Annotated in this window: 35 protein-coding genes, 1 other RNA gene and 1 pseudogene; 10 read left to right on the top strand and 27 right to left on the bottom strand. The window is 62.7% G+C overall.

Annotation, left to right across the window (positions count from 1 at the left end; genetic code table 11):
• Window positions 1–104: 104 nt before the first annotated feature.
• The 8 genes from C3418_RS24045 to C3418_RS10235 form a co-directional block, all read right to left on the bottom strand.
• A complete protein-coding gene (locus tag C3418_RS24045; protein ID WP_146054102.1) occupies window positions 105–296 on the bottom strand; it encodes a hypothetical protein in 192 nt (63 codons plus the stop codon).
• Complete coding sequence (locus C3418_RS10205) at window positions 293–1831, bottom strand: type I restriction-modification system subunit M (protein ID WP_103261347.1); 1539 nt, start codon at window positions 1829–1831, stop codon at window positions 293–295. The genes C3418_RS24045 and C3418_RS10205 overlap by 4 nt, the downstream gene beginning before the upstream one ends.
• Before the next feature lie 550 nt (window positions 1832–2381).
• Window positions 2382–5258 (bottom strand): aminomethyl-transferring glycine dehydrogenase, encoded by a 2877-nt coding sequence (gene gcvP, locus C3418_RS10210; protein ID WP_103858428.1) that lies wholly within the window; start codon window positions 5256–5258, stop codon window positions 2382–2384.
• Between the two features lie 232 nt (window positions 5259–5490).
• Window positions 5491–5880 carry a glycine cleavage system protein GcvH gene (gene gcvH, locus C3418_RS10215; protein ID WP_010675081.1) on the bottom strand — a complete coding sequence of 130 codons (390 nt, stop codon included), beginning with the start codon at window positions 5878–5880 and terminating at the stop codon, window positions 5491–5493.
• A 76-nt stretch (window positions 5881–5956) separates the two neighbouring features.
• The gene (gene gcvT / locus C3418_RS10220; RefSeq protein ID WP_010675082.1) at window positions 5957–7054 is read right to left on the bottom strand and encodes a glycine cleavage system aminomethyltransferase GcvT; all 1098 of its coding nucleotides are present in this window, start codon (window positions 7052–7054) and stop codon (window positions 5957–5959) included.
• Window positions 7055–7435: 381 nt separating this feature from the next.
• Window positions 7436–8656 carry an FAD-dependent 2-octaprenylphenol hydroxylase gene (locus C3418_RS10225; RefSeq protein WP_181023084.1) on the bottom strand — a complete coding sequence of 407 codons (1221 nt, stop codon included), beginning with the start codon at window positions 8654–8656 and terminating at the stop codon, window positions 7436–7438.
• A 100-nt stretch (window positions 8657–8756) separates the two neighbouring features.
• Window positions 8757–9980 carry a 2-octaprenyl-6-methoxyphenyl hydroxylase gene (gene ubiH / locus C3418_RS10230; RefSeq protein ID WP_103858429.1) on the bottom strand — a complete coding sequence of 408 codons (1224 nt, stop codon included), beginning with the start codon at window positions 9978–9980 and terminating at the stop codon, window positions 8757–8759.
• A 187-nt stretch (window positions 9981–10167) separates the two neighbouring features.
• A complete protein-coding gene (locus tag C3418_RS10235; RefSeq protein ID WP_103858430.1) occupies window positions 10168–10737 on the bottom strand; it encodes a UPF0149 family protein in 570 nt (189 codons plus the stop codon).
• A 173-nt stretch (window positions 10738–10910) separates the two neighbouring features.
• On the opposite strand from C3418_RS10235, the gene zapA reads away from it, so the two are divergent.
• Window positions 10911–11243 (top strand): cell division protein ZapA, encoded by a 333-nt coding sequence (gene zapA, locus C3418_RS10240; RefSeq protein ID WP_010675086.1) that lies wholly within the window; start codon window positions 10911–10913, stop codon window positions 11241–11243.
• A gap of 16 nt (window positions 11244–11259) precedes the next feature.
• Window positions 11260–11442: non-coding RNA, 6S RNA (gene ssrS, locus C3418_RS10245), on the top strand.
• Window positions 11443–11575: 133 nt separating this feature from the next.
• Here the strand turns inward: ssrS and emrD are convergent.
• The 8 genes from emrD to C3418_RS10285 form a co-directional block, all read right to left on the bottom strand.
• A complete protein-coding gene (gene emrD / locus C3418_RS10250) occupies window positions 11576–12775 on the bottom strand; it encodes a multidrug efflux MFS transporter EmrD (RefSeq protein ID WP_103858431.1) in 1200 nt (399 codons plus the stop codon).
• A 271-nt stretch (window positions 12776–13046) separates the two neighbouring features.
• Window positions 13047–14477, bottom strand: a complete 1431-nt coding sequence (locus C3418_RS10255) for an ATP-binding cassette domain-containing protein (RefSeq protein WP_103858432.1) — start codon at window positions 14475–14477, stop codon at window positions 13047–13049.
• Window positions 14474–15280 (bottom strand): ABC transporter permease, encoded by an 807-nt coding sequence (locus tag C3418_RS10260; RefSeq protein ID WP_010675089.1) that lies wholly within the window; start codon window positions 15278–15280, stop codon window positions 14474–14476. Before C3418_RS10260 ends, C3418_RS10255 begins: the two co-directional genes overlap by 4 nt.
• Before the next feature lie 2 nt (window positions 15281–15282).
• The gene (locus tag C3418_RS10265; protein ID WP_103858433.1) at window positions 15283–16245 is read right to left on the bottom strand and encodes an ABC transporter permease; all 963 of its coding nucleotides are present in this window, start codon (window positions 16243–16245) and stop codon (window positions 15283–15285) included.
• Window positions 16242–17768 carry an ABC transporter substrate-binding protein gene (locus C3418_RS10270; RefSeq protein WP_103858434.1) on the bottom strand — a complete coding sequence of 509 codons (1527 nt, stop codon included), beginning with the start codon at window positions 17766–17768 and terminating at the stop codon, window positions 16242–16244. The genes C3418_RS10265 and C3418_RS10270 overlap by 4 nt, the downstream gene beginning before the upstream one ends.
• Before the next feature lie 195 nt (window positions 17769–17963).
• Entirely contained in the window at window positions 17964–18626 is a 663-nt protein-coding gene (locus C3418_RS10275; protein ID WP_103858435.1) for a glutathione S-transferase family protein, read from the bottom strand.
• A 31-nt stretch (window positions 18627–18657) separates the two neighbouring features.
• Window positions 18658–19266: a glutathione S-transferase family protein gene (locus C3418_RS10280; RefSeq protein WP_103858436.1), complete on the bottom strand. Its 609-nt coding sequence runs from the start codon at window positions 19264–19266 to the stop codon at window positions 18658–18660.
• Window positions 19267–19386: 120 nt separating this feature from the next.
• Window positions 19387–19842, bottom strand: a complete 456-nt coding sequence (locus tag C3418_RS10285; RefSeq protein ID WP_103858437.1) for a hypothetical protein — start codon at window positions 19840–19842, stop codon at window positions 19387–19389.
• 200 nt (window positions 19843–20042) lie between these two features.
• On the opposite strand from C3418_RS10285, the gene suhB reads away from it, so the two are divergent.
• A complete protein-coding gene (gene suhB / locus C3418_RS10290) occupies window positions 20043–20846 on the top strand; it encodes an inositol-1-monophosphatase (RefSeq protein WP_103858438.1) in 804 nt (267 codons plus the stop codon).
• A 100-nt stretch (window positions 20847–20946) separates the two neighbouring features.
• Here suhB and C3418_RS10295 read toward each other — a convergent pair whose 3' ends face one another.
• A complete protein-coding gene (locus tag C3418_RS10295; protein WP_181023085.1) occupies window positions 20947–21822 on the bottom strand; it encodes an OmpA family protein in 876 nt (291 codons plus the stop codon).
• Between the two features lie 68 nt (window positions 21823–21890).
• A pseudogene (locus C3418_RS10300) lies at window positions 21891–23863 on the bottom strand (methyl-accepting chemotaxis protein).
• A 145-nt stretch (window positions 23864–24008) separates the two neighbouring features.
• On the opposite strand from C3418_RS10300, the gene rnt reads away from it, so the two are divergent.
• Both rnt and C3418_RS10310 read left to right on the top strand, forming a co-directional pair.
• Complete coding sequence (gene rnt / locus C3418_RS10305) at window positions 24009–24671, top strand: ribonuclease T (RefSeq protein ID WP_010675098.1); 663 nt, start codon at window positions 24009–24011, stop codon at window positions 24669–24671.
• 226 nt (window positions 24672–24897) lie between these two features.
• Window positions 24898–26220 (top strand): Na+/H+ antiporter family protein, encoded by a 1323-nt coding sequence (locus C3418_RS10310; RefSeq protein WP_103858439.1) that lies wholly within the window; start codon window positions 24898–24900, stop codon window positions 26218–26220.
• A 63-nt stretch (window positions 26221–26283) separates the two neighbouring features.
• Here C3418_RS10310 and C3418_RS10315 read toward each other — a convergent pair whose 3' ends face one another.
• From C3418_RS10315 to C3418_RS10350, 8 genes are all read right to left on the bottom strand, one after another.
• Window positions 26284–27477, bottom strand: a complete 1194-nt coding sequence (locus tag C3418_RS10315; RefSeq protein WP_103858451.1) for an MFS transporter — start codon at window positions 27475–27477, stop codon at window positions 26284–26286.
• Between the two features lie 104 nt (window positions 27478–27581).
• Window positions 27582–28487, bottom strand: a complete 906-nt coding sequence (locus C3418_RS10320) for a LysR family transcriptional regulator (RefSeq protein WP_103858440.1) — start codon at window positions 28485–28487, stop codon at window positions 27582–27584.
• Window positions 28488–28695: 208 nt separating this feature from the next.
• Window positions 28696–30612 (bottom strand): bifunctional diguanylate cyclase/phosphodiesterase, encoded by a 1917-nt coding sequence (locus C3418_RS10325; protein WP_103858441.1) that lies wholly within the window; start codon window positions 30610–30612, stop codon window positions 28696–28698.
• Between the two features lies 1 nt (window position 30613).
• On the bottom strand, window positions 30614–31096 hold the full coding sequence (locus C3418_RS10330) for a molybdopterin-binding oxidoreductase (protein WP_043154943.1): 483 nt from the start codon (window positions 31094–31096) through the stop codon (window positions 30614–30616).
• Window positions 31097–31425: 329 nt separating this feature from the next.
• Window positions 31426–33324: a DEAD/DEAH box helicase gene (locus C3418_RS10335; protein ID WP_029314717.1), complete on the bottom strand. Its 1899-nt coding sequence runs from the start codon at window positions 33322–33324 to the stop codon at window positions 31426–31428.
• A 180-nt stretch (window positions 33325–33504) separates the two neighbouring features.
• Entirely contained in the window at window positions 33505–33966 is a 462-nt protein-coding gene (locus C3418_RS10340) for a hotdog fold thioesterase (protein ID WP_103858442.1), read from the bottom strand.
• A 126-nt stretch (window positions 33967–34092) separates the two neighbouring features.
• Window positions 34093–34581 carry a hypothetical protein gene (locus C3418_RS10345; protein WP_103858443.1) on the bottom strand — a complete coding sequence of 163 codons (489 nt, stop codon included), beginning with the start codon at window positions 34579–34581 and terminating at the stop codon, window positions 34093–34095.
• A complete protein-coding gene (locus C3418_RS10350) occupies window positions 34581–37637 on the bottom strand; it encodes an FAD-binding and (Fe-S)-binding domain-containing protein (protein ID WP_181023086.1) in 3057 nt (1018 codons plus the stop codon). Before C3418_RS10350 ends, C3418_RS10345 begins: the two co-directional genes overlap by 1 nt.
• Before the next feature lie 169 nt (window positions 37638–37806).
• Here C3418_RS10350 and C3418_RS10355 point away from each other — a divergent pair, with 169 nt between their 5' ends.
• The 4 genes from C3418_RS10355 (at window position 37807) to C3418_RS10370 (ending at window position 42991) form a co-directional block, all read left to right on the top strand.
• Window positions 37807–38733, top strand: a complete 927-nt coding sequence (locus tag C3418_RS10355) for a cation diffusion facilitator family transporter (protein WP_041214996.1) — start codon at window positions 37807–37809, stop codon at window positions 38731–38733.
• Between the two features lie 299 nt (window positions 38734–39032).
• On the top strand, window positions 39033–40574 hold the full coding sequence (locus tag C3418_RS10360; RefSeq protein ID WP_103858445.1) for a TerC family protein: 1542 nt from the start codon (window positions 39033–39035) through the stop codon (window positions 40572–40574).
• Between the two features lie 176 nt (window positions 40575–40750).
• Window positions 40751–41860 (top strand): alkene reductase, encoded by a 1110-nt coding sequence (locus C3418_RS10365; protein ID WP_103858446.1) that lies wholly within the window; start codon window positions 40751–40753, stop codon window positions 41858–41860.
• Window positions 41861–42004: 144 nt separating this feature from the next.
• Window positions 42005–42991, top strand: a complete 987-nt coding sequence (locus C3418_RS10370; protein ID WP_103858447.1) for a zinc-binding dehydrogenase — start codon at window positions 42005–42007, stop codon at window positions 42989–42991.
• Between the two features lie 78 nt (window positions 42992–43069).
• Here C3418_RS10370 and C3418_RS10375 read toward each other — a convergent pair whose 3' ends face one another.
• Window positions 43070–44089: an adenosine deaminase gene (locus tag C3418_RS10375; protein WP_103858448.1), complete on the bottom strand. Its 1020-nt coding sequence runs from the start codon at window positions 44087–44089 to the stop codon at window positions 43070–43072.
• Between the two features lie 201 nt (window positions 44090–44290).
• Between C3418_RS10375 and C3418_RS10380 the strand changes: the two genes are divergently transcribed.
• A complete protein-coding gene (locus C3418_RS10380; protein ID WP_010675115.1) occupies window positions 44291–45040 on the top strand; it encodes an HAD-IIA family hydrolase in 750 nt (249 codons plus the stop codon).
• Window positions 45041–45242 lie beyond the last annotated feature (202 nt).

The raw sequence follows: 45242 nt of genomic DNA on the forward strand, positions 1-45242 counted from the left end.
GCGAACCGGAATTGCCAGCTGGGGCGCCCTCTGGGAAGGCTGGGAAGCCCTGCAAAGTAAACTGGATGGCTTTCTTGCCGCCAAGGATTTGATGGCACAGGGGATCAAGATCTGATCAAGAGACAGGCTGAGAATTTTCCTGATGTGACAAATCCACTTTGCAGAACAGGCACACCTTCAGATTTGTAGTGTTCTGACTTCAGGTTACTACCAAAAGGGCCATCAACCATCGCATACTTTTTTCTAGAAACTACATCTTCTAACCGTTTGTAGCTCCAATCAGCAGGATGTTTCATTGCAAGCCACCTTGTGAATAATATCCCAGCTCCTCCAGATAGTTGGCCATCTCGATTTCCAGCTCGGCCAGCTGGGTTTTCAGTTGTTCGCGCTCGGCCCGCACCGCCAGCAGATCGATCTCCTCCTCTTCTTCGAAGGTATCCACATAGCGGGGGATATTGAGGTTGTAGTCGTTCTCCTTGATCTCTTTGAGCGAGGCAAGGTAGGCGTATTTATCGACATTGCCGCCGTTGCGATAGGTAGCGACAATCTTGGCGATATTGTCCGCGCTTAACAGGTTCTGGTTTTTACCCGCCTTGAACTCGCGGCTAGCATCGATAAACAGCACATTGTCATCCACCTTCTGCTTTTTAAAGATCAGGATGGCGGCGGGGATGCCGGTGCCATAGAAGAGCTTCTCTGGCAGGCCGATCACCGCATCGAGCAGGTTCTCGTCGATCAGCTGCTGACGGATCTTGCCCTCGCTGGAACCCCGGAACAGCACGCCGTGGGGCACCACTACCCCCATGCGGCCAGTCTTGGGCTTAAGGGTTTCAATCATATGGAGGATAAAGGCGTAATCCCCCTTGGTTTTGGGCGGCAGCCCGCGCTTGAAGCGACCGAACTTATCGTTCCCCGCTTCCTCATAACCCCATTTATCCAGCGAAAAGGGCGGGTTGGCGGTCACGATATCGAAGCGCATCAGGTCGCCGTTTTTATCCAGTAGCTTGGGGTTGCGGATGGTGTCGCCCCACTCGATCTTGTGGTTGTCTTCCCCGTGCAGGAACATGTTCATCTTGGCCAGCGACCAGGTGGAGCCAATAGCCTCTTGACCGTAGAGGGCGTAGTGTTTCTCGCCATGGTTTGCCACCACCTTGCGGCCGCACTTCATCAAGAGTGACCCCGAGCCACAGGCCGGATCGCAGATGGTGTCGCCCGGTATCGGCTCCAGCAGCTCGGCAATGAGATCGGAAACTTCGGGCGGGGTATAGAACTCCCCCGCCTTCTGGCCGCCGCTGGCGGCGAAGTTCTTGATGAGATACTCGTAGGCGTTGCCGATCACATCCAGGGTGCCAACCCGACTCGGTTTGAGGTTGAGCTCATCCTTGGCAAAGTCTTCCATCAAATGGCGCAGTATGGTGTTCTTCTGCTTCTCTTCGCCGAGGCGGTCGGTGTTGAAGCTGATGTCCTGAAACACGCTCTTGCCCGCGTCTTTGAGCTTGGTGCCGTTGGCCTCTTCGATGGCGTGCAGCGCCTGATCGATCCGCTCGCCGTTGCCCGGTTCAAAGCGACGCTCGAACAGGCTGTAGAAACTGGCCTGTTTGGGCAGCACGAAGCGCTCGTTTTTGAGCATCTCTTCAATGAGCTCCGGCTCATCACCATATTCGGCCCTGTAGCCATCGTAGTGATCCTGCCAGACATCGGAGATGTATTTCAGGAACAGCATGGTGAGCACGAAATCTTTATAGGTATCAGGGCTGACAGTGCCCCGGAAGGTGTCGCAGGCAGACCAGAGGGCCTTGTTGATATCGTCCTGGTTTATCGAGGTAGTCATAAGTCACAATTCCTTGGGCAGTAGCCGGATAAACGGGAAAGCGCGGATGCTTGAGCGGGATGCAGTATTCATCGTTCAAGCCAGCAGGCCGCGCGGGAGAGGCCCGACACTGAGGGTGGCAAGCGGCGGCACGTTCACAACATATCGCGTTATCGCCGATGATGCGGCGGCAGTCTGTCGCAACTGGCGCAGGTGCGTCAAGCGTGCCCGCTCGCATTTTGCCTCTATCGTTATGATCGCTATAAAGATCCAACGGCGAGCGGACCATCGACGCGGGTCACGCCACTGATATTGCCCAATCAACGCCCGGCTGTTGCGCAATTCATGCACCGCGCAAATAGAAAGACTCTGCGATGCAGGGTCTTTCAGTTTCCAGCTTAAATGTCCGAGCTCACTAACCGAGATCATTTTTGTAATTTAATTACAGATAATCACCACAAAAATAAAAAGGCCCTGCTGTTGCAGGGCCTTTGAGTTTCCAACTTAAATGGTCGGTTTCCAACTTCAATGTCACTGTTTCCAACTTAAATGGCCGTGATCAAAACGCCACTTACTTGGCGTAATCCTCAGTCGGGATACAGGAGCAGAACAGGTTGCGATCGCCATAGACGTCGTCGATGCGGTTGACCGACGGCCACAGCTTGCTGGCGCGCACGGCGTCGGACGGGAAGACCGCCTCGGCGCGGCTGTAGCCACGGTTCCACTCTGCATCCATCACGTCGTCCTGGGTGTGCGGCGCATGGACCAGGGGGTTGTCGGCAAGGCTCCAGTGACCGTCCTGCACCCGGGCAATCTCGGCACGGATGGCGGTCATGGCTTCCACGAAGCGATCCAGCTCGCGCTTGGATTCGGATTCGGTCGGCTCGACCATCAGGGTGCCCGCTACCGGGAAGCTCATGGTCGGCGCGTGGAAGCCGTAGTCCATCAGGCGCTTGGCCACGTCCATCTCGCTGATGCCACTGGCTTCTTTGAGCGGGCGGATGTCCAGGATGCACTCGTGGGCCACCCGGCCGTTGCGACCTGTATAGAGCACGGGGAAGGACTCGCCGAGCTTCTTGGCCAGGTAGTTGGCGTTGAGGATGGCGACCTGGGTGGATTTCTTGAGCCCCTCGTCCCCCAGCATGGCGATGTACATCCAGCTGATGGGCAAAATGCTGGCCGAACCGAACGGAGCGGCAGACACGGCGCCGTTGTCACGGCTCTCCTTGTCGGTCTTGACCACGGCGTGACCGGCCACAAACGGTGCCAGGTGTTTCTTCACGCCGATGGGGCCCATGCCCGGACCGCCACCGCCATGGGGAATGGCGAAGGTCTTGTGCAGGTTGAGGTGAGAGACGTCCGCGCCGATAAAGCCTGGTGCCGTCAGCCCGACCTGCGCGTTCATGTTGGCGCCGTCGAGGTACACCTGACCACCATACTGGTGAACGATGTCGCACACCTCCTTGATGGTCTCCTCGTACACCCCGTGGGTGGAGGGGTAGGTCACCATCAGGCAGGAGAGCTGGTCTCCGACCTCGGCGGCCTTGGCGCGCAGGTCGTCCAGATCCACGTTGCCTGCCTTGTCACAGGCGGTGACGATGACCTTGAGGCCCGCCATCTGGGCGGAGGCCGGGTTGGTGCCGTGGGCAGAGGCCGGGATGAGGCACACATCGCGATGCCCCTCGCCGCGGGACTCGTGGTACTTCTTGATGGCGAGCAGGCCCGCGTATTCCCCCTGCGCGCCGGAGTTGGGCTGCATGCAGACCGCATCGTAGCCGGTCACCTTCACCAGCCAGTCTTCCAGATCTGCCAGCAGCAGCTGGTAGCCCTGGGTCTGCTTGAGCGGCGCGAAGGGGTGCAGCTTGCCGAATTCGGGCCAGGTCACCGGGATCATCTCGGCGGTGGCGTTGAGCTTCATGGTGCAGGAGCCGAGCGAGATCATGGCGTAGTTCAGGGCCAGATCTTTCGCTTCGAGACGGTGGATGTAGCGCAGCATCTCGGTCTCGGAGTGGTACTTGTTGAATACCTCGTGAGTCAGCACGGCGTCGGTGCGCAGCAGATCCTGCGGGATCGCCTGATGCGTCTGGGCGGCCTGGTCGAGGGCCTCCACATCGAGGCCGTGACCCGCCCCAAGGAACAGATCGAACAGCTCGGCCACATCGCCTCGGGTGGTGGTTTCAGAGAGGGACACACCGACCGCACCATCGAGATCCGCACGCAGGTTGATGCCGAGCCCTTCGGCCTTGGCAATGAGTGCAGCCTTGTCCGACGTCAGTACAGTGAGGGTATCGAACCAGCTTCCGTGCTTGAGGGCCACGCCCTTGGCGGTAAGGCCGAGCGCCAGGATGGTGGTCAGACGGTGCACGCGGGAGGCGATGGTTTTCAGCCCCACCGGCCCGTGGTAAACGGCGTAGAAGCTCGCCATGTTGGCCAGCAGCACCTGGGCAGTACAGATGTTGGAGTTGGCCTTCTCGCGGCGGATATGCTGCTCGCGGGTCTGCATGGCCATGCGCAGGGCGCTCTTGCCACGGGCATCCTTGGAGACGCCGATGATGCGACCCGGCATGGAGCGCTTGTAGGCGTCGCGGGTGGCGAAGAAGGCGGCGTGGGGGCCACCGTAACCCATGGGCACACCGAAGCGCTGGGCACTGCCGAACACCACGTCGGCACCCAGTTCACCCGGGGATTTGAGCAGCAGCAGGGAGAGCATGTCGGTCCCGACGCAGGCCAGCCCCTTCTGGGCCTGGACGGCGGCAATGAGGGAACGCAGATCGGTCACATTGCCGGTAGTGCCCGGGTACTGGAACATGGCACCGAATACCTCTTCGCTCACGGCCTCGCCCGCAGGGCCGACCACCACATCGAAACCGAAGTGGACCGCGCGCTCCTTGACCACGTCGATCACCTGGGGGTGAACGTCGTCGGCCACGAAGAAGAGGTTGGATTTGGATTTGGCCATGCGCTTGGCCAGCGCCATGGCTTCGGCGGCGGCGGTGGCTTCATCGAGCAGGGAGGCGCTCGCCAGATCCATGCCGGTGAGATCCAGGGTGAGCTGCTGGAAGTTGAGCAGGGCTTCGAGACGGCCCTGGGCCAGCTCGGGCTGATAGGGGGTGTAGGCGGTGTACCAGCCCGGGTTTTCCAGCACGTTGCGCAGGATGACGTGGGGCACGTGGGTGTCATGGTAGCCCATGCCGATGTAGCTCTTGGCGATCTGGTTCTTGGCCGCATAACCCTTTAGCTTGGCCAGGGCCTCCACTTCGGTCATGGGGGCGCCGATACCAAGCGGCCCCGGACGACGGATGGCAGCGGGGACCGTCTGCTCAATCAGATCGTCCAGGCTCTCGGCCCCCACGGTGGCGAGCAGGGCCCGCAGTTCTTCCTCACCCGGGCCGATGTGACGGCGGATGAAATCGGTTTTTTGCTCGAGTTCAAACAGTGACTGGGTCATTTCCCTATTTCCTGGTAATAGGTCCTGGCATGACATCCTGACAACCAAGACCTGATGTTCCTGTAGCCGGTCGATACCGGCTCCACTCATGTTCTGTGTCCGCCGCGGGCAGACGGGGAATGCGGCAAGGGCATCCCGAAGGCGCAAAGGCTGCGCCCTTCCTGCAACCGCCATGGCCGCAGGATGGCAGTCATACAAGAGGGCCCTGCTGTGTTGGCAGGGCCCGGGGGCATTACTCTTCGTCCACCACGTTCTGGTAGCCTTCGGCATCCAGCAGGTTGGCGAGCTCGCCCGCGTCGTCCAGCTTGATGCGGAACAGCCAGCCGGCGCCGTAGGGGTCGGAGTTGACCAGCTCGGGGCTGCCTTCCAGCTCTTCGTTGACGGCCAGGATCTCGCCGCTCACCGGGCTGTAGATGTCGGAGGCGGCCTTGACGGACTCCGCCACGGCGCAATCTTCACCGGCGCTCACCTGCTTGCCCACTTCCGGCAGATCGACGAACACCATGTCCCCCAGCAGATCCTGGGCGTGCTCGGTGATGCCGACCACGGCTTCGCCGTTGGCTTCAACACGGACCCACTCGTGGGAGGTGGCATATTTCAGTTCGCTCGGGATATGGCTCATTTGTGCTTCCTTTATGCTCTTGGATCGCTTCAACAAAAATGGGGCGGCGAAGGTCAACCCTCACCGCAATCAATGATTACACCAACGGCTGGCCGTTGCGCACGAAGGCCGGCTTGGTGACTTTCACGGTGACCTGCTTCTTGCGGATCTCCACCTGGGCCTGTTCGCCGATATCACGGGGCACCCGCGCCAGGGCAATGCTGTAACCCAGGGTGGGCGAGAAGGAGCCGGAGGTGATCACCCCTTCCCGTGTCTCGCCGCTCTCGCTGGTGAAGGTGACCGGCATGCCGGCACGCAGCACGCCCTTTTCTTCCATCACCAGACCCACCAGCTTGGGCTGGTTGCCTGCGGCCTTCTGGGCTTCCAGGGCGGCGCGGCCGATGAATTGGCGGGAGGCAGGCTCCCAGGCCAGGGTCCAGGCCATGTTGGCGGCGAGCGGAGAGATTGACTCGTCCATGTCCTGACCGTAGAGGTTCATGCCCGCTTCCAGGCGCAGGGTATCACGGGCACCCAGGCCACAAGGGGCCACGCCGTTGTCCAGCAGGGCCTGCCACAGATCGCACGCCTTCTCTTGGGGGACCACGATCTCGTAGCCATCTTCGCCGGTGTAGCCGGTGGTGGCGATGAAGAGATCCCCGGCCTGCACACCGAAGAAGGGCTTCATCCCTTCGACCGCCGCATTCTGCTCGGGGGTGAACACCTTGGCCGCCTTGGCCTTGGCGTGGGGGCCCTGCACCGCGATCATGGCAAGCTCGGGGCGCTCGGTCACGCTCACGGCAAAGTCGATGGCGTGATGGCGGATCCAGGCCAGATCCTTCTCGCGGGTGGCGGAGTTCACCACCAGGCGGTAGAAGGTATCGGTCAGGAAGTAGGTGATGAGGTCATCGATGACGCCGCCTTCCGGATTGAGCATGCCGCTGTAGAGGGCCTTGCCGGGGACGGTGAGTTTGGCCACGTCGTTGGCCAGCAGGTGTTGCAGGAAGGCTTTGACCCGCTCGCCGGTCAAATCGACGATGGTCATGTGGGAGACATCGAACATGCCTGCATCGGTGCGCACCACATGGTGCTCTTCCAACTGGGAACCGTAGTTGATGGGCATCTCCCAACCGTGGAAGTCCACCATCTTGGCACCCGCTTCCAGGTGTTTCGGATGCAATACAGTAGTCTGGATCATCGCTGTGTTTCCTTAAGCGTTCGCGACAACACTCGCAATCCGCCCCGGCTCGTCGGGAACTACGGACCACAAGCTCTGTGCTCGTTCCCGCCCGGGCGGGCAGGAGTGATTCCTTGAACGGAGCGGATTATATGACAAGCGTGCCGGGGCACCGCTCAAAAAAAACTAATCCTCACCCAACTCACTGACACCAGACACTAAGGCAAAAACAGTGATAAAAACAGCCAAAACCGCGCCACTGCGGGATTTAATGTTGATTTTTACCGTCCCGTCACAATTTACAGAAAAACGTTTCGCTTCTCGCCAACATTAAAGGCTGACACCCCGAAGGGGCATCTCGCCCTGTCAGATTAGTTTTTTTGTTAAAACCCCGGGGTAATATTAGATTTTTTCACCTTTGGCCAGGGTGGGCAGCTCCCCATCCAGCCCCATGGCGGCCCGGATTATGCCCTGCTTGAGGGGAGCAAGACCGTCGACGGCGCGAAGCCCCACCCCGCGCACCAGCTTCTTGAGGGGGTTGCTGCCCGCAAACAGTCGCTTGAGCCCCTCCATGGCCGCCAGCATGCGCGCCGCCTCGCTCTTGCGCCAGCGCTCGTAGCCCCGCAGGTTGGCGAGCAGGCCGATGTCCGCGCCCTTGCCGTGATGAATGAGGATCTGCTCCGCCAGGGCGGCGGCATCCAGCAAGCCCAGATTCACCCCCTGCCCCGCCAGCGGGTGGATGGTGTGGGCCGCATCCCCCACCAGCACCAGGCGCTCGCGGGCAAAGTCGCGGGCGTAGCGGGCGGTGAGCGGAATGGCGCTGCGAGCCCCCTCCACCTTGCACAGCCCGAGGCGCCCATCAAAGGCGGCGGTGAGCTGGCGGTTGAAGCCGTCGTCATCCAGGGCGCAGAGCGCCTCGGCGTGGGCCGCGGGCACAGACCACACGATGGAGCAGAGGTCGGGCTGCCACAGGGGCAGGAAGGCGAGCGGCCCCTGGGGGGTGAAGATCTGGCGCGCCACCGTCTCATGGAGCTCGGCACAACGCACCGTCGCCACCAGGGCGTGATGACCGTAATCCCAGCTGGTGAGGGGAATGTCTGCCTGACGGCGCACCCAGGAGTGGGCGCCGTCGGCGGCCACCACCAGCTTGGTCGAGAGGGCCTGGCCATCTTCCAGCAGCAGCAGGGCGCCCGCTGGCCCGCACTGCAGGCTGGTGGCCCGGGCCGGGGTCAGCATCTGGATATTGCTGGCCCCCGCGATGGCGTCCAGCAGCGCAAGCTGGATCACCCGGTTCTCGACGATGTGGCCAAGAGCCCCCTGACGCAGGCTGGCGGCATCGAAATCGATGTGGCCGAAACTGTCCTGCTCCCACACCTGCATCTTCTCGTAGGGCTGCAGGCGGCGCGCCACTATGCCGTCCCAGACGCCGACCCCTTGCAGGATGTGCTGACTCGCGAGGCTCAGGGCACTGACCCTGTTGTCCGGCGTCTCACCGAGCGTTGCATCGGGCAGCCGGCCTTCCACGATGGCCACCGTGATCGCCCGGTTCTTGAGGGCGGCAGCGAGCCCCAGGCCCACCATGCCCCCCCCCACGATCACCACATCCACATCTTGCATCTGCATTCTCTTGTGTCCTTTCCGGGCGGGTCGCCAGGATCTGCGAGGCGACGCCCACAGGCGTGCCTCTTGCTCGAAATCGTCTTTGCCGCCGGGGCGACAGCGCTTATTGGCCGCACACCTCGTCCACGAATCCCAGGGTGCGGGAGGCGAGCGGTGCCTTGAGCCAGGGCACTCTGCCCATCAGGGAGAGCGCCAGATTGCGGCCCACCACCAGGGGAGCGTGATGGTTTGAGAAGAGCTGGGCCAGGGAGGACGTGAGCCAGACGGTCTGGGCCTGATCGTCCCGCCGCTGCTGCCAGTAGCCGCTTAGCACCTCAAAGCCGCCGATGTCTTCCCCCGCAGCGAGCGCACGGGCCAGGGTCCGGGTCAGCACGTCCAGATCCCGCATGCCGAGGTTGAACCCCTGACCGGCGATGGGGTGCAGCAGGTGGGCGGCGTTACCCACCAGCACGGTGCGCTGGGCCAGCGGGTAGTCGGCCACCGTCAGCACCAGCGGATAGAGGTGGCGCACGCCGGTACGCTCGATGCGCCCGAGGCGCCAGCCAAAAGCCTGCTGCAGACGGGCGAGAAAGGCGGCGTCATCCAGTGCAAGCAACCCCTGTGCCTCGTCCCGCGGCACGCTCCACACCAGAGAAGAGAGGCCGTCCTGCATGGGCAGCAGGGCCAGCGGCCCTCCATCGGTGAAGCGCTCGAAGGCCCGCCCGGCGGGATCCTCGGCGGTCTTGACGGTGGCGATGATGGCGCTCTGGCCATAATCGTGGCGACTGACCGGCATCTTGAAATGCTGGCGCACGAAGGAGTGGCCCCCGTCGGCCGCCACCAGCAGCCGGGTGCGGTAGCGCGCGCCGCCCTCCAGGGCGAGCGTCACTCCCGCCTCGTCGGGGTCGATGGCCTCAAGCCTGGCCGGGCACAACATACGGATCTGCGGGCAGGCGGCAATCGCCTCTTGCAGCACGATGCCCGCCGCCGACAGCTCGATCACCTGACCGAGGGCGGGTAGACCATACTCCGCCGCCGACAGCCGGGTCTGGCCACAGTGGCCCCGATCCGACACATGGATATGGGTGATGGGGGAGCAGTGGGGTACCAGGTGCGGCCAGAGGCCGTGACGGGCCAGCGCCTCGCAGGTACCGGCGGAAAGCGCGATGGCACGGGCATCGAAACCGGGATGAGCATTGAGCTCGGGCGCACTGGCCTCCAGCAGCAGGATCTGCAGGGGGGCACCATCCTGTCCTTTCAGGGCGGCAAGGGAGAGGGCCAGCACGGCACCGCTCATACCACCGCCGACGATAGCCACGTCGACGTGAACCAGATCAGATTGAGACATGAGAAGAGGGCATAGGCGAAAAAACGTGGGCCAATCCTACCACAAAGGTGGCGGACGGGATGCGAAGCCACAGGCAAAAAACCGCTTTGGCACCATGGGTTAGCAGAGTACCTCCCCTGCTCTCACCCCTTGTAAAACAGAAAGAGCGCCGTGATGCGCTCTTTCATTGACCCGCTGGGCGGGCAGATCAGTGCAGGGTCGGCGGCGTGCTCGGCGCGGCCGGGCGCTTGCCAAACTCCTCGAACGCCATCATGACCCCGAGGCGCACGTGTTCGTAGAGCACCAGGAAGGAGGTTTCGTTCTCTTCATCTTCCTGATCGAACTCGGCAGAGACCTGGGTGATGCTGGCGATGTCCTGAATCATCTCCTGCAGCTCTTCGGATGCCTTGGAGAGCTCCTGTTGGACCACGCCAAAGCCGGCCAGAAAGGCCTGGGACCAGTCCACCAGCGAGTCGATGCGCTCATCGAGCGGCGCCTCGTCGCTTGGCAGCAGCAGCTCGACGCCCTTTTGTGCCATCAGGCTCTCGATCACCTCGTGATAGAGGTCGGTCATCACCTGGCGCACCGGTGCCGGCAGACCGAAACCGTCGTTGATCAGATCATTGAAATGGGGCTGCCAGCTTTTGTCGTCCAGGGCCACGCCACCGCACACCAGGCCGCAGAGCACGCCATGGGCCTCGACGGCCGTCGCCATGAGGTCGTGCTGTGCCATCAGGTCCGCCACGGCGGCGTATTTCAGGGGGTTTGTTTTGCTCATCTAGGATCCGCTCAAAGTTCAGGCAAATATGCAGAATTTATGGCCGAGATCCTAGCATTCTCCCCCTGCCAGAGCCAGCAAGGCCTTGAAACTTCTGCATCTGCGCTATATAGTCCCGCCCAGTTGTCCACGTGGATAAAGGCGGAAATCAGCCCCGCCGTATTGAGGAAGGCATGAGCATAGAGGCCGTAGAAATCGTCATTCTGGGACGTCCCTACAAGGTGTCCTGTCCCCTGGGACAACAAGATGCCCTGCGCCAGGCCGCCGACCAGCTGACCGACAAGCTCATCGAGCTTCGTCAACGTTCCAAGGTCTCCAGCAACGAACAGCTGGCCGTCATGGCAGCGCTCAATTTCTGTCATGAGCTCTGCCTTGAAAAAGAGAAAAACCACCAATACTCTGAGACCATGGACAAGCGGATCAAAATGCTGCAACGCACCATCGAAGCCGCCTTGATCGAGCACGGACAATACGGTGAATCCAGCGAAGAGGCGCAACAGCCCTAATCGCACCGAGTTTTGAAATTCCCTGGAGTGTTTGTCAGCCGGTTCAAGTCCCCGAGCCGATATTCATACCAAACAGGGGGTCTGCCTTCTGGCTATTGAGCATGCTCGGCCCGACCGAGAAGCCTGCGGCCAGATTAGATCTCCGCCTTGAACCGACGGTTCAAGGGCCCAAACCGGCAACGGCATCTCCGGGGTACCTACCCAAAAAAGCCCGTCATCACGACGGGCTTTTTCTTTGCCTGCGCGGCAATCCCCTTCCACTCGCCTGCGGCGTCTCGCCACCCGGCAGGAGGCAGTAAAAAGCCCGCCAACGGGGCGGGCTCTTGGCCGTGTCAGACGGCCATCTGCTCGTGGGGCGCACCGTGGTGGCGCAGCCACACAAAGCTCAAGGCCACGATCAGCACCATCACCGTCATGATGGCCCCCAGGGTCACCTGCCCCGTCATCGGGAAGCTGGCGGCCAGCAGGGTTACCACGCCAGCCCCCAGATTCTGCATGCCCCCGAGCACGGCTCCTGCGGTGCCCGCCTGGCCCGGGAAGGGTTCGATGGCACAGGAGGTGACGGTCGGATAGAGAATGCCGCTGCCAATGAAGTAGACCGCAGCCCCGCCCACCAGGGAGGCAGCGCTCACCATGCCGAGCAGCCCGGGTACCAGGATGATGAGCGACCCCAGGGCCAGGAAGGCGATGCCAAGGCGCATCAGCTTGCCCTGGCTCAGGCGAAAACTCAGTCTGGCGGAGAGCCAGGCGCCGAACAGATAACCGGGCAGCGGCAGCACGAACAGCACGCTGACGGTGCGGGCACTCAGCTTGAGCACGTCCCCCAGCAACACTCCGGCCGCCGCCTCGAACACCGCGAGGCCGGCAAAGGTGGCCATCAGACAGAGCAGGTTGCCCTGGAAGCGCGGGTTGCCGAGCACGTGGCGATAGGCCGCGCCGACCCGCAGCGGCTGCTGGCGGGCGGATGCTGGCAGCGTCTCGCCAAACCAGGCCAGCAGCGCAAGCGTGGTCAGGGTGCCGAAACCGAACAGGAACCAGTAGCCGGCACGCCAGTTGAACAGCTCGGTGAGCCAGCCGCCCAGCACAGGCGCCAGCAGGGGGGAGAAGATGACCCCCATGCTCACCAGGCTGTTGGCCCGGTTGAGCTCGGCGCCGCTGTAGCGGTCGCGCATCACGGTCCGGCTCATGGCCCCCCCGGCGCCGGTGCCCAGCCCCTGGATGAAGCTGCCCGCCAGCAGGGCCGCGAAGTGCGGGATGAGCTGGATGACCAGGGTGCCGGCCAGGAACACCATCATGCCGATGAGCAGCATGGGGCGACGACCGATGCGATCCGACAGGGGACCGTAGACGAACTGGGAGAGGCCGTAAGGGATGAGGTAGCAGGCCATCACCGCCTGCAACTGACCGGAGGCCACATGAAAGTCCCCCGCCATCATGGGAATGGAGGGCACATAGAGGGTCTGGGTCATCTGACCCACGGCGACCATCAGAATGGTCAGGAAAAACAGGGGATAGAAACTGTGCCGATACATATCTCGTCCGAAAAAGATCAAAAAGCCGCCACCCTCCGGGCAGGGGTCTGCAGGAGGTGTCTGACAAAGGTCGTTGAAGAGGAACAAGGCGGAGGACCCGCACCCGCCAGCAGCAGGACGCTCTCTGGCTTACGACAATTTTAGTGATTCATATCAAAAAAAAACGAACGAAACTTTATAATCTGCTTACCCAAGTTTTTCTAATGCGACGGGGCCCAAGGCCCCGTCACTGTCATCTCATCATGGGGGAAGGATTCATCCTGTCCCCTCTTTACCCTACTCTTCTCACCTCGGCCGACGCGCCTTCGAACATGAGGGAACCTACCTCCCCCAGTCTCAGACAACGAGGGGCAACCTTGCCGGCCAGCCCCTCGTCATGGGTCACCAGCAGCAGGGCGCAGCCTATCTCTCCCAGTTCCTCCAGCAGACAGGCGATGGTCTGTTGCTGGCTCAGGGGATCGAGCCGGGACGTGGGCTCATCGGCGAACAGCAGCACGGGGCGCAGCAGCAGGGCCAGGATAAGCGACAGCCGCTGCAGCTCCCCTCCCGAGACCTGGTTTGGCAGGCGCGTCAGCAGCCGTTCATCCAGCCCCAACCGGGCCAGATAGTCGACAAGCCGATGGCGAGGCAGCCTGTGCAGACGCAGCACATCATCGAACTGGGTGGCGAGGCGCACCCGGCTGGCAAAGGCCTGCACCGGATCCTGATAGAGCTTCTGCCAGCGGCAGGGGGCTATCCCTTCCCGGCGCAGCACCTCCCCTTGCAGGGGGCGTTGCAGACCCAGCAGCACGTTGCCGAGGGTGCTCTTGCCCGCGCCGCTCGGCGCCATGATGGCCATTCGCTCCCCTTGCGCCAGGGCAAGGTCGAGCCCCGTGAACAGGGGTTGATCCCCATATCCCATGGCAAGCCCCTTCCCGCGGATGAGCCAGTCACCGGTGGGAGGGACGACCGCCTCGGGCCAGGCGGAGGGCTCCGCCGCCAGCAGAGCCCGGGTATAGGCATGGGATGGCGTGTGCAGCACACGCTCGGCGGGCCCCTGCTCCACGATCTCTCCTCCCTTGACCACCAGCACCCAACCCCCCAATGCGCGAGCCAGGGAGAGATCATGGGTGATGGTCAGCAGATGGCGTCCACGGGCCAGGTAGCCCAGCAACAAGGCACCCAGCCTGGCTGCGGCCCGGCTGTCGAGCCCCTTGGTGGGCTCGTCGGCCACCAGCAGACGGGCCTCCCCCAGGGTGGCGGCGGCAAAGGCCGCACGCTGGGCCATGCCTCCCGAGAGCTGGTGTACAAAGGCGCCCTCCCGCCCGGCCAGTCCAAGCCGCTCGAGGGCGGCGCGGGCCCGCGATCTGGCCTCCTTGCCCCCTGGCAGCCACCCCTCCTCCACCTGGGCAAGCAACCCCATGGTGGGATCCAGCGCCAGCACCGGCTCCTGAGGTAGCATCGCCAGCTCCCGCCCCCAGAGAGTACGCAGGCGAGGCGTCTCGGCCAGGTTGTGATGGCGGCCACCCGACACCATCTCGCCCCGGCCTGTCAGGGGGGCTGGCAACGTCCCCATCAGGGCATGAGCCAACAGGGATTTGCCCGAACCGCTCTCCCCGATCAGGGTCAGGGCGGTGCCGGGATGAATGGTGAAATCCAGCGCCTGCAACAGGGTTTTCTGGCCATCATCGACCTGCAACCCCTTGATATGAATGGCCGTCATGAGGTGGCTCCTTGTGAAGATGGCATGTCAAGGCCGCGCGTCTGATGAAGCAGCACCAGGGCCAGCAACATCAGCCCCATGACAAGAATGGGGGCCAGTAGCAGACGGGGAGCCTCCTGATAGTGGGGCAGCGCCTCCGTCATCATCAGCCCCAGCTCGGGCGTTGGCGGCTGAATGCCCACTCCGACAAAGCCCAGGGTAGAGAGGGTTAGAATGGCACCCGCTAGGCCGAAGGCCATCATGGTGAGCAACTGGGGGGCGAGCTCGGGCCAGAGATGGCGCCGCACCACATGGGCATGGCCGAATCCCAGCAGACGGGACGCCTCCACCTGGGGTGAGGCGAGCAGCCCCCGGCTGCGGGCACGCACCACCCGGTAATACTCCACCCACTGGGCCATGGCCAACCCGAGATAGAGGATGGCAAAGCCACCCTGGGCCATGGCGGAGAAGAGCAGCACCAGCAACAGGCCTGGCAGGGCCAGCACGCCGTCGGCCAGGCTGCGCAGCAGACCGTCGACCCAGCCGCCGCGCCAGGCCGAGAGCCAGCCCAGCAATGACCCCAGCAGCGCCGCCGTGATGACGCACAGCAGTCCCAGCAGCAGGGAGAGCCGGGTCGCCGCCGCGAGGCGCGCCATCAGGCTGCGCCCCATCTGATCCCGCCCGAGGGGCTCCTGCCAGGAGGGATCAGCCAGAAACTGTGCCAGATCCTGAGCCGCCGGATCGGGCCAGAGCACGGGGCCCAGCAGGGCAAACAGCACCACCAGCAGGAGCAGGCCCAGCCCCGTTTTGACAGACAACGACATGATCAGGACTCCTTGGGACCACGGGGGTCAATGGCAAGACAAAGCAGGTCGGTGAGGGTATTGAGCAGCACGAAGAGCACCGCCAGCACCAGCACGGTCCCCTGAACCATGGGGATGTCGCGCCAGAAGATGGCGTGCACCAGCGCATGGCCGATCCCGGGCCAAGCAAACAGGCTCTCGACCACCACGACCCCCTCGATGAGCAGCACCAGCTGCACGCTGGTGTAGGCGATGATGCTGACCCCGGTATTGCGCAGACCGTGGCGCCAGAAAACCCGGGCCGGCGAAAGCCCCTTGGTGAGGGCAAATCGGTAATAACCGGACTGCACCACGGTGAGCACGCTTTCACGCACCACCCGGGAGAGCACGCCGGAGAGCCCCAATCCCAGGGTCAGGGCGGGCAGCAGCAGGTTGCTCCCCTCCCCGTGCCCTGCCGCACTGACCCAGCCCAGCGCCACCGAGAGCATCACCATGAGCACCAGGCCGAGCAAGAAGGGGGGCAACGCACGCATCAGCACGCTCCAGCCCAGGGTCAGGCGATCACACCATCCCCCTGGGCGCAGCGCACTCAGGCTGCCAAGCGGCAGCGCCACCACCAGCGCCAGCACCACGGAGGCGCTCGCGAGCGTCAGGGTGGCGCCCAGGTGATGACCCACGTCGGCGGCGACCGGTGCGCCCGTCACCAGGGAGCTGCCGAGATCCCCTTGCAGCAAGGCCCACAGCCAGTCGCCAAAACGGGCAAGGGCCGAGCCGGCCAGCCCCAGCTCGCTGCGCACCGCGTTGGCCGCCTCGGCGGTGACATAGTCATAGCCATAACGACCCGCCGCGATGCGAAAGGCGATGTCTCCGGGCAGGGACTGAACCATCAGAAAACAGAGTCCGGCCACCAGCAGGGCAACCACCAGCGCCTGCACCAGACGCTGACCCAGTATCCCCATGACGCGAGACAAGGGGGTCGCTGTCATCGTGCGCTCCATGTCAACTTGTCCAGGCCATAGCTGCGCTCCAGGGGATCGAGTTCAAACCCCTCCAGCCCCCGACTGACCGCCGCGCTCTGGCGGTACCAGGCGATGGGCAGGAGCGGCAACTCCTGTTGCAGTGTCGTGGCTATCTCCCGGCGAGCCGCGGCGGCGTCTGTGGGCGACAAGGCTTGCGTGGCAAGGCGGGTCAGTGTTTGCGTCATGGCCGGGGAGTGCCAGTTCATCACCCCCCAGTCCGCACCGGCAGGGGTCAAGTCCCCCAGCAAGGTAACCAGGGGATCCGGTACCAGGGCATAATTGCGGGCGTAGAGACCAAGCTGGAGCGAACCGTCCTGATGGCCCGCCGGGATCTCGCTCGAGTTGCCCACCGCCACCTTGAGATCCACCCCCACCGCCTTCCACTGCGCCTGCAGTGCCGTGGCGAGGAGCGGCAGCTCCGGACGGTCAGGGAAGGTACGCAGGGTCAGGGTGAAGCACTCTTCCCCCTTGCGCAGCACACCGTCCTCCCCCGGCTGCCAGCCTGCCGCCGCGAAGGCCGCCCGGGCCGCCTTGACGTCATAGGCAAGCGGCGTCAACCCGAGCTGGTGCCACTCCCCCAGAGTGGGAGGAAAGAGCTGGGTTGCCGCCATCTCGGGATCCCGCAGCAGGGCGGCTGCCATACCACGACGATCGATGGCGAGACTCAGGGCACGGCGCACCACCGGATCGCTCAGACGAGGGTCGGCGCCATTGAGCTTGAGCTGGATGTTTCGTGGCAGGGTGACCGAGGCGATGGAGACCCGTGACGCCTGCTGCAAGCGGCGGATGCTGACCGGATCCAGCCCCCAGGCGATGTCGGCCTGACCGCTCTCGGCCATCAGGGTGCGGCTCTCTGCACGCCCCACCGTCAGGTAGCTGACCTCCTCGATTGCGGGCCTGGCCCCCTGCCAGGCGTCGAAACGCACAGTCTCTATCCGCTGGGGTTGTTGCAGGCGGGTGATGCGGTAGGGGCCAGAGCCTATCACCTGGGTTACCTCCCCCTTGGCATCGTAGGCGGCCTTCGCCAGGATCTGGGTGCTGGGGTGGGCCAGCACGGCCGGCAGGGAGGCGAAGGGTTCGCTCAGGGTGACCTTCAAGACGCCATCGCCAGCCTCGATGGACGCAATGGGAGCGCTGGTCATCACGCCGGGCTTGCGCCAGGCCTGTTGCAGGGCAAAAGCGGCCTGCTCGGCGCTCACCTCGCTGTCATCGTGAAACCGGGCCCCGGGGCGCAACGTGAATCGCCACTGCAGACCGTCATCGCTACGCGACCACTCACTGGCAAGCCCGGGTTGCAGATTGCCTTTCCCATCGACATCTACCAGGGTCTCCGCCACCTGCATGCGAGTAAAGAAGACCCCGTTGCTGGCGGGGTCGACACTGTGGATCTCCCAGGGCCCCACCATGGCAAGCGGTTTGCCGTCGGCTGCAGTCGTTCCTGCCATCAGAGCCAGGGCGAACCACCCGGCTGCGGTGCATTTTTTTGTCATCCTTTCCATCCAAGCTTCATGTTCATCAACCAAAGAGGTGGAGTTATAACATAACAATTAATCAGGAAGAATGACTTTTGATTTTTGATAAATGGCTTATTTGAAAGACAAAAAGCGACTGCGATGCAGATCGTCAAACAACGGGGAGTCAAAAGGGAATAAAAAAGATGGCCCGTCAGGGCCATCATGATGGCGTCAGCGAGTCACCATCTGCTGCGCCCGCTTGACCTGATCCTCGGGGCTCTCATTGCGCGGTGGAATGGTGATGCCCTTCTGGCAGGCGGGCCTGGCTTCCATGCGTGCCATCCATGTCTGCAAATGCACCAACCCCTCGATGGAGATACCACTCCAGTCGTGGATGCGCACCCAGGGCCAGGTAGCGATGTCGGCGATGCTGTACTCGTCCGCAAGATACTCATGGTGTGCCAGATGGCCATCGAGCACCTCGAACAGGCGTCGCCCCTCCTTCTGGTAACGCTCGATGGCGGCCGGGATCTTCTCGGGGAAATAGCGATAGAAGACGTTGGCCTGCCCCATCATGGGACCGACGCCCCCCATCTGGAACATCAGCCACTGGATGGCCTGGGAGCGGCGCTTGGGATCCTGCGGCAGCAACTTGCCGGTTTTTTCCGCCAGATAGATAAGGATGGCGCCGGACTCGAACACCGCGAAGTCACCATTGTCCCGATCGACGATGGCCGGGATGCGGCCATTGGGGTTGATGGCCAGGAACTCGGGCTTCTTCTGCTCCATGGTCGCGAAATCAAGGGGAATGACCTTGTAGGGCAGCCCCAGCTCTTCGAGGGCGATCGACACCTTGAACCCGTTGGGCGTGGCGGCAGTGTACAACTCTATCATCTTCGACTCCTTGAACGTTCAGGGGAAAGGATCAGGCCTGGGCGCTGGACCGGGCACTCACCCGGTCATGCCAGTCCTGCAAACGGGGCTGTTCGGGGGTGATACGCAGGCCGACCACCTTGCCAAAATCAATGGTACAGAGGGCAAGAATGTCGGCGATGGTGAAGCGCTCCCCCGCAATATAGGGCACCTCGGCAAGACGGGCATCAAGCTTGTCAAACCAGATCTGAGCCTGTTGCTTGCACTCCTCCCCCCATTCGGGGAAGACCCGCTCCCGGTCTTTGTAAAAACCGGTGATATGACGAAACGCCATACCGGTCGGCAGCCAGAGGTTGAACTCGATGAAGCGACTCCACATCTCTATGGTGGCGCGCTCCAGCGCGGTGCGGCCAAACAGGTTCGGTTCGGGGTGAAGCTCTTCAAAATAGCGACAGATGGCCAGGGTTTCACTCAGACAGGTTCCGTCATCGAGTTCCAGCACAGGAATGCGCCCGGCCGGGTTCTTGGTCAAAAAAGCGGGCGCCAGGTTTTCCCCCGCCCCCAGATCGACCTGCTGATATTCCATCTCGATCCCCTTCTCCGCCAGAAACATTCTGACCCGACGGGCATTGGGGGCTCGTCTCAGCTCATAAACCTTCATGTCACCTCCGTCGACGAACACACGGTGAGCCGCTGCACAGGCCATAGCAAAGCGGCACAATGTCGGTCAGTTATGACAAATATTGTGCCGCTTGAACAGCCCGCATCGAGGGTGAGATGATTAGCTGCTCAGTACCCCTGGTTGGCGCTGGCGCAGCAAAATAAGACGGGAAAGCAGCGGGAAATAGGATTCAAACTTGCTTTGCAGCACCAGGCTGCAGGCAGGATCCGCCAGTTCGGCCTCATCCAGCAGAATACCGTTGGAGACGAAATAAAAATGCGGATCCCGGACATCCGGCCCCTGTGGAGGATGTTCATACTGTCGATGCACCAACAGGGGAAGCACCGGCAATCCCAGTGCACTGCCTCCTGCTGGCCAGAGCGGAACAGGCCAGGCAGCGCCCTCTTCTTCCAGCAGCAGGATCGCCGCTTCATCCTTCGACGGTTGCCACTGCTGGGGCTGTGCCACCCGGACCTCGGTGACATAATCGCTCTCTTCGCTGGCGGCACGCAGTGCGGCCAACACACCCAGAGTCGTCGGCGACGACGGTTTCTGACTGATTAATGACAGATTCATGGCTCATATCCCTATGCTCACCACAGCCTGTTATCCGGCTGTCGCGATAAGACTAGTTGATTACAGGTCTTTATTGGAGCCGTCAGATCTGTCAGTCACCACCCTGACCGAATGAGGGCATAGCAGTTGCTATTCCCGAATATCTTGGTAAGATGTCGCGTCCTTTTATCCCCCGTTCTTTAACATCCAGTGGTGAACCTATGCATCCGATGCTGAATATCGCCGTGCGCGCTGCGCGCAACGCCGGTCAAGTAGTAGTAAAAGCCTTTTCTCAACCCGAGAACATCGAGGTTATCCAGAAAGGCAGCAATGACTTCGTGACCAACGTTGACCGTGACGCCGAAGCGGCCATCATTCACACCATCAAAAAATCTTACCCGGAACACAGCATCGTTGCTGAAGAGTCTGGCGAGATTGCCGGTACCAATCCGGACTACCAATGGATCATCGACCCACTGGATGGCACGACCAACCTGGTCAAAGGCGTTCCGCACTTTGCCGTTTCCATCGCTCTGCGCGTCAAGGGCAAGACCGAACAAGCCGTTGTCTACGATCCCATCCGTGACGAGCTGTTCACTGCCACCCGCGGCAGCGGCGCCCAACTGAACGGCTACCGCATCCGTGTCGGCAAGGCCAAAGAGCTCTCCGGCACTATCCTGGCCACCGGGTTCCCGTTCAAGCAGAAGCACCACATCGAACCCTATCTGAAGATGTTCCAGAGCATGTTCATCGAGTGTGCAGACATCCGTCGTGCTGGCTCCGCCGCGCTGGATCTCGCCTATGTTGCCGCTGGCCGCGTCGACGGTTTCTGGGAAATCGGCCTGAAACCCTGGGACACCGCCGCCGGTGAGCTGCTGGCCAAAGAAGCCGGCGCCATCGTCACCGACTTCGTCGGTGGTCACAACTACGAAAACTCCGGCAACATCGTGGTGGCCAACCCCCGCGTGCTGAAAGAGATGCTCGGCAAGATCCGCGAAAACCTGCCGGAATCCCTGGCCAAGTAATCCCGGATACCCGTGAAAAAAATGCCAGTCGGTTCGCCGACTGGCATTTTTTATTCCTGACTTCAGCGAAAATCCCGCCCCTCTCGATGACTCAACAGGATCAGATAGTGCCGTTGCGTCCCATGTTGATCACCACCCGGCGGTTCTTGGCTCGGCCAGCGTCCGTTTCGTTGGAGGCCACGTGATGTTTCTCACCGTGCCCTTCCACCGAGATCTTGCCCTCCTCGATGCCGAGATCCACAAACACCTGCTTGATGGCATCCGCCCGCTTCTCGGAGAGCTTCTGGTTTGGCCAGCGGCCGCCATAGCTGTCGCTGTAGGCGTCGATCACCACCACATCGATGCTCTTGTCTGCCTTCACATAGTCACCGATCATCGCCAGCCGCCGCTTGGAGGCCGGTGACAACTGATCGCTGTTCTTGTCATAGGAGAGCACGCTGAAGGCGATGTCGTTGAAGCTGTAGGGCAGCAAGCCACTCAGGCAGTCCATGAACGCCTGGTACTTGACCCTGAAATTGATCGACGAGAGCGATACCCGCACCGGCCTGTCCTGACGATACCAGTCGCGATACTGGAAAGTCGGCATACGTCCTCCTTCCAGCTCGTCCAGCATGGTCCAGGCGGTCTGCCCCGCCACCAGGCCGTCAAATTGCTGATAGAACTGCAACTGGCTGATCTGTCGCCCGGCCACCCCGGGACGCCAGCTGGGGGGCATGATCCCGAGGCTCACTGTCTGGGTACGCGCCTGGGGTCGCTGCCCCTTGAGCTCGAAATCCAGATTGATCTTGCGCCCGGCCCGGCTGACAAAGGCCCCGGTTCCCCAGCGGGGAATAGGATGCTCCAGCCTGCACTCCACCTGGGTATCAGAGGTCAGGCGCCAGACGGATTGATCCAGACCGGCGCCAAATTCGGTCACGCCCGCCTGCAACTGCATACTCACTGATATGCTGATCAACCCCAACACCCAAGCATTCAACGGCTTGTCCTCCACACTATCTCGAATTATCTATCGGCAGCGGCAGGACAAGCTTTAGGTCAAAACGCTCAGTGGGGGGAAGAAGGGGCCATCAGCTTGAAGCTGGCGATGCGTCCCGCCAGATCCCGGGCCAGGGCATCCAGTTCGGCACTGTGTTGTTGCAGGGTATGGGAGTGCTGGCGATGGGCCTCATACACGTCACGGATGGTCATCACGTTTTGCTGGATGTCGTCGGTCACGTAACGCTGCTCCTCGGTGGCGGTGGCCACCTGGGCCGTCATGTCGCTCACCTTGCGCACCTCGTTGACGATGTCGGTCAGCTCGCTCCCCGCCCGTTTGGCCTCCGTCACGCTAAGGCCGGCCTGTTCGGTGCCCGTGTGCATGGCAGCCACCGCCTCGTTGGCCCCCTGGCGCAAGCGGCCCAGCATCCGCTCTATGTCATCCGCCGCCTGCTGGGTACGGGAGGCAAGCGATCTCACCTCGTCGGCCACCACTGCAAAGCCGCGCCCGGATTCACCGGCACGGGCCGCCTCGATGGCGGCATTGAGGGCCAGCAGGTTGGTTCTGTCCGAGATCTGCTTGATGAGGCTCAAGGCCTCCCCCACCGACTCGGTATCACGATGCAGGCTGTCCACCAGGTGCCGGGTATCCACCAGCGTGCCCGCGACCTGCTGGATGGTGTGGATGGTCTGATCCACCTCCTTGTCACCCTGCTTCGCCCGGCCGATGGCCTGCTGGGTCGCCTGGGAGGTCTGGGTGGCGTTGCGGGCAATCTCCGCGACAGTCGATGCCATCTCGGTGGCGGCAGTCGCCACCAGATCCACCTGCCCGCATCCCCTGACTACGCCGGCATTCACCTCGGCAATGACCTCGGCCGAGCTGGCGGCGCTGCGTATCAGCACGTCACAGGAGTGGCGCACAGCCAGCAGCAAACTCTCCAGGTGCCCGAGGAAATGGTTCAGATCCCGCGCCAGGGCACCCAGCTCATCCCCGGATCGCCAGTCGACCCGCACAGTCAGGTCGTTCTCCTGCACCAGGCGCTTGAAGGTCTGGTGCAGGGCCATGAAGCCCAGATGCAGATCCCGCACCACCCGCCAGCAGACGAAGGTGGTCAGGACGATGCACAGCAACACGCCAGCCGCCCCCACCAGAAGTCACTGGCACTCCCGACCCGCATCTGTTCAACCCGCTCGAAGAGCTGCTGATAGAGGCTGTCTTCTATCTCCTTGAGCAGGCCTATCTTGTCGGTACTCAAGGCAAACCAGGCCTCCGCATCGACACCAAAACTGCCGCTTGCCGCCTTGTCCAGGGCCAGTTTCTCCATGGCGGCCACCTTGGCCACCACGGGTGAGGCGAGGCTGTCGTTCAGCAACTGACGCTGGGCTGGACTCGCCACCGCCTGGAAACGTTCGAGATAAGTGTTCTGGGCCGCCAGCAGGGAGATGAACTGCTGCAACAGCGCAGGCGTGAAGCTGTCACGGCCAAAGACGTTGCTGAGCGTCGCCCGCTCCAGCCCCGCACGCTCCTTGCTCTGCAGGAAGGCGGCGTAGGCATTGGTCTGCAGGGCGATGGTGGCATCCATGCTGTCGACGCTTATCTTGTCCACTACCGCCAGCAAGGCGGTCACGAGGCGGGTATAGAAGCCGACCTGTTCCGCCACCTCGACCCCCAGGGCGCTGACCCGCTCACGCATGGCGGTGAGTCCCGCCACTCCCTGCTGCACCTCCGTCAGAGCCAGCAAGGCAGGATCCTGATGAAAACGCTGCAACAGGCTGTCCACCACCTTGCGCTGGGCAGGCAGCGCATCGCGAAACTTGTTGCCGCCAGAGCCGAGGAAGCCGGCCGACATGCCGCGCTCCCGTTGCAGCTCATGGGCCAGCTGCGCCGCCTCCTTCACCACCGCCAGCGCGACCAGGGCGCCGCTCATCTCCTGTTCGACCCGATAACGTTCGTAGACGTACCGGCCGGAGAAAAACAGCAGGGCCAACAGCGGCAGACAGACCACCAACATCATCTTGTGTGCCAATCCCAGCTTCTTCATCGTCCTCTCCCTCCATGGTTGACGTCGCCAATTATAAGCACAGGTGTTTCAAAATGGCCCTCTTGCCGTCCCATGGCGGCAGATAAGGGACAAGGGCACGCTTTTTTGCCATAATGCCGCCTCCTTTCACGCCGACCGAGATACCATGACCGACGCCGTTCACACCCTCAAGGGCCGTTTTCGCGGCTTTTACCCCGTCGTCATCGATGTTGAAACCGCCGGATTCAATGCCAAGACCGATGCCCTGCTGGAAATAGCCGCCCACACCCTCAAGATGGATGAGCAGGGCTGGCTCGTCCCTGACCAGATCTTCCATTTTCATGTCCAGCCCTTTGAGGGCGCCAATCTGGAGAAAGCGGCGCTGGAGTTCACCGGCATCGACCCCTTCAACCCGCTGCGGGGCGCGGTGGACGAGAAGGAAGCACTCACCGAGATCTTCAAGGGGGTGCGCAAGGGCATGAAGGAGCAGGATTGTGGTCGCGCCATCATAGTGGCCCACAACGCCACCTTCGACCACGGCTTCGTGATGGCCGCCGCCGAGCGGGCCGGCCTCAAGCGCAATCCGTTCCACCCCTTCGCCACCTTCGACACCGCCGCCCTCTCGGGTCTTGCCCTGGGGCAGACGGTGCTGGCCAAGGCCTGTCAGAGCGCCAATATCCCCTTTGACAACAAAGAGGCCCACTCGGCCCTCTACGACACCGAGCGCACCACAGAGCTCTTCTGCCACATCGTCAATCGCTGGAAGAGCCTGGGAGGCTGGCCTCTGGCCAACCCGGATGAAACGACGGACACCGAAGACGAGGGCTGAACACTCCCAGCCCCTGCCCAGACAGGCTGCCCATGGCAGCCTGTCTGCATGAGGGGACCTGTCTGGGCAACGAAGAAGGGCCATTTTCCCGGTTCCCGTTCACCTCCAGCAGAAGATGCGTCCCTTGGCCGGGATCCGCCGATTTTTTTCTCGACATTTAGCCTGTTTTTCGCAAACTAGCTGGCTTTCACACGACTGACAGCAACACAATCCATAAGGAAATCAAATGAATCCTGTTGTTATCGCGGTGGCGCTGATGCTGGTGCTCAGCCTGCTGCGGATCAATGTGGTGGTCTCCCTCGCCATCGGTGCCATCGTGGGTGGCCTGCTCGGCGGACTCTCCCTCGAGCAGACCCTCAGCACCTTCACCGGCGGCCTGGGCGGCGGTGCAGAAATCGCCCTCTCCTACGCCATGCTGGGGGCTTTCGCGGTAGCCATCTCCCGCTCCGGCATCACGGATCTGCTGGCCCGCAAGGTCATCAACCAGCTCGGCAAGGATGCTAGCAGCACCCGCATTCTCTGGGTCAAGAGCCTGCTGCTCACCTCGGTGCTCGCGGTCTCCGTCTCCTCCCAGAACCTGATCCCGGTGCACATCGCCTTCATTCCCATCCTGATCCCGCCGCTGCTGCATGTCATGGCCCAGATGCAGATCGACCGCCGTCAGGTGGCCTGCGTCATCACCTTCGGCCTGACCGCTACCTACATGCTGCTGCCGGTCGGCTTTGGCGGTATCTTCCTGAACAACATCCTGGCCAAGAATCTCGTCGACAACGGCGTACCGGTGGAATTCAGCCAACTGCCCCTGGCGATGGCCATCCCGGTATTCGGCATGTTCCTCGGCCTGCTCATCGCCGTCTTCTTCAGCTACCGCAAGCCGCGTCAGTATGATCTGGAGCAGATCCTGGCCGCCGAACCCGAGACGGTCGAGCTCAATCTCAACCACATCTGGGTAGCCCTGCTGGCCATCGCCGTGGCACTCGGCCTGCAACTGATGACCAACAGCATCGTGCTGGGGGCGCTCGCAGGCTTCATCATCTTCACCTGCGGTGGCGTCATCAAATTCCGCGAGAGCCAGGATGCCTTCACCCAGGGTGTGCGCATGATGTCCCTCATCGGCTTCATCATGATCTCCGCAGCAGGCTTCGCCGCCGTCATGAAGGAGACCCACGGGGTGGAGAGTCTGGTGCAGTCCGTCTCCAGCATGATGGCAGGTCACAAGGGATTGGCGGCCTTCCTGATGCTGCTGGTGGGCCTGCTTATCACCATGGGGATCGGCTCCTCCTTCTCCACCGTGCCCATCATCGCCACCATCTATGTGCCCCTGTGCATCCACCTCGGCTTCTCGCCCATGGCGACCATCGCCCTGGTGGGCACCGCGGGCGCGCTGGGGGACGCGGGTTCCCCCGCCTCCGACTCGACGCTCGGCCCCACATCGGGCCTCAATGCCGACGGTCAGCACGACCACATCTGGGACAGCGTGGTGCCAACCTTCATCCACTACAACATCCCCCTGGTGATCTTCGGCTGGATTGCCGCCATGGTGCTCTGAGTCCATCCCGAGCAGACAGACAAAAGGCGACCCCGGGGTCGCCTTTCTTGTCTTGCACATGCCTCAGATGGCCGGTTGCAGTCCCCGCCTGCCGGCCAGGGCACAGAGACAGGCCACCAGGGCCAACCCCATGCCGGCTGCTCCCACCCCGAGCCAGTGACCCTGTTGCCAGACCAGCATCCCCAGGCTGGAGCCGAGGGTTCCCCCCAGGAACATGCCGGTCATGAAGAGGGTATTGATGCGCCCCCTGGCTTCAGGTCTCAGACCATAGATGCGCTGCTGATGGGCGATGAGTGCGCTCTGCACTCCGAGATCCAGCAAGATGACCCCGCACGCCAGCCCGGCCAGAGAGAGCCACAGCTCGAAGCAGATCCAGGCAAGCACCACCAGCACAGCACCGGCCAATACCACTGGTCTGGCCCCCAACCGATCCGCCATCCGGCCTGCCAGAGGGGCCGCCACCACCCCAGCCACCCCGATGACGCCGAAGAGACCCACCATGTCGGCCCCCAACCCATAGGCAGGTTCGGCCAGGTAGAACGCCAGCACGGTCCAGAAGGCGCTGAAGGAGGCAAACAGCAAGGCCTGGGTCAGGGTCGCGCGGCGCAAGGCGGGCTCCTCGCGCCACAGACCGACCAGAGAGTGAAGCAGACGGCCATAACCGAGGGGAGAGCGCGGCAATCCGGACGGTATCATCCTGGCCATCAGCAGGGCCCCCGACAGGGCCAGGGGAATGGCCAGCCAGAACATGGCGCGCCAACTGCCATAGGCGGTGACCAGGCCGGCGACGGTGCGGCTGAGCAGTATCCCGGCCAGCAGGCCGCTCATCACGCTGCCGACCACGGCACCACGGCGGGCGGGATCTGCCAGGGTCGCCGCCACCGGAACTATCTGCTGGGCAGCCGTGGCCCCGATGCCGAGCAGGACGGAGGCCAGCATCAAGGTGGTGGCACTCGTGGCCGTGGCCGCCAGCAGGGAAGCCAGCGCGATCAGTGCAAACTGCCCCGGAATGAGCCAGCGGCGCTCGACCACATCGCCAAGCGGCACCAGCAAAAGCAGACCCATGGCATAGCCAAGCTGGGTCAGCATGGCGATCAATGGCATGCCCGAGTGCCCGGGAAAGTCCTGCGCCATCACCGCCAGCATGGGCTGGTTGTAGTAGATGTTGGCAACTGCCAGGCCGCATGACAGGGCCATGGCGAAGAGCAGGGAGGGGCCGGGGGTTGCGGCCCCTCCGGCAGAAGGCGATGTACTCATGATCTTCTCCTCGTGGTAGAAGGGCTCCCGCCAGGATACGGGCCCCATGCGCACAGCCTACCCGGGGAGCGTCGCCACCAGTAGAGCGGTGGGGACCATAACAGTTATTCCGCTGGCGTATGCCCCACGCCGGGCAGGCCGGTCACGAATGCCAGAAAGGCGCTCGCCTTGGCACCAGGCTGGCGACCTGCCGGGAGCAGGGTCCAGAGCTCCTGCATGGGCAGTTGCCACTCGGGCAGCACCGCCACCACCTCGCCGCGGGCAAGCTCGGGGGCAAACATCCACTCCGAGGCGATACCGAGCCCCAGTCCAGCCAGCACGGCGGCGCGCATGCCTTCGGCCGCCGAGACCACCAGCCTGCCTTCTCCGGAAACCACCCTCTCCTCGACGCCACGGCGAAATCGCCACTGCTGCCCCATTCCGGGCCGTGGACTGTAAAGCACCAGGTCATGCTGTTGCAGGGCCTGAGGGGTCTCAGGCTCTCCTTTGGCGGCCAGATAGGCCGGCGTCGCCAGCACCCGCATGTCGCTTCGAGCGAGACAGCGGGCGACCAGCGACGAGCCGGCCTGTTTGCCGATCCGCAGAGCCACCTCGATGCCCGCCGAAATGAGATCCACATTGCCGTCATCCAGCAGGATCTCCAGATCCAGTCCCGGGTGAGCCGCCAGAAAACCGGCAAGATGGGGAATGATATGCAGGCGGGCGAAGGTGACGGGAGCGCTCACCCGCAGACGCCCGCTCAGGCCCGCCCGGCATTGCTGCACCATGGCATCGGCCTCGTGGACCTGGGCCAGGATCTCTCTCGCCCGCAGATAGTAGGCCTCTCCGGCCTCGGTGGGCGCCAGCCCCCGGGTCGAACGCAGCAACAGGCGGCTGCCAAGGTGCGCCTCAAGCTGGGCAATCAATCTGGAAACCGTGGGTTGCCCCATCCCCAGTCGGCGGGCCACCGCCGAAAACGAGCCGGTCTCCACCGCCAGCACGAACACCTCCATCACCCCCAAGCGATCCATTTATGGCTCCTCTGCCCTGTGGCACTGTTCGTGGCACAAGGTAGCACCGGGCCTGCCCTCTCGCACCCTCGTTCTGGCTGGAGGCACAAGAAAACCGCGTCAAGGGCGGTCCTGCCATGGAAGAAAGGTGTCGGGATGAAATATCAACCAGGAACGATCGAACAGAGGGACTCGAAGACAAGGCTACAGGGGCTCGATTGCCCCAAGGCTACCCCAGTGCCACTTCCTGAATGGCGGCGCTGTGGGCGAAATAGCGGTGACAGAACTGCATGAACTCCGGCAGCGGCAAGGGACGCGAGTAGAAATAACCCTGGATCTCATCCACCCCTATGGTGAGCACCGCCTTGAGCTCATCGCTGTTTTCCACCCCTTCTGCCACGACACGCACCCCCAACTGATGAGAGAGGGTGGTGATGGTCTCGACGAACAGCGCCTGACGGGGATCCTTGTCGATGGCGGTGATGAAGGAGCGGTCGATCTTGAGCTTGTCGAAAGAGAGTTCACGCAGGTAAGAGAGCGAGGACCAGCCGGTCCCGAAGTCATCGAGGGCCACCCGCACCCCTATCTGGCGCAGGGAGTGAATGATCTGCTTGCTGAGGGCGATGTCATCGAGGGCGATGGTTTCGGTCAGCTCCACTATCAACTGGTGCAGCCCCAACGGCCCATCTTCCATCTTCTCTTCAATCTCCCTGGCCAACCCCATGTTGAACATGGAGTTGGAGAGGTTGATGGAGATCTCGAGCGGTGCTAGCACCTCCTCCGGGAAGCCGGACAGATCGAGCTGCATGCGCCGGATGATCCAGCCCCCGAGCGCCTCGCCCAACCCGTTCTCTTCTGCCAGCGAGATGATGTCGAGGGGGGCAATAAAGCCATATTCCGGATGATGCCAGCGGATCAGCGCCTCGGCCCCCAGCCTCACTACACTCTGGCCGCGCACGATGGGCTGATAGTAAAGGGCCAGTTGCGGGCATTGCGGGCAGTGGATAAGCTCCCGCAGCTCGGTCGACAGCCGGCGTTTGCGCTGATAGTGCTGATACATGCTGCTGGAGAAGAGCACATTGTCATTCAGCCGTTTGCGCTTGGCGCTGTCGAGGGCGATATCGGCAAACAACAGCATCTCTTCCGGTGAATGATCCGGTTTCACGTACTGGCTGGTGCCCATGAAGACCCGCACCCGGTGCGCCGGATCGGCGGCAAACACCAGATCCGCCAGCTCGCTGCGCAGTTGCTCCAGAAACGGGAAGCGCAGATAGGTGGGCATGGTGCCGGTGATGATGAGGGTGAACTCGTCACTGCCGGTTCGGGCAACGAAGATCCCCTGGCCAGAGGCGGCCTTGATCCGCGCCGCAAGCCGTTTGAGCAAGGCGTCCCCCACTTCGTAACCCAGACTGTTATTGACCTCCCTGAAATGCCCCAGATCCATGAGGCAGACGGTGATGCTGCTGCGCCGCCCGGGGTGGCTGGTCCACTGCTGGAGGTGCTTGATGAGCGCCGCCCGGTTAGGGAGACGGGTGAGAGGGTCGTTCCACGCCAGAAAATGCTGGCGACGCACTTCGCGAAACAGCACCATCAACATCACCATAGTCGCCAGCATCAGAAACCCCAGGATGAAGAAGTTCTGGGTTCTCGACTCGTTGAGCAGCTCACGCTGGGCGATGGCAGAAGGCCCGGTAAAGTTTTTCACCATCACGTCCCGCACCCCGCGCATCTCGTCATCGAGTGCGGCCGTGAACATCTTGAGTGCGGGGGAATCCGGCTCCCCTTGCACCACATCCTGCTCATAGCGTTCGAAGAGGGCGAGGATCTTGCCGACCGCCTTGTCCGCACCGAATCGGGCCCTGACCGACTTTGCCTCCTTCCCGTGCAGGAAGACATCGAGCCGGTTCCAGGCAATGTCAAAGCGTTTGTTCATCTCCTCCCGGCTGACGGCACCGGCACGATAGAGCTTCAAACCCTCTTCGAAGGCGTGGATCTCCAGCTCGAGCTGGGCCAGTGCCCAGGCGGAGAGCTGGGTGTAGCGCGTCACCTCATTGAACGCGCGGTCATAGTTCCAGACCGACCAGAGGGTCACCCCCAAAAAGGTGGTCACCATCAGGATCAGGCTCAAGAACTTGCTGCTCAGCATCTTATTTGCTCTCCAGCGCCGTCAGCTGCCACACCATCCGGCTGTGATAGATCTCCTTGTTGAGTTCGGGATGGTCGGTGAGGGGATAAATGACCCAGAGCGGCCCCTTGTTGCGCAGGGTCAGAGCCTTGCCATCCTGCTTCTCGGCCACCAGCACCGGGTACTTCTCCCCGTCTTCCAGCGGCAGTGCGGCCCAGTATTCATTGACCGCGAGGGCCTTGACCTCCTGGCTCTTGAGACCGTAGATCCTGACCAGGTCCCGCAGCAACACCCCGCGATAGAGGTGCTCCCCCTCGGTCCAGGGCGTCCCCGTCTTAACTTCCGTCTGCGGCAAGGCCTCAAACTCGGCACGGGTCAGCACCACCTCCCCCTTGCCATTGCAGCACCCCGCCCCCGCAATTCTGAAGAAGGGCTCCTCCGCCAACACCATACCCGACACGAGCCATCCAGATATCAGCAACACCTTGCCAAGCCACTTGCCCATCACGCCCCCCCCTGTCATACGGTTTATTTATTCATCTCACTCTGCTGACTCATATGCAAACAACAGAATGCACCTTCAGACCAAAGTCGCAGTCGTTTGCAACCAGCAACGATTGTGCGTCTTCCAAAAGTATCCAATCGCTTCCCAAAGAATGACACCAGGCGCCACCCCCAGGCAAATGGATTGCACCATTTTTCTTTCACTGGCTCCTCATCAAACCGGATGCCCACCACGGCCGGAAAAAGGTGACAATCTTCGCTACGCATCTGAAAAACAGACACAAAAAGGGCCACTCCATGGAGCGGCCTTCTCATCAGTGCAGTCAGGGTTTAGCTGTCGCGGCGCTTGTTGCCACCGAATTTGCGACCCTTGTCGAAACCGCCTTCACGGCGATCCTTGTTGAAGGGACGGTCACCCTGGGGACGGCGATCCTTGTTGAAAGGACGGTCGCCACGGAACGGACGATCACCACGGGGCGGACGGGGAGCAGTGTTGCCACCGGCCGGCACTTCGGTGTAACGGGTGATCTGCAGCGGACGCTGGCAGACACGGGCCTTCTTGATCACTTCCAGCACCTCGGCGCTCATGCCCTTGGGCAGATCGACGGTGGAGAAGTCATCGGCGATGTCGATGTTGCCGATGAAGCGGCTCTCGATGTTCGCTTCGTTGGCGATGGCACCCACGATCTGGCCCGGCTTGACGCCGTGATGGGCACCCACGTCGACGCGGTAGCGCTCCATCTCCACGTCCGGGTTGTCTTTCAGTGGACGCGGCTCCAGGGACGGCATGCGACGGGCCGGACGATCGCCACGGTCACCGAAGTCACGACCGCCACGGTCGTTGAACTCACGACGCTCGAAGCCACCGCGATCGTTGCCGGCGTTGAACACCGGATCCGGAATGGAGTCATCCAGCAGCAGCGGTTGGTCGCCCTGTACCAGCTTGGCCAGTGCAGCAGCCAGCTCCAGCGGATCGGCAGAATCTTCTTCGATCAGCTCGTTCACCAGGTTGTGGTAGATCTCGAGCTCTTCACCCATCATGGTTTCGCGGATGCGCTCCTTGAACTTGGCCAGACGGTGCTGGTTGATGTCCTCGGTGCTCGGCATCTTCATCGGCTCGATGGCCTGACGGGTTGCGTGCTCGATGGCGCGCAGCATGCGACGCTCGCGCGGTGCCACGAACAGGATGGCTTCACCCTTGCGACCAGCACGGCCGGTACGGCCGATACGGTGAACATAGGATTCGGTGTCGTAGGGGATGTCGTAGTTCACCACGTGGGTGATGCGCTCAACGTCCAGACCGCGGGCGACCACGTCGGTGGCGATCAGAATGTCCAGCTGGCCCTGACGCAGCTTGTCGACGGTACGCTCACGCAGCTTCTGCGGGATGTCACCGTGCAGCGCTTCACAGGCGTGACCACGGGCAGCCAGCTTGCCTGCCAGCTCTTCGGCGGCGTTCTTGGTACGCACGAACACCAGCAGGGCTTCGTAGGATTCCACTTCCAGCAGACGGGTCATGGCGTCCAGCTTGTGCAGACCGGTCACCTGCCAGTAACGCTGGCGAATGGTGGTTGCGGTCGCGGTCTTGGAAGCGATCTTGATCTCTTTGGGCTGCTTCAGGTGCTTCTGGGCAACACGACGGATCTGCTCCGGCATGGTGGCAGAGAACAGGGCAACCTGACGACCGGCCGGGCACTGATCCATGATCCAGTCCACGTCGTCGATGAAGCCCATGCGCAGCATTTCGTCCGCTTCGTCCAGCACCAGGGCTTTCAGACCGGAGAGGTCCAGGTTCTTGCGACGGATCAGGTCCATCACGCGGCCCGGGGTACCCACGACAACCTGAGCACCGCGGCGCAGGGCGCGGGTCTGGGTTTCGTAGGAAGCGCCGCCGTAGATGGGCAGCACGTGGAAATCGGGCATGTGGTGGGCATAGCGTTGGCACGCCTCTGCCACCTGCAGGGCCAGCTCGCGGGTCGGGGCCAGCACCAGGATCTGGGTGTTGCGGTTACCAGCTTCCAGACGAGACAACAGAGGCAAGGCAAAAGCAGCGGTCTTCCCTGTACCGGTTTGTGCCTGCCCCAGCAGATCGTGTCCCGCCATCAGGTGGGGAATTGCTGCGGCCTGGATGGGAGACGGACGCTCATAGCCCACGTCCTGCAGCGCTTTCAATACAGGCGCGGCCAGTCCAAGCTCACTAAAAAGGGGCAGTTGTTCGGTATCAGACATAGATTCTTCCAGATTAAGGCAGGCGGCTAACACCGCGGAATAGCAAAAAGGCGGCGATTATAGCGCCACTTTGTTCTGCTGTCTTGAAAAATGTGATAGGTGTCTCAAGACGTTGGCAATTATAGAGGGATCTCGCGACTATGGCTTGCTTATTTTTCACTCATGATGCGTTATTGCGGATCACGCTTCGCCAGAGTCCTTGTCCCGCTTGTGCTTGAGCACCGCCATGGTCAATCGGCTGGTGCACAATAAACGACCACGTTCATCGCGAATTTCGATCTGCCACACCTGAGTCGTGGTCCCCAGATGCAGCGGGCTGCAGCGCCCCGTCACCACCCCTTCCCGCTTGGCCCTCAGGTGGTTGGCATTGACCTCCAGCCCCACACAGTAACTCTCCTCCCCGACCGCCATGTTGGCCGCAAGCGATCCCAGCGTTTCCGCCAGCACCACGGAGGCGCCTCCGTGCAGCATGCCGAGTGGTTGATGGGTGCGGTGATCCACCGGCATGGTGGCCTCCAGCCAGTCGGGGCCAAAGGCGCTGTAGACGATGTCGAGGTGGGCCATCAGGGTGTTGCGGGAGCTGGCGTTGAGCCCCTCCAGGCTCATGGGTTTGCGCCAGATGGGGCTGCTTTCTTGACTCATGGTGAGCGGACTCCTTGCGTGATCAACGGGTTATCGCTGCGCTGTAGCGGCAAACCAGCAGTGTCGGCGAAAAAGGCGCAAAAAAAAAGATGCCCACGCCGGGGCATCTTGCATCGAGGTTTGCCCTCACCAGGGATAGGTCACCCCTGGCCACTCGGCCCAGGGGCCGTCCCGCCCCGGCAGGCGCGGCTCGGACCAGCGCCATACCTTGCCGAGCCAGGCGCGCAGTTCGGCTTCGAGTTCGCTGTCAGTGAGCGGCGCCTCGACCACCTTCCAGAAGAAGAGCTCCACCTGCACCTCCGGCAGTACCGACGGATAGAGGTAGACACCGCCCCAGAAGCGGGGCTCCCTGTTCGGGCTCCAGAGGCCATAGGCAAAGGAGCGCTTGGCCAGAAACTCGGAGTGCTGCCACTCCAAGTCGGCCTCGTGCTGACTCAGGCTGAAATTGGCGGAGGGCCACACATCATCCGGGCGAAACAGCTGATGGAGCTGATCCCGCTCGCGCAGGATGGCAACAAACTCCACCACGGCCTGGGACGGCGTGGTGGGGAGCAACAGAAAATGCGGGTGCCGATAGGCCTTTGGCACCCGGAATCCCTTGGGAAAGTGGAGCATCAGAGCAGTTCCAGCAGGGCCTGCAGCGGATGCTTGAGCTTCTCCCCCTCCATCCGCTTGACCTGGCTGCGGCACGAATAACCGGTGGCCAGACAACGGGCTTGCGGCAGGCGAGCCAGGGGCTCGGCCCAGCTCAGACCGTAGATCCCCTTGGAGTTCTCCACCTGTTTGGCGTCGTGACCATAGGTGCCCGCCATGCCGCAGCAACCCACCGACACCGGCTGCAAATGTGCACCGAAGCGGCCGAACAGGGTGCTCCAATCACCGTGGGTGGTGGGCTTGGCGGTCTTCTCGGTGCAGTGGGCAAACAGATACCAGGGGTCGGTGCCAACCTCTTCCCGCAGCGGCAGCGCCTCGGCAGGCAGGGAGAGCAGCCACTCCTGGGGCAGCAGCACCTGGAAATCGCCGCGGGCGGGGCCGAGCGCCTTCACGTACTCGTCCCGGTAGCAGAGCACCAGAGAGGGGTCGACCCCCACCATGGGGATGCCGAGGACCGCCACCTTGTTGAGGAACTGGGCGCTGCTGGCAGCAGTGCGGGCGAAGGCGCGCAGGAATCCCTTCACGTGCTGAGGCTTGCCATTGGGTTTGAACGGCAGCAGGTAGGGCTGATAACCCAGCTTGCTGGCCAGCTTCACCAGGTCACGCACCACGGGGGCGTCGTAGTAGCTGGTGAAGGGATCCTGCACGATGAGCACCACTTTTTGGCGCTGCTCGGGGCTCATGGCCTCGAGGCCCGGCAGATCGAAATAGCGGGCGCGGTGATCCCGCAGCTCCTCGGCCAGGGTCGGCACGGAGAGCAGCGGCACATCCACCATGCCGATGCTCTTCTCGGTCGCCTTCTGGGCCCACTCTTTTTCGAGGAAGAAGTTGACCAGCTTGGGGGCCTTGGCCAGCAGGGGCGCATAGCTCTCTACCGTGCCCACGAAGTAATCCTTGGGGCCGCGCAGATATCGGCTGTGATAGAGCTGCATGAAGCGGGCGCGGAAGGTGGGCACATCCACCTTGATGGGGCACTGGCTGGTGCATGCCTTGCACGCAAGGCACCCCTCCATCGCCTCCATCACCTCGTGGGAGAAGTCATACTCGCCCCGGGCGCGGGCCACCGTATTGCGGAACTTGTCGACGATCTGCTTGAAGCGCAGACCCCCGCTTTGCAGCGCCACCTCTTCGGCAAGGGGATCGAAGCCCTGCTCCGACAACTGGCGCAGCCATTCACGCATCAGGCCAGCCCGCCCCTTGGGGGAGTGACGGCGGTCGCGGCTGATCTTGACCGAGGGGCACATGGGGGAGTCGGTCTCGAAGGTGAAACACAGACCGTTGCCGTTGCAATCGAGGGCCCGTGTATAGCTCTCGCGCACGGCAATCGGGATCTGGCGGTCGAACTTGCCGCGCTTGGGCCCGTCCACCGAGACAAGCGAAGCGCCGCTGCCATAAGGCATGCAGATCTTGCCCGGGTTGATGCGGTTGGCCGGGTCGAACGCCCCCTTGACCCGTTGCAGCTCTTCCCACAGCTCGCCGAAGAAGGCGGGGCTGTATTCGGAGCGAAAGCCCTTGCCATGCTCCCCCCACATCAGGCCGCCGTATTTGGCGGTGAGCGCCACCACCTGATCGGAGATGCGCCGCAGCAGCACCTCCTGCTCGGGATCGCACAAGTCCAGCGCCGGGCGCACGTGCAGCACCCCGGCATCGACGTGGCCGAACATGCCGTAGTCAAGGCCGTGAGCGTCCAGCAGGGCACGAAACTCCATGATGAAGTCCGCCAGGGATTCCGGCGGCACGGCGGTGTCTTCGGTGAAGGCCACCGGCTTCTTGCGCCCCTCGGCATTGCCGAGCAGCCCCACCGACTTCTTGCGCATGCCATAGATGGTCTCGATGCTCGGCAGGTGGTCGCACACCTGATAGCCAATGACCCCGGCTTCACCACGCGCCAGCAGGCCGTCGATGCGCCGGCACAGCTCCGCCACCTTGGCCTTGTGCTCATTCTCGTCGGTGTCGGCAAACTCGACGATGTTGAGCCCCTGCAGATCCTTGCCGGGCACATCCTGGATGAGATCCTTCACCGAGTGCCAGATGATGTCGGCGCGAGCCAGTCCCAACACCCGGGAGTCCACCGTCTCCACCGACAGGGCGTGGGCCTGTACCATAAAGGGGGCATTTCTGAGCGCGGAGGGGAAGCTGTCGTACTTGACGTTGACCAAGGTGCGGTAGCGCGGGATGGGGGTGATGTTGAGGCGGGCTTCGATGATGAAGCCCAAAGAGCCTTCCGAGCCGCACAGCACCCGGCTCACATCCAGAGTGTCGGTATCGGGCTGATAGAGGTGCTTGAGATCGTAACCGGTCAGAAAGCGGTTGAGCTTGGGGAAGGTGGCCTCGATATCGGCGCGCCGCTCGCGGCCGATGCGATAGAGGGTGCGATAGATCTCCCCCTCCCGGTTCTCCAGCGCCAGCTTATCCGCCAGACGCTGGCCGGTCACCGGCTCGGTCGCCATGAGATCGCCGTTTTCCAGCACGGCCTTGAGGCCGAGCACGTGATCCGAGGTCTTGCCGTACACCAAGGAGCCCTGCCCCGAGGCATCGGTGTTGACCATGCCCCCTAAGGTGGCCCGGTTGGAGGTGGAGAGATCCGGCGAGAAGAAGTAGCCGTGGGGCTTCAAATAGGCGTTGAGCTGGTCTTTGACCACCCCGGCCTGGGCCCGTACCCAGCCCTCTTCCAGATTAATTTCCATGATCTGGTTCATATGGCGCGAGAGATCGACGATAATGCCGCCGCCCAAGGATTGGCCATTGGTGCCGGTACCGCCGCCGCGAGGGAAGAAACTCAAGGTTGCGTACTCGGGCCCCTGGGCCAGCTTGAGCATCACCGCTATGTCATCCGCACTGCGCGGATAGAGCACCGCCTGAGGTACGACCTGATAGACGCTGTTATCCGTCGCCATCGCCAACCGGCTTGCATAAGACTTTTCGATATCACCACGAAATGCTGATCGCGCCAGCAACTCAAGAAACTGCAGGGTTGTAGGTGACAAACTGTCCTGGTAATCGAGTCTCGGGATCATGAATCCTTGTTCCCATCCTTTGCTTGATGCCGGCATTCCGGCGACAACGACCGTTCGGACCTGCCTCTTTGCGGGTGTCCGAACCAGTCCGCTCACATGTGAGCGGGCAGTATATCAGCTAGAAAACCGCTTGCGCGCGCAATCTTCACCATTTGAAAGGAGGACTTTTATGGCTCACTACAGCCATGTTATCAGTACGCTTATTCGCACCGAAAAACAGGCGCTGACCCTGTCGCTGTTTGGTTGCATCACCTTTGCCATTTTCGGGATCGGCTATGGTCTGTTCGTCGGTTCCAACGCCATCATGCTGGACGGCATCTTCACCCTGTTCAGCATGGGCATGACGGGCCTTGGGCTCATCACCGCCTACCTGGTCACCCGCCCCTCCGACGCCCGTTTCCAATACGGCTACGCCCACTTCGAACCCATCGCCAACGTCATCAACGGCGCCATCATTCTGCTGCTCTGCCTCGGCGCCCTCTATGGCGGCATCACCTCCCTGCTGGCAGGAGGACGGGAGATCGATCTCGGCCACGCCCTCATCTATGCCGTCGTCTCCACCTTCTTCTGCGGCATCCTCTATCTCATCGAGGCCGACGTGGCCGAGCGGGTCAACTCCGAGCTGGTGCGGGTGGACTCCAAGGAGTGGCTGGTGGATACCCTGCTCAGCGCCACCCTGCTCATCGGCTTTCTGGTCGCCATCGGGCTCGATACCCTGGGTTACGGCCACTACAACCGCTACATAGACCCGGTGCTGGTCTCGCTGCTGGCCCTGTGTGCCACCCTCATCCCCATCAAGGTGCTCGGTCGCAACCTGCGGGAAGTGCTGAAGATTGCCCCCAAGGGGGATGTCTCCCGGCTGGTGGCCAGCGAAGTCGAAGCCCTGCGCCTGCGCCATGGGGTCGAGTGCTACAGCCACCTGGCAAAAAGCGGCCGCCGCTTCGATCTCGAGCTCAACATCCTGGTGGCCCCCGGCCAGGAGTGGCCCGTCGAACGCCAGGATGCCCTGCGCCAGGAGCTCTGGTCCCGCCTCGGCGACACCCTGGGAGACGCTTGGCTCTCGGTCTGCTTCACCCGGGAAAAACGCTGGTTGTAAGCCGCAAGGCGGGGCTTGCCTAGCAAGCTCCGCCTGTCCCTGTTGCCCTGTTGGGCGAGCGCCTCTCCCTGCGCGTCCAGACCCCCTTGCCAAATGGCGGCGAGTCGTTATCATCAGGGCTCACTTTTGACCCGAGGTTTTATTGCCCATCATGGACAATCCCCGAAGTAGCCCTTCGTCTTTTCCCATCAAAGCCTATCTGTACCTGCTCAACCAACGCCTCTGAAGCGATCGTCTCCGTCACCACGGCCACGCCGTGACCACGATTCACTGCATCTGTCTTCATTGAGGTCAATCACATGGAATTCTTGCTGGACCCGTCAATCTGGGTCGGTCTGCTTACCCTGATCATCCTGGAAATCGTTCTCGGGATAGACAACCTGGTCTTCATCGCCATCCTGGTGAAAAAACTGCCCCCCGCCCAGCGGGACAAGGCGCGCATCATCGGTCTCTCCCTCGCCCTGCTGATGCGCCTGGGACTGCTCACCATCATGTCATGGCTGGTCACCCTCACGGCTCCTCTGCTGCACATCTGGGATCACCCCTTCTCCGGTCGGGATCTCATCCTGATGGGAGGCGGACTCTTCCTGCTGTTCAAGGCCACCTCCGAGCTGCATGAGCGACTCGAGGCCAAGCCCGAGGAGCAAGGCGGCACCGACGTCTATGCCGGGTTCGGGGTGGTGATCGCCCAGATCCTGGTGCTGGATGCGGTCTTCTCCCTGGACTCCATCATCACCGCCGTCGGCATGGTGGATCACCTCGGCGTCATGATGGCGGCCGTGACCATCGCCATGGTGGTGATGGTGCTCGCCTCCAAGCCCCTGACCCGCTTCGTCAACGCCCACCCCACTGTGGTGGTGCTCTGCCTGAGCTTCCTCTTGATGATCGGCTTCAGCCTGGTGGCGGAGGGCTTCGGCTTCCACATTCCGAAGGGCTACCTCTACGCGGCCATCGGCTTCTCGGTGCTCATCGAGTTCTTCAACCAGCTCGCCCAGCGCAGTGCCCTGCGCCATGAGGCGCGCCAGCCCCTGCGCGAGCGCACCACCGCCGCCATCTTCAAGCTGATGGGGGGGAACAAACGCTCAGCCCACCCGCAGGAGGACGAAGAAGAGGCGCAGGCTCAGCCCCTGCCCCCTGGTTTCGGTGAAGAGGAGCGTTACATGGTGAGCGGCGTGCTGTCGCTGGCCGAGCGATCCATTCGCACCATCATGACCCCGCGCTCCGAGATGGAGTGGATCGACGTGAGCGACAGCGAGGACGAGATCCGCGCCCTGCTGCAACGGGCCCCCCACAGCCTGTTCCCGGTCTGTGACGGGGAGCTGGACGAGATCATCGGGGTGGTCAAGGCTCGGGATCTGCTGTTTGCCCTCAACGAGGGGCAATCCCTGGCAGCACTAGCCAGACAGAACGAGCCCGTCATCGTGCCCCAGACCATCAACGTGATCCGGCTGCTGGCGGAGCTGCGTCAGGCCAGGGGCAGCCTCATTCTGGTGGCGGACGAGTTTGGCGTCATCCAGGGGCTGGTCACCAACCACGATCTGCTGGAGGCCATCGTCGGCGAGCTGCCGGACGAGGACGAGACCCCCGATGTGGTGCGCGAGGGCGAGCATTGGCTCATCCACGGCACCACCAACATCCATCAGGTGGAGCAGGCACTGAACTGCGACGGGCTGGTGAGCGAGAGCGACGAGTACGTGACCCTGGCGGGCATGTTGCTCTCCCACTTCGGCAGCCTGCCAGACGTCGGTCAGCAGTTGCACCTCGGCCAGTTCCGCTTCGAGGTCATGGCCGTGAGCGAGCGGCGCATCGAGCGAGTACGGGTTACCCCACTCTCCCCCTGATCATCGGCGGCAATCACAGCAAGAGAGGGCCCTTGGCCCTCTTTTTTCTGGCGCGAGCCCGGCCCCTCCCGGGCCATTGCTGCGATAACGGCAATTCTCTTCTGCAATACCCCCTCTTTTTCACAATAACAATCCCCTTTAGAGTCACCTCACTCCCAAAGATTGAGGAATCCATCATGCACCACGATCCCCTGTTCTGCCCCCTTCGCCTCGGCCAGCTGCACCTTGCCAACCGCATCGTCATGCCCCCCATGACCCGCTCCCGCGCCAGCCAGCCCGGGGACGTGGCCAACGCCATGATGGCGACCTACTACGCCCAGCGTGCCGGGGCCGGCCTCATCATCAGCGAAGGCACCCAGATAGATCCCCTGGGCAAGGGCTACGCTTGGACGCCGGGCATCTACAGCGCCGAGCAGGTGGCAGGCTGGAAGCAGGTAACCAATGCCGTCCACACCGCGGGGGGCATCATGTTCGCCCAGCTCTGGCACGTGGGCCGGGTCACCCATCCTGACAACATCGGCGGCGCCCAGCCCCTCTCCTCCTCCGCCATCCAGGCCAAGGGAGTGAAGGTATTCGTCGACAACGGCAGCGATGCCCCGGGGTTTGTGGAGACCGTCACCCCGCGCGCCATGACCCAGGCCGACATCGACGCCGTGGTGGGGCAGTTTCGCCGGGCCGCCCGCAACGCCATGGAAGCGGGCTTTGACGGCATCGAGTTGCACGCCGCCAACGGCTACCTCATCAACCAGTTCCTCGACTCCGAGTCCAATACCCGCACCGACGGCTATGGCGGTTCGCTCGAAAACCGGCTGCGTTTCCTCAAAGAGGTGACCGAGGCGGTCTGTGACGAGATCGGTCCCGACCGGGTCGGGGTACGCCTTGCGCCACTCACCACCCTCAACGGTACCGTGGATGCCAACCCCCAGGAGACCTATCTGGCCGCCGCGCGCCTGCTGGGCCAGCTCGGCGTGGTCTATCTGCACGTCGCCGAAGCGGACTGGGACGACGCCCCCCTGATGGCGGAGAGCTTCAAGCAGGGGCTGCGCGACGCCTTCCCCAACACCCTCATCTACGCCGGCAAGTACGATGGGGAACGCGCCCGCGCCGCCATCGAGGCGGGCTGGGCCGACATGATTGGCTTCGGTCGCCCCTTCGTGGCCAACCCCGACTTGCCGAACCGCCTGCGCCACGGCCATCCGTTCGCCCCCCATGATCCCGCCACCCTGTTTGGCGGCGGCGAGAAAGGGCTGACGGACTACCCCGTCTATGGGGCAGAGCGGGCATAAGGCGGCTGGCGCCGAACCTCTTCCAGGGCGGGCCCTCCAACAGGGGGCTCGCCTTGTTGTCTTGCCAGTGCAACAGCAGTTCAAGGCATTGTTACGCCATGTAATTCAATCAAGGCACCCACCCCTCTCATCCAAGGAGTCACCATGACCCATACCCAGGCCTGGTGCTGGCACGCCCCCGGCGAACCGGACCAGCTCACCCTCACCCGGCAAGCGCTCCCCACCCCCGGGCCCGACGAGGTCCTCGTCGCCAACCGGATCATCGCCTTCAATCCGGTGGACTGGAAACTCATCGAACAGGGTCATCCCCACTGGCAGCCAGGACATGTGCCCGGCGTCGATGGCATGGGCACCCTGGTGGCACTGGGGGCCAACGTCACCCACCTGCGCCCCGGCACCCGGGTCGCCTATCACACCGACTTGCGCCACGGCGGCAGCTTTGCCCGCCACACCCTGGTGCCGGCTCGCGCCCTGATGCCGGTGCCCGATGCCCTGAGCGACGAGGCGGCCGCCGCGCTCCCCTGCCCCGGCCTCACCGCCTGGCAGGCACTGGCCAAGCTGCCGCACCTGCACGGGGAGGCCCTGCTCATCACGGGGGCTGGCAGCAGTGTCGGCCGCTTCGCGGTGCAACTTGCCCTTAAGCAGGGGGCCCGCGTCTTTGCCAGCGCCAGCCCGCGCCACTACCAGTGGCTCAAACAGCTAGGCGTGCAGGGGGTGGCGGACTATCGGGATCCCGACTGGCTGGCCCAGTTGCAGGCCGCCAACGGAGGTGAACCCTTCGAGGGGATCATCGATCTGGTCTCCAGCCAGCAGGCAGAAGCCTTGCTGCCTGCCCTTGGCTATTACGGCCACATGGTGACGGTGCTCGGGCGCATCGCGCGCAACCCGCTGCCCGCCTTTAGCCATTGCCACTCATTGCACGAGATTGCCCTCGGCGCCCAGCACGCCTTTGGCTCGGACAAACAGTGGAGCCGTCTGGTAGCGGCCGGTGTCGCCATGATGGCGCAGATGGCGAGCGGCGAGCTGACCCTGCCGCCGCTGGTGGTGGGCGACTTCGACGCCCTGCCTGCCCTGCTCACCCACGTCAAGCAGGAGGGACAAGGGGAAAAGTATCTGGTGCGGGTGGGTTGATACCCGCCCAACGATGGCACCAAGAGGCCCGCCAGCCATGGCGGGCCTCCTCCATTCAAGGTGTGCAAGGCGGCCTGCTCAGTGCAGGCTCACCCCGTGCAGGGCGGCATGGAGGCGAATGTCCCGGGTCAGACGCACCTTGTCCGCAAGGCTCAGCCAGCTCGCCTCCACGGCATTGAGACTGAGTCGGCACAACTGCTCCTGGCTGGCGCCAAGCCCGTCGGCCAGGGCCTGGAAGTTGGCGTTCATGTAGCCGCCGAAATAGGCGGGATCGTCGGAGTTCACGGTGACGCAGAGCCCCTGCTCCAGCAGCCTTAGCACATTGTGGTGGGCCATCTGGTCAAACACCCTGAGCCGCACGTTGGAGAGGGGGCAGACGGTGAGGGGCAGCCGTGTATCGGCAAGATAGCTCAGCAGCGCGGGATCCTCGACGCAGCGCACCCCGTGATCGATGCGTTGCACCCCGAGCTCCCGGATCGCCTGCCAGATGTAGTCCGCAGGTCCCTCCTCCCCCGCGTGGGCCACCACAGGCAACCCCAGTTCCCTGGCCCGGGCAAAGACCCGGGCAAACTTGCTGGGCGGGTTGCCCTGCTCCCCCGAATCGAGGCCGACCCCGTGCAGGCGCGCCAGGTGCGGCGTGGCCTCTGCCAGGGTGGCGAATGCCGCCTCTTCACTCAGGTGGCGCAGGAAGCTCATGATGAGCCGCCAGCTGATGCCAAAGGCTGCTTCGCCAGCCTGCAACGCCCGCTCGATGCCCCCCAGCACGGTGGCAAAAGGCACGCCGCGGGCGGTGTGGGTCTGGGGGTCGAAGAAGATCTCCACGTGCACCACGTGATCGGCAACGCAGCGCTCGAGATAGGCCCAGGTGAGGTCGAAGAAATCCTGTTCGTGGATGAGCACGCTGGCACCGAGGTAGTAGAGATCGAGGAAGGATTGCAGGCCGTCGAACTCATAGGCGGCGCGCAGGCTGTCGACATCGGGCCAGGGCAGCGCCACCCCGTTGCGCTGGCCGAGGGCGAACATCAGCTCGGGTTCGAGGGTCCCCTCGATATGCAGGTGCAGTTCCAGCTTGGGCAAGCCGGCAATAAAGTGCTCCATGATGACGGCTCCATCGTCAGACTCCGTGCGGGCACCACCGGGGCGGCGCCCTCCCTTCGCCTTCATTGTGCACCCATCTGGCCCACCGGAGGAGACTTGTCATCAAAGGGCCTTATAATGGCGGCACAAAAACCATAACCGATTGAAGAGACGAACAGAGGGATGCCCTGTCCCCGCTCTTGCGCCCTACAAGGAGAATTCATGAAGAAAAACGTCATCTGTGACATTGACGGCGTCATCCTGCACAACAACGATCTCATTCCCGGCGCCGACCGCTTCGTCCACCGCCTGCTGGAGCAGGGCAGCAAGCTCCTGTTCCTCACCAACTACCCGGCCCAGACCCAGAAAGATCTGCAAAACCGCTTCCGCTCCGCCGGAATAGAGGTGCCCGAGGAGTGCTTCTACACCTCCGCCATGGGCACCGCCGACTTTCTCAAGCGCCAGGATGGCAAGAAGGCCTATGTGATTGGCGAAGGGGCCCTGACCCACGAGCTCTATAAAGCCGGCTTCACCATCACCGACATCGACCCGGACTTCGTGGTGGTGGGAGAGACCCGCAACTACAACTGGACCATGATGCAGCAGGGCGCCAAGTTCGTGGATCAGGGGGCCCGCTTCATCGCCACCAACCCCGACACCCACGGCCCCCTGATGTACCCGGCCTGCGGCGCCCTGTGCGCTCCCATCGAGCGGATGACCGGCAAGAAGCCCTTCTATGTCGGCAAGCCGAGCGCCTGGATCATTCGCGCGGCCCTCAACCGGATGGAGGCCCACTCCGACGACACCATCATCATCGGCGACAACCTGCGCACCGACATCCTGGCTGGCTTCCAGGCCGGTCTCGAGACGGTGCTGGTGCTCTCCGGGGTGAGCAAGGTGGCGGACATCGACCGCATGCCGTTTCGACCGAACCACATCTTCGACTCCGTGGTGGACATCGACATCGTCTGATCCCGGGTGCCGCCCTTCCGGTAGCCTTCAGCCTGCACGGGCCCCCTTGGCAAAGGGGGCCCGTTTCGTTTAACGTAAGCGCAACATCGTTAAACAAACTAAACGGGAGCAGGATGCTCCTTCGCCACTCAAGGACGCACCATGAAGAGCCTGAACGACTGGATCCTGCTGGACAAGCACACTGTCTCCCCCACCCCGATGA

The organism is Aeromonas sp. ASNIH8, from assembly GCF_002919855.1.
Classification (GTDB): Bacteria; Pseudomonadota; Gammaproteobacteria; order Enterobacterales; family Aeromonadaceae; genus Aeromonas; species Aeromonas caviae.

Bases quoted from the DNA above. Each gene is read 5' to 3' on its own strand.
- C3418_RS10350 (WP_181023086.1), bottom strand. From the start codon at position 37,637: ATGATCCCGAGACTCGATTACCAGGACAGTTTGTCACCTACAACCCTG.
- gcvH (WP_010675081.1), bottom strand. From the start codon at position 5,880: ATGAGCCATATCCCGAGCGAACTGAAATATGCCACCTCCCACGAGTGG.
- C3418_RS10315 (WP_103858451.1), bottom strand. From the start codon at position 27,477: ATGAGTACATCGCCTTCTGCCGGAGGGGCCGCAACCCCCGGCCCCTCC.
- zapA (WP_010675086.1), top strand. From the start codon at position 10,911: ATGAGCATAGAGGCCGTAGAAATCGTCATTCTGGGACGTCCCTACAAG.
- C3418_RS10325 (WP_103858441.1), bottom strand. From the start codon at position 30,612: ATGCTGAGCAGCAAGTTCTTGAGCCTGATCCTGATGGTGACCACCTTT.
- C3418_RS10355 (WP_041214996.1), top strand. From the start codon at position 37,807: ATGGCTCACTACAGCCATGTTATCAGTACGCTTATTCGCACCGAAAAA.
- C3418_RS10280 (WP_103858436.1), bottom strand. From the start codon at position 19,266: ATGAAGGTTTATGAGCTGAGACGAGCCCCCAATGCCCGTCGGGTCAGA.
- ubiH (WP_103858429.1), bottom strand. From the start codon at position 9,980: ATGTCTCAATCTGATCTGGTTCACGTCGACGTGGCTATCGTCGGCGGT.
- C3418_RS10285 (WP_103858437.1), bottom strand. From the start codon at position 19,842: ATGAATCTGTCATTAATCAGTCAGAAACCGTCGTCGCCGACGACTCTG.
- C3418_RS10275 (WP_103858435.1), bottom strand. From the start codon at position 18,626: ATGATAGAGTTGTACACTGCCGCCACGCCCAACGGGTTCAAGGTGTCG.
- C3418_RS10235 (WP_103858430.1), bottom strand. From the start codon at position 10,737: ATGAGCAAAACAAACCCCCTGAAATACGCCGCCGTGGCGGACCTGATG.
- gcvT (WP_010675082.1), bottom strand. From the start codon at position 7,054: ATGATCCAGACTACTGTATTGCATCCGAAACACCTGGAAGCGGGTGCC.
- C3418_RS10365 (WP_103858446.1), top strand. From the start codon at position 40,751: ATGCACCACGATCCCCTGTTCTGCCCCCTTCGCCTCGGCCAGCTGCAC.
- suhB (WP_103858438.1), top strand. From the start codon at position 20,043: ATGCATCCGATGCTGAATATCGCCGTGCGCGCTGCGCGCAACGCCGGT.
- C3418_RS10375 (WP_103858448.1), bottom strand. From the start codon at position 44,089: ATGGAGCACTTTATTGCCGGCTTGCCCAAGCTGGAACTGCACCTGCAT.
- C3418_RS10265 (WP_103858433.1), bottom strand. From the start codon at position 16,245: ATGACAGCGACCCCCTTGTCTCGCGTCATGGGGATACTGGGTCAGCGT.
- C3418_RS10225 (WP_181023084.1), bottom strand. From the start codon at position 8,656: ATGCAGATGCAAGATGTGGATGTGGTGATCGTGGGGGGGGGCATGGTG.
- C3418_RS10340 (WP_103858442.1), bottom strand. From the start codon at position 33,966: ATGAGTCAAGAAAGCAGCCCCATCTGGCGCAAACCCATGAGCCTGGAG.
- C3418_RS10330 (WP_043154943.1), bottom strand. From the start codon at position 31,096: ATGGGCAAGTGGCTTGGCAAGGTGTTGCTGATATCTGGATGGCTCGTG.
- C3418_RS24045 (WP_146054102.1), bottom strand. From the start codon at position 296: ATGAAACATCCTGCTGATTGGAGCTACAAACGGTTAGAAGATGTAGTT.
- emrD (WP_103858431.1), bottom strand. From the start codon at position 12,775: ATGTATCGGCACAGTTTCTATCCCCTGTTTTTCCTGACCATTCTGATG.
- C3418_RS10380 (WP_010675115.1), top strand. From the start codon at position 44,291: ATGAAGAAAAACGTCATCTGTGACATTGACGGCGTCATCCTGCACAAC.
- C3418_RS10370 (WP_103858447.1), top strand. From the start codon at position 42,005: ATGACCCATACCCAGGCCTGGTGCTGGCACGCCCCCGGCGAACCGGAC.
- C3418_RS10260 (WP_010675089.1), bottom strand. From the start codon at position 15,280: ATGTCGTTGTCTGTCAAAACGGGGCTGGGCCTGCTCCTGCTGGTGGTG.
- C3418_RS10345 (WP_103858443.1), bottom strand. From the start codon at position 34,581: ATGCTCCACTTTCCCAAGGGATTCCGGGTGCCAAAGGCCTATCGGCAC.
- C3418_RS10320 (WP_103858440.1), bottom strand. From the start codon at position 28,487: ATGGATCGCTTGGGGGTGATGGAGGTGTTCGTGCTGGCGGTGGAGACC.
- C3418_RS10310 (WP_103858439.1), top strand. From the start codon at position 24,898: ATGAATCCTGTTGTTATCGCGGTGGCGCTGATGCTGGTGCTCAGCCTG.
- C3418_RS10205 (WP_103261347.1), bottom strand. From the start codon at position 1,831: ATGACTACCTCGATAAACCAGGACGATATCAACAAGGCCCTCTGGTCT.
- C3418_RS10360 (WP_103858445.1), top strand. From the start codon at position 39,033: ATGGAATTCTTGCTGGACCCGTCAATCTGGGTCGGTCTGCTTACCCTG.
- rnt (WP_010675098.1), top strand. From the start codon at position 24,009: ATGACCGACGCCGTTCACACCCTCAAGGGCCGTTTTCGCGGCTTTTAC.
- C3418_RS10255 (WP_103858432.1), bottom strand. From the start codon at position 14,477: ATGACGGCCATTCATATCAAGGGGTTGCAGGTCGATGATGGCCAGAAA.
- C3418_RS10270 (WP_103858434.1), bottom strand. From the start codon at position 17,768: ATGACAAAAAAATGCACCGCAGCCGGGTGGTTCGCCCTGGCTCTGATG.
- C3418_RS10335 (WP_029314717.1), bottom strand. From the start codon at position 33,324: ATGTCTGATACCGAACAACTGCCCCTTTTTAGTGAGCTTGGACTGGCC.
- gcvP (WP_103858428.1), bottom strand. From the start codon at position 5,258: ATGACCCAGTCACTGTTTGAACTCGAGCAAAAAACCGATTTCATCCGC.